This window comes from Nitratidesulfovibrio sp. 1201_IL3209, from assembly GCF_036763125.1.
Classification (GTDB): Bacteria; Desulfobacterota; Desulfovibrionia; order Desulfovibrionales; family Desulfovibrionaceae; genus Cupidesulfovibrio.
This window is the reverse complement of the sequence record NZ_JBAIYT010000004.1, coordinates 115,344-157,716: the sequence shown is the minus strand read 5'-3', so window position 1 is coordinate 157,716 and position 42,373 is coordinate 115,344. Positions and strand designations below refer to the sequence as shown.

The window sequence follows — 42,373 nt, the reverse complement described above, 5'->3', positions numbered from 1 at the left end:
CTCTCGACCGCGAGGCGTCAATTTGGCATTGCTGTGCATGTTCACCCGGTTTCTTGGCGGTTGCTGTTGCTTGGTAACTCCAGCTTACCGGCCAGATTCCGGGTGAACAACCTATCGAAACACTACACCTAGGGGCTGTTTCCAAATGAGGATTTTCGTTCGTTGGCAAGGAAAACGAGCCTGCCATGAGGGAGTATACTCTTCTCGTATTCGACCGACATGGCAGGCGAAGTTTGACGTAGCCAACGGGCGAAAGGACTATTTGCAAACAGCCCCTACCGGTCGCGGGGCAACAACAGCCACGCCGGGCCGGGGGCGTCCAGATGCCCGGCCACGGCGGCCGCGCGGTCGCCCGCGCCGCAGAACAGGTCGATGCGGTATCCCTTGATGGCCCCGCCGGTATCCTGCGCAAGGCCGAGGCCGGTCACCGCGCCGCCGCCCGCGTGCTGCGGCACCGGGGTGGAAAAGGCCAGCAGCGCGCCGGATGGCAGCACGGAACGGTCGGTGGCCAGGCTTACCCACGGGGTCAGCGGCCTGCCCGTGCACCCCAGCGGGCCGCTGCCCGCGCCTTCCTCCAGCCGGAAGAAGACGTAGCTGGGGTTGGTGTTCATGAGGGCTTGCGCCTGTGCAGGGTGGTCTTCCAGCCACTGGCGGATGGCAGGCATGTTCACCCCGTCGGGCGGCAGATCGCCCCGTTCCTTCAGGATGCGCCCGATGGACACGTAGGGGCGTCCGTTCTGCGCGGCGTACAGCACACGGGCCTCGCTGCCGTCGGTGAAGCGCAGCCTGCCGGAACCCTGCACCTGCAGGATGTACACGTCCACCGGGTCCGCCGCCCAGGCCAGTTCCAGCCCCTTGCCGCGCAACGCCCCCCCGGCGTCGATTTCCGTGCGGTCGTAGTAGGGCCGCAGCACGCGCCCCTTGGGGCCGTTCACCACCCGGTAGGTCATGCGCTGCCTGCCGGAGCCGGACGTGGCCAGTTCCGTCACGCGCATGTCCGGCGGGGTGCGGTAGATGGGATGCGCGTAGCCGGGCGCGGGGCGGCGGCTGGCGAGCAGCACCGGCTCGTAGTAGCCGGTCCAGGCGGTGTCCACGCGCAGCCAGCGGAACCGTTCGGCCAGCAGGCCGGGGTTGGCGTCCAGCGAGGGCAGCAGGCCGGACAACTGCCGCAGGGCGGCCATGAAGTCCGCGTTGGTCACGCGCACTCCCGGCCGGTCCAGGGCCACGCCGTCGGCCGGGCGGGTGGCCATGTAGGAAAGGCTTTGGGCCAGCGCCGGGGCCAGGTCGTTCCACGAGGCAAGCCCCTGGCTGCGCGGGTCCATGGCCGCGATGGCGGCGCGGATCTCGTCGGACGAAACCTCCGTGTACGCGGGCAGGGGCGGCAGCGACAGGGCCGGGCGCGCCGGGGCCGGGACCTGCTCGACGACGGGCGTCACCGGCGTGGGGGCAGGAACCTCCGGCGCGCGGGATGCGCAGCCGGACAGGAACAGCGAAAGCGCCAGCGAGCCCATGGCGGCCGGAAGGACGGCCGGAAGGACGGCCGGAAAGGCGGCGGCCGGGAGACCGGTCAGGGACGCGCCGCGCACGCGCGCGGCTTTGGCTTTCAGGACAAAATGACGTACGAATCGAGACGCCGCGCCACGCGGCAGGAGGTTGCGAAACATATGGACGGCTTTCCCGTGCCGGAAATCTGGTTGGCCCATCGCGTGTCCTACGGTGAAACGGACATGATGGGCGTTGTGTACTATGCGGAATACCTGCACTTCTTCGAACGCGCCCGCAGCGAGTTCATCCGCTCGCGGGGCATGGGCTACGCCACGGTGGAAGAGCGCGGCATCATCCTGCCGGTGCGCGAGGCGCGCTGCCGCTACCGCAGCCCGGCGAAGTTCGACGACCTGCTCCAGATACGCGCAGGCATCAGCGAATGGGGCCGCGCCTCGCTGACCTTCGTGTACGAGATTCGGGACGAGGGACGCAACAGGTTGCTGGCCGACGGCATGACCCAGCACGCCTGCATCAACCGCGACGGCAGGCCGGTGCCCGTGCCCGGCTGGCTGCGCGATTTGTTGCAATAGCATCCTTTCGGGCCGTCGCGGGCAGCCAGGCCGCACGAACGGGCGCACTTCACGAAATGAATGTGCCTGCTCCTTGACTGACCAGTGGACCGGGGCGTAGGCAAGGCCCATGTTCCTCGACGTCCACACCCATGCCTTCCACCCCAAGATCGCGTCCAAGGTCCTGCAACAGCTGGAAGCGCACTACGGCATTTCGCCCGTGGGCGAAGGCGTGGTGGAAGACCTGCTGCCCCGCGCCCGGCGCGCCGGGCTGGACGGGGTGGTGGTGCACTGCGCCGCCACCGCCGCCGCGCAGGTGGTGCCCGCCAACGCCTTTGCCGTGGACTTGCAGCGCAGCCACCCTGGGGTGGTGGCCTTCGGCACCGTGCACCCCGAGTACCAGGACTGGGAGCACCAGTTGGACCGGCTGCGCGCGGCAGGCATCCGGGGGCTGAAACTGCACCCGGAATTCCAGGGCTTCCGGCTGGACGACCCGCGCCTGCTGCCCATCATCGAGGCGGCCCAGGACGACTTCGTGTTCATGTGCCACATCGGCGACAAACTGCCCCCGGCGGAGAACCCCTCCTGCCCGTACAAGCTGGCCGCGCTGCTGGACGCCTTTCCGCGCGCCCGGTTCATCGCCGCGCACCTCGGCGGCTACCTGCACTGGAAGTACGCGCTGGAAGCGCTGGTGGGCCGCGAGGTGTGGATGGACACCTCCAGCAGCCTTTCGTTCATCGACGACGCCACCCTGCGCGCCATCTTCGACGGGCACGACCGCGAGCACATCCTGTTCGGCAGCGACTACCCCCTGTTCGACCCCGCCGACGAATGCCACCGCCTGCAACGGCGGCTGGATCTGTCCGACGGGGAAATAGAAGTGCTGCTGTCCGGCGCGGCCACCCTGCTGGGGCTCGACGGGTAGCGGAACGCCGCCACGCCCCGGCGGATCACACCAGCTGCAAGTATCCGATGAAGTTGTCGATGCCGCGCAGGCGGCAGTCGGCGTAGCGGCGCGCGTAGTCCTCGAAGGTCATGCGCCGCCCGTAGATGTTGAACGTCGCGTCCGGCCCGCCGAAGGCCAGACCGTGGTGGGCGGCCACCTGCGGGTGGATGGGCAGTTCGAATTCCGGGTACGGGTCCGTGAAGCCGTCGCGCACCGCCGGGGGCAGCGGGTCCATGCCCAGCGCCGCCAGCACCCCTTCCGCCATGTGCAGCACCAGCCGCCGGTTGGGGTGGTTGATGGTGGCGAACAGCCGTTCCTGCTTCCACAGCGCCTCCACCAGGTCCACCGTGGGGGCCACCACGGCGGGAATGGCGGCGGGCGTGGCCGCATCCCCCGCCCCGCGCTCCTTGTCCCGCTCCACCGCAAGCGAGTGGCGCAGCATGGCGTCCAGGTCGTACTTGGCCGCGATGTCGCCGTGCAGGTACACGTGCAGGATTTCCGCCATGCTCAGGCCCATGGACACCAGCCGGTCCAGAAACGAGTCGCCGAAATCCATGGGGCTCTTGTTGGTCCAGAACGGCCAGTAGCCCGTAAACAGCATGTTGGGCAGGCGCAGCACCCGCGCAGCCGGGTTGACCATGGCCAGCAGCCGGTCCGAGGCGTGGTCGTCCCACTTTTCGCCCAGGTGCTGGTACAGGAACAGGCCGCAGCCGGAAAGCTCGGCGGGGGCGATGCGCTCGCGCAGGTAGTTGGTGTACCGGCGGATTTCGTAGCGTTCCGCGAACTGCGGCGATGCCGCCAGCAGGACCGCCAGCGGGTCGCCCTGGCAGTTGGCGTGGATGAGGCAGAGGCTGCGGTGCGGTGCGGTCATGGGAATCTGCGCGAAACAAGGCGGCTGGAGTTGCGGTGAAAATGCGGCCTGCGGCCGGTCCTTCGCCTTCTGTTCGGCGGGCGCGCCCGTTTTCTTTACATCCCCACCCGATTGTGGAACACTATCTTGTGGGCGTGCGTCCAACGGCATGCGCCCGCGCCCGGCATCGCCGAACCCGGCTTGTACACCCAACCCCCCGTACAGACAATGCTCATCGCCGTCCGCGCGCGACGCGTCATACCCCTCGCAGGTGAGGGTCCGTCACGAGACCCGCGCGACCTGTTTTCGCCGCCCCGCGTTCTCGACGACCACGTCGTTGTGATCCGGGGCGTTTTCTTGGACGGCGCGGGGCAGGCGGCCTCGGCGGACGGCCCGTGCGCCGCCCCGCCCGGTGAGCCCGGTGCCCCCCATACAGAGGACGCGGCCCGCGTGCTTTCCGGATTGCGCGGGGGCGTCATCGAGGCCGTGGAGCCCATGGACGCCTTCCGCCGCCGCGCGGGCGTGCCCCTGGCCGATCTTGGCGACGTCACCCTGATGCCCGGCGTGGTCAACTGCCACACCCACCTCGAACTTTCGCACCTGGCCGGGCGCACCGTGCTGGGCGGCGGCTTCGTGCCGTGGGTGAAAACCCTGCTGTCTCTCACGGGAGCCGGAGCGGGGGCCGAAACCCCGCCGGAAGTCCGCGCCGCGGCCCTGGCCGACGCCGCGCGCCAGCTAGCAGCCTGCCACACCGCCCACGTGGGCGACATCACCGCCGTGGCCCCGGCCGCCGTGCGCCGGGCCATGCAGGCCGCATCCATCGGCTGCTCGCACTTCGCCGAGGTGTTCGGCTACCGCTTCGCCACGCCCGACGGCCAACCGGCGGCCCCGGCGGACACCGCCGCCCTGTGGCCCTGGGCCATGGCGGAACTGATGGCGGACATGACGCAGGACGATTTCGCGCCCCCCCCGGCGCCCGCATCCGCCGCGCCCTCCGCATCCGCCGTATCAGGCCCCCCCGGCGCGCCCTTCCCCGTCCACCCGGACGCCGCCCTGGCCGGGCACGCCCTGTACTCCACCCATCCGGTGGCCCTGGCCGCCGCCCGCCGCTGGTGCGAACGCAACCACCGCGTCTTTTCCATGCATCTGGCCGAGCACCCCGACGAGGTGGAATTCCTGACCACCGGGCGCGGCGCGCTGGCGGACCTGCTGGCCGTGCGCGTGCTGCCGCCGGGCTTTGCCGCGCCGGGCATGCGCCCCGTCCCCTACGCCGCCGAACTGGGCCTGCTGGACGAGGGCACCCTGGCCGTGCACTGCGTGCAACTGGACGCGTCGGACATCCGCCTGCTGGCCGAATCGGGCGCGCACGTCTGCCTGTGCCCGCGCTCCAACGCCGCCATCGACGTGGGCGCGGCCCCGGCCCACGCGCTGGCCGAGGCGGGCGCGCCGCTGTGCCTGGGCACCGACAGCCTGGCCTCGAACCACGACCTTGACCTGTGGAACGAAGCCCGCGCCCTGCGCGACCTGCCCGCCGGGCATGACCTGCCGCCCGCCGCCCTGCTGCGCCTGCTTACCGTGAACGGCGCATCCGCCCTGGGACGGGGCGACATCGGCGCCATCGCTCCCGGCCGCCGCGCGCGGCTGGCCCTGCTGCCGCAAGACTTTTCCGAAGCATTGGGGACAACCCCGTAAACCCCCACACCCACATGCAGCACGCACAACGCCCCACGTGGCCCCACAAGGACCTGCTGGACGTCACCCAGCTGACGCGGGCCGAACTGTTCCACCTGCTGGACACGGCGGCCCAGTTCCACGACATCAACCGTCGCCCCGTGAAGAAGGTGCCCACCCTGAAGGGCAAGAGCGTGGTGCTGTTCTTCGCGGAGCCGAGCACCCGCACCAAGACCTCGTTCGACGTGGCGGGCAAGCGCCTGTCGGCCGACACCTTCTCGCTGGCCAAGAGCGGGTCCAGCCTGTCCAAGGGCGAAAGCCTGAAGGACACCGCCCTCACCCTGCAAGCCATGACCCCGGACATCATCGTCATCCGCCATTCCTCCAGCGGCGCGGCGCAGTTCCTGGCCGAACGGCTGGACTGCTCGGTGGTCAACGCGGGCGACGGCTGGCACGCCCACCCCACCCAGGCCCTGCTGGACTGCTATTCGTTGCGCCAGGCCTGGGGCGACACCTTCGAGGGGCGCACCCTGCTCATTCTCGGCGACATCGCCCACAGCCGGGTGGCCCGCTCCAACGTGCACCTGCTCTCGTCGCTGGGGGTCAAAGTGCGGCTGTGCGCCCCGCGCACCCTGCTGCCCGCCGGGGTGCGCAACTGGCCGGTGACCGTCTTCAACCGGCTGGACGACGCCGTGCAGGGCGCGGACGCGGTGATGTGCCTGCGCCTGCAACTGGAACGCCAGCAGGCGGGCCTGCTGCCCGACCTGCGTGAATACGCGCAGCGCTACTGCCTGTCGCCCCGGCATCTGGACATGGCCGCGTCGGGCGCGAAAGTGCTGCACCCCGGTCCCATGAACCGGGGCCTGGAAATCTCGTCCGTGCTGGCCGACGCGCCCGAAAGCCTGATCCTGGACCAGGTGGCCGCGGGCGTGGCCACGCGCATGGCAATCCTCTTCCTGCTCGCCACCCGTACCGGTGACGGGCAGACCGCCGACCACGGAGGCCGCGCATGACCGCCACCACTTCCGCTTCCCTGTTTCTTCGCAACGCCCGCCTGTTGGGGCGCATGGTGGACGTCGCCGTGGCCGACGGGCGCATCGCGTCCGTGACGGACAGTGGCGCGGGCTGCGCCCCCCCCGTGACAGGCGCCGGTTCCGGCGTAGCGCTGGAAGACGCGCACACCATCGACGCGCGCGGCATGGTGCTGTTCCCGGCCTTCATCGACGCGCACACCCACATGCGCGAACCGGGCCAAGAGTACAAGGAGGACATCGCCAGCGGGCTTGCCGCCGCCGCCCACGGCGGGTTCGGGGCCGTGCTGTGCATGGCCAACACCAAACCGGTCAACGACGACGCCTCCATCACCCGCGACATGATCGACACCGCCCGCCGCCACTGGCCGCATGGCCCGCGCCTGCACCCCATCGGCGCGGCCACGGTGGGGCTGAAGGGCACCGAACTGGCCCCGCTGGCCGAACTGGCCGAGGCGGGCTGCGTGGCCTTTTCCAACGACGGCGCGCCCGTGCCGGACACCGAGATGTTCCGCCGCTGCGTGGAATACGCCGCCGACCAGGGCAAGGTGGTCATCGACCATTGCGAGGATCCCTACCTGGCCAAGGGCGCGCACATGAACGAAGGGGAAACCAGCGGCCGCATCGGCGTGAAGGGCCAGCCGGACATCGGCGAGGCGCTGCACGTGGCGCGCGACATCCTGCTGGCCGACTACCTGAAGCTGCCCATCCACCTCGCGCACATCTCGTGCCGCCGCTCGGTGGAACTCATCGCCTGGGCCAAGCAGCGCGGCGTGCCCGTGACGGCGGAAACCTGCCCCCACTACCTGCTGCTGACCGACAAGGAACTGCTGGGCTACGACACCAAGGCCAAGGTCAACCCGCCCCTGCGCACCGACGACGACGTGGCCGCCCTGCGCGAGGCGGTGCGGACCGGCGTCATCGACATCCTGGCCACCGACCATGCCCCGCATGCCGCCCACGAGAAGGAAACCCCGCTGGACGAGGCGCCCAACGGCATCACGGGTCTGGACACCGCCGTGGCCCTGAGTTGGGGGCTGGTGCGCGACGGCCTGCTGACCGAGGCGGATATGGTGCGCCTGTGGGCGGTGGAACCGGGAAAGATATTCGGATTGCCGGTGAATGGCTTCAGCGTCGGCGATCCGGCGGATTTCTTCCTGCTGGACCCCGAGGAGAAGTGGGTGGTTTCGCGCGAGACCATGCACTCGAAGAGTTGCAATACTCCGTTTCTGGGGAAGGAGCTTGTGGGCAGGGTGAAGGGGCTGTGGCTTGGCGGGGTGAAGGTGGTGTAGGGGCTGGGGGGTAATTCCTGACGGGAATGGAAGGAGTTGTGCCCTGTTGGATGCGGCTTCTACGAATACACACCAGCGTTATTGACCGCCCTCGATTTCGTTATGCCTCCGGCGGACAGGGGGCCGCTAAGCGGCGGCCCCCTGTACCCCCGCGCTCCGGGGGGCACAGCCCCCCTGGTCCCCCCAACGTATCCTGCACCGCATTCTTCACCGGGCAGCTTCCCTCCGGCGCAGACGCCTCCGGGTGATCTGCCCGGCGGAATGCGTATGTGCGCCAAGCTCCCGCTGCCTCCATCCCACTTGAGTGCCCTTACCCACGCCCCCGTTGCGACGCATGTGCCGCCGCCAAAGCCCGGCGTCACACGCTTCTACGCGCCGTACGTGTCCGTTGGACCAACCCCGAATATACACACGCCCATAGCATGGTCACGGCAATGGGAGCTTCGCGCGCATTGGCGTCACTGGCGGCAGATCGCCCGAAGGCGCTTTGGCCGAAGGAAAGCTGCCGCCGTGACGCCGCGCAGGACAACAACCGCTACACGCGAGCCTCGAACCTTAGCCAAAGCGACGGGAGCCACATGCACATACGCGTTCCCGTCGCCAGATCGCCCGAGGCGCGCCAGCGCCGCAGGGAAGCTGGCGGCGAAAGGAACGCGGTGCGGGATGCCCGCGATAGAAACACCCATGCGCTGCCAAAACGACGAGAGATTCGTGCGCATTGGCGGCACCGGCGGCAGATCGCCCGGAGGCGCCCCAGCGCCGGAGGGAAGCTGCCGCCGTAGGGACGCCGCGCAAGAGACGCTGGGGGTCCAGGGGGCGGAGCCCCATGGAACGCGGGGGTGCAGGGGGTGTTCGTTACAACACCCCCTGCCCGCCGGAGGCATAACGAAATCGAGCGTGGTCAAAAGGGCGGGACTGTCTTCGTAGATGCCGTGCCCATCAAGGCATTACCCAATCGAACAGCACTATTCCCTTCCTTCCGCAACCGCCCACCCCCATCCCCTCCCCCTTGCATCCCCTCCCGATTTTGTGCATTTTGGCACAATCACGCGGACGCATTTCCCGTGCACACCCGCCCAGCGATGTCCGGCCCCGGCACGGCACCTCCGGCGAACGCCCGACCGGCCGCTGGCCGCACCGCGCCTTGACTTTTCGGGCCGCGCCTGTGATGCACGGATGGCACCGCGCCCGAGGGCGCGCTTTTCATCACTTTCAGGAGGACAGGGATGAGCCAACCTTTCAAGGACGCCATAGCCATCTGCAAGGCCATCCTTCGCAACGGCTACGACGCCTACGTGGTCAACGCGCAGTTGCAGAAGGAACTGCTGGACGGCCGCGAAACCGAAATCGACATCGCCTGCGAGCCCGACTACGAAGAGCTCGGCAAGCTCTTCCCCAGCCTCGAGCGCTCCAACGAAGAGGGCGTGGTCGCCACCATGCGCGAAGGCGGAGCGCTGATCCGCTTCTACCACACCGATACCGAGGAATCCTCGCACCCGGAACATACCCTGGCCCGCATCACCCCGCGCATGCTGCGCGTGCTGGAAGAGCAGGGCAAGGTGCCCCCCGCCCTGGCCTGCCCGTACATCGCCCACACCGGCGACGTGTACGAAGGCTTCGAGGACTTCTCCCAAGGCAAGGTGCAACTGCGGGGCATTCCGGACGAAACCCTGCGCCGCAACTACCTGCTGGTCATCCGGGCCATGCGCTTCGCGGCCAACTTCGACCTGCCCATCGAGCCCAATTCGTGGATGGCCATCATCCGCGCCGCCAGCCGCGTGCTGGACTACGTGCGCATCTCGGACATCATGGACGAATGGCGCAAGGTGGAAGCCGAGTGCATGTGGAAGTTCGTGCAACTGCTGTTCGATGCGCAGATCCTGCACGGCCTGCTGCCCGAAGTGGCGGCCCTGTCCCGCGTGCGCCAGCAGCGCAACGACGAGGGCGCGGAAGAGTCGGTGCTCGAACACACCCTGGACTGCATGCGCCACTACCCCGAGGGTGAATACAACTACGACTGGCTGGGCACCTTCGCCATGCTGTTCCACGACGTGGGCAAGCTGTACACGGCGGAATACTTCGACGGAAAGTGGAACTTCTACCAGCACCATCGCGTGGGCGCCAAAGTGACGCGCAAGCTGTTGCGCCGCCTGCACTTCCTGCCGGAGGACGTGGAAACGGTGTGCCATCTGGTGCGCCATCACATGCGCTTCCACTTCATGCTCACCGACCGGGGCATCCGCCGCTTCAAGTCGCTGGACGAATACCCCCGGCTCATCCAGATAGCCCGCGCCGACCTTGAGGCTCGCGACGGCAGCTACACCTACTTCAATCACAACATGAAGTACCTGGAGCGCGCCGAAACGCCGGAGCAGATGCTGGAACCCCTGCTGAACGGCAACGAGATCATGGAGTTCACCAACCTGCACCCCGGCCCCCAGGTGGGCATGCTGCGCGATGCGCTGCTGAAGGCGCAGGTGGCGGGCGAAGTGACCAGCGTGCCCGAGGCCGTGGACTACGTGCGCGAGTACAAGGCGAAGAATTTCGGCTAGGGCCGGAATGCGGATTGATTCCTTGCGGAAGACGCGGGGGAAGGGACGAAGGTTCCTTCCCCCGTTTTTTTGTTGGGGAGGGGCGGAGGGGGAGGGGAAGAAAAAAGAGGAAGAAGACAGGAGTAGTGCCTTGTTGGGCACGGCTTCTACGAAGGCACGTCAGCGTTATTGAACGCCCCCGATTTCGTTATGCCTCCGGCGGGCAGGGGGTATTGTAACGAACACCCTCTGCACCCCCGCGTTCCAGGGGCTCCGCCCCTTGGAACCCCGGGGCGTCCTGCGCGGCGTCCCTTCGGCGGCAGCTTCCCTTCGGCGCAAGGCGCCTCCGGGCGATCTGCCGCCGGTGACGCCAATGCGCGCGAAGCTCCCGAAGCCTTGGCGCACGTTCGGGTTCTGCGTGTACCCCTGGTCGGTCTGCGGTGCACCCGCGACGCCGGAGCTTCCGCCGTCGCAAAGCCTCCGGCGGCGATCTCCGGCTGCGGGCGCAATCCGCACCAATGACGGTGGCTGCAATGGAATGGGCTGTCGGCAACGGGAGCGACAGACAACTCGACATCGCAGTCCGATGCATGAGTGAACTGCGTTGGCTGACAAACGGTGGCGCAATGTTGAAACATCGCCTCAGCGCCAGCCGGTAAGCGCCCGCGCCACCTCGCGGCCGTCGGAGCGGCGGGTGAGGATGTGCACGAAGCGGGCAGTGCCGGGCGTGGCCGCATCGGCGGGCGCGGACAGGCACTGCGCCTCCACCGTGTCGCCGTACACCGTCTCGGCCCGGAAGTGCATGTCCAGCCACGCCGGCCGGGATGATTCCTGCACTTCGGCGGGCACGCCTTCCAGCGCCCAGTCCAGGTAGCGCACGTTGTTCACGTGGCGGTTGCGGTCCATGTCCGCCCGGCGCACCACGAAGGGGATGGAAGAGAGCGGCGCCGTGCCGTCTTCGGGCGCCGGCAGCCGACGGTCCCCGGTTTCCAGCGCCAGCGGCGGCTGTTCCGGCAGCAGGGCCGCCACCGTGGGGGGGATGCGCTCCGGCCGCCGGGTGGCCAGGTTGATGACCACCCAGAACGAAGCCCCGCGCGCCACCACCGCACCGTCCCCGCCCAGCATCAGGTAGTCGCGCCGGAATTGCAGCCGCTCCACCCCGCACGGCCAGGTGCGCACCGTCACCGTCTCGCCTTCCGCCGGGGCGCGCTCCACCTGCACCACCAGCCGGGCCAGCACCCACGCCAGCCCTTGTTCGTGCAGCGCGGCCAGCGAAAGCCCCAGCCGGTCCGCATGCACCCCGGCCGCCTCTTGCAGGTAGTCGCAGATGATCTGGGCGGAAACGGTGCCGTCCGGCCCCACCTCGTAACCGCGCACCCGGAAGGTTTCCTGGTGCACCCGCAGGTCGGCGGGAACCTGCACGGGGAGTTGCGCGGCTTCGAGGGCGGCAAGGCCGGTCGACTTGGGCGTATCGGGAGTATCGGGCATGCGGGGGCTCCTTGTCCGGTTGTCCGTGCGGCGCGGCATGCGGCAGCGTGGCGCACCGCCACGGCATAGCGCCGCAACGCCGCCGCGTCCACTGTCACCCGCGCGGGTGACGCTGCCATGGCGTGGTTCAAGGAGCCACTCCCCGACGCGTTTTGTGGCGTACCCCCATGCCCCTCGCGGATGCGAAAACGGCAGGCCGCCACCTCACCTACCCCGGCATGCTCATGCCCGGCCCGCGCGGAATTCGCGGGAGCAGCATGCTTGACCCGCCTTGACACCCGGCCGCCGCGCGCCTATCTGTTGCCCCTTCAACAGTTGCAACGGCAACAATGGGACATTTCGCATGGAACAAAGACTCACGTCCTTCGCCTATCGCGTGGGGCAGTTGCGCCGCCTGGTGCTGCTGCTGGCCATCGAGCGCATCGCCCCGCTGGGGCCGGTGGGCAAGGGGCAGATACCCTTCCTGGCCGAACTCTTTCAGGGCGGCGACGGCGTGTCGCAGGAAGAACTGGCCGAAAAGCTGCACTTCGACAAAGGCGCGGCCGCCCGTTCGCTGGCCAAGCTGGAAGCGGCCGGTCTGGTGACCCGCACCGTGAACCCGCGCAACCGCCGCCAGATGGTCATCACCCTGACCCCGGACGCCGAAAAGCTGCGCGAGCCCTTCCTGGCCGCCCTGCGCGAACTGACCGAAACCATGGTGCGCGGCTTTTCCGACGACGAGCGCGAACAGGCCCTGGGCTTTCTGGACCGCATGATCGTCAACGTGCTGGCCGAGCTGGGCCGTCCGGGCAGATCGTGCAGGTCAGACAAACCGGGCAAACCGGGCAAACCGGCCAAGCCGGCCAAACCGGGCAGACCAGACGGACTGGTCAGGACAGGACAGGCCTGCCGGGAGGCGGAATGAGCCCCGCCTCCTTTCCCTTCCGCGCTCCGGGCCACGGCGACGCGCCCCGCCCCGCTCCCGCGCCCGTTTCGCGCGGCGCGGTGCTGTTCGTGGTCAGCACGTCCATGATCCTCATGCCCCTGATGATGTCCGCCGTGGGCGTCTCGCTGCCCGCCATCGGGCGCGACCTTGCGGCCACGGCCATGCAGGTGGGCCTTGTGGAGACCACCTACGTCATGGCCCTGTCGGTGTTCCTGCTGATCATGGGCCGCCTTGGCGACATTTTCGGGCGGCGTCGGCTGTTCCTGGCGGGCCTTGTGCTGTTCACGTCCATCACCGCCGTGCTCTCGCTGTCGCAGTCCATCCGCATGGTCATCGGCCTGCGCTTTCTGCAGGGCATGGGCGCGGCCATGATCGTGGCCAACAGCTTCGCCATCATGCTCGAAGTGTTCCCGCGCGAGGAGCGCGGCCGCGCCATCGGCATCGTTTCCGCGGCGGCCTATGCGGGCATTTCGTGCGGGCCGCTGATCGGGGGATTCCTGACCACCCATTTCGGATGGCGCTGGGTGTTCCTGATGGTGCTGCCCTTCGGCCTTTCCGCCCTGCTGCTGGTGTTCACACGGCTGCGCGGCGAATGGCGGTCGGCCAGGGGCGAACCCTTCGACCTGCGCGGCAGCCTGGTCTACGGCGGCACCATCGTGCTGCTTACCCTGGGTTCGTCGCATCTGGACGAGGGTGCGTGGGCCTGGGGCACGCTGGCCGCCGGGCTGGCCTGCGGCGGACTGTTCCTGTGGCTGGAATCGCACACCCGCTTTCCGCTGCTGGAGGTCACCCTGCTGTCGCGCAACCGGCTGTTCACCCTCAGTTGCCTGGCCGCGCTCATCAACTACGCATCCACCTTCGGGGTGCTGTTCTTTCTCGGGCTGTACCTGCAATACGTACGCGGGCTTACCCCCAGCGACGCGGGCCTGCTGATGATCATCCAGCCGATGATCCAGATGGTGCTTTCGCCCATCGGGGGGCGGCTGGCGGACCGCTTTCCGGCGGAACGGGTGGCCACCGTGGGCATGGTGCTGTGCGCCGTGGGCCTTGGCGTGGCCGCGTTCATCGGGCAGGACACCTCCACCGCGCTGACGGTGACGGTGCTGGTGCTGCTGGGCGTGGGCTACGGCCTGTTCGCCTCGCCCAACGCCAGCGCCATCGTGGGCAGCGTGGAGCCGCGCCAGTTGGGCGTGGCCTCGGGCATGACCAGCACCATGCGCACCCTGGGCATGATGGCATCCATGATCGTGGTGACCATCGTGTTTTCCGTGTTCATGGGCGGGCAGCCGGTGTCGGCGGCCACCCTGCCGGGCTTCCTGTCCGCCATGCGCACGGCGCTGTGGACCTTCTGCGCGCTGTGCGCCGTGGGGGTGCTGCTGTCATTGGGACGGGTCCGGAGCATGGGGCAGGGACAGGTGGTGCACCCCGGCACTCCGTAACGGCACCCCGTAACGGCGCCCCTGCCGGAACCGACGAAGGCCGCTGATGCCCGCCGGGGTGGATGCGGCCGCGCGTCCCGCACGGAAGGCGCGACATGCCGAACGGGCAGAACAGGCAAAACGGGCAGAACGGGCGGGGGCTTCCCCTCGCGGCCGTTCCGCTGTATTGCCTGCGGGCCGCGCACCTGTATCCCGTACACTGGACGAACCCGCCGCGCAGGCTTACCCATACCCGGACGTCGCCAGCCACGGCCCGGCCATCCGGCCCAACCCTTGCCCCCCCATAGCGCATGATCGACATACTGAACCTGACCTACGACGAACTGGAAGCGTGGATGACCGGCGACCTCGGCGAGCCGCGCTTCCGCGCCCGTCAGGTGTGGCAGTGGCTGTGGCAGAAGAACGCCCGGTCCTTCGACGCCATGACCAACGTTTCCAAGGCCACCCGCGCCCGGCTGGCCGAGGCGGCGCGCATAACCTGGCCCGAAGTCCGCACCGTGAAGACCAGCGCCGACGGCACGGTGAAGTTCCTGCTGGCCCTGGCCGACGGCGCGCTGGTGGAGACGGTGTTGATTCCCAGCGAATCGCGCGAGGGCAAGGTGCGCATGACCCAGTGCCTGTCCTGCCAGGTGGGTTGCGCCATGGGCTGCACCTTCTGCAGCACGGGCAGCATGGGCTTCGAGCGCAACATGACCATGGCCGAGATTCTCGGGCAGGTGCTGGTGGCGCGCGACCACCTGGGCGACGACCGGCCGGACCACCCCATCGTGCGCAACCTGGTGTTCATGGGTATGGGCGAACCGCTGCTGAACCTCGCCGAGGTCATGCGCTCCCTGCGCACCCTCAACGACGAATTCGGGCTGTGCTTCTCGCCCCGGCGCATCACCGTGTCCACCTGCGGCATCGAGAAGGGCCTGCGCGAGCTTGGCGAAAGCGGCCTGGCCTTCCTGGCCGTGTCGCTGCACGCGCCCAACCAGGAACTGCGCGGCCACATCATGCCCCGCGCGGCGCGCTGGAGCCTCGACGACCTCATGGCCGCGCTGGAATCGTACCCGCTGAAAACGCGTGAGCGCATCACCTTCGAATACCTGCTGCTGGGCGGGGTGAACGATTCCATCGAGCACGCCCGCGAACTGGTGCGCCTTGTCTCGCGCACCAAGGCCAAGCTGAACCTCATCGTGTACAACCCGGCCGAGGGCCTGCCCTACGAAGCGCCGAGCGAAGCGCGCATCCTGGCCTTCGAGCAGTACCTGTGGTCCAAGAACGTCACGGCCATCATCCGCAAGAGCAAGGGGCAGGACATCAAGGCCGCCTGCGGCCAGTTGAAGGCCTCCGAACTGGCGGAACTGGCCGAAGGGGCGGAAAGGACGGATGCGGCGGCCATGGTGGGCATGACGGCCATGACGGAAGAAGCAGCCGGGGAGTAAGACGTCCCGAACCACCGGACCGGAACGCCGGACCCGCGCCATGCATGGTCCACCACGCGAAAAGCCCGGCCGAAAGGCCGGGCTTTTTCGTTGCCCCGTGAGGGTACCGCGCCACTCCGGGACGAAATGGAGGTCAGTGCGCCGCATCGCCCCCGGCGCGCTCCTCCACCGTTTCCAGCAGGCGGGCCAGCAGGCCGCGCTGGCGGTCGTCCTGACGCACGAAGCCGCCGCCCACGAGCAGACTGTCCCCTTCGCGCCGCACCGATTCCACGCGCAGGGCGAACAGGGTCCAGCCCCGGCCGTCGGCCATGGGCATGGCCAGTTCGCACAGGGCGGCATCCGCTCCCTCCAGCCACTGGCACAGGGCATCGCCCTGGCCGGAAAGCTGGACGCCGTACGGCGACAGCCGGTGCACCCGCACCGGCGCGGGCATCACCTGTCTGCCCAGCGGGCGCAGGTGGGCAGGATGCGACACCGCCACGCCCGCGTCGGGATGCTGGGCCTCGCACACGCAGGGGGCCATCATCTCCGCGTCGGGCGGCAACCCCCGGCTGAACCGGGCCTCGTCGGCGCCCTTCCATACCTCCACGGCCAGCGGCGCGGACAGCGCCCCCGGCCCGGTGCGGCCGCAGCGGCGGCAGCCCACCAGATGCAGCACCCCGTCGTGCAGCAGCCAGACGTCGCGGCTGCCGCAGGTGCAGCAGCGGGCCTTGGGCATGCCGTCGGGGCCTGCCGGATTACCGGCGCAGGCAGCGGCGCGGGAAGCGGGCCGGTCTGACAGGTCGGGCCGGTCGGGCAGCGCGCGGCCCGCCATGGCCCGCGCGGCCTCCACGGCCAGCGGCAGCGCGGCCCGCAGTTTCTGGTCCTCGCACCGCCTGTCGCCGTGACGGCGGTCTTTCTGGCGGCGGCCGCCCCGGCCACGATCGTCCCGGCAATGTGTTTCCGGGGCATATTCAGCCGGGCGGGATTCCGCCAACCCGTCCGTTCCGGCCTGCCCGTTCTGTCCGAGTTGTCCGGCCTGTTCGGGTTGTCCGGGTTGTCGTTCCGCTATGTCATCCACCGTTGCGACGGGCATCCCCCCCGTCGTCCGTTCCGTGCCCATGCAGACCTCCACCTGTCGGTGTTCCGGCGGCGCGCACACCCCCTCGCGCCGTTGCCGCCCGCATCCGCACCCTGTTTCCGCACCGTCCCCGGCGCGGCATGCCCGGCATGCCCGGCTGCCTTACAGGGACGCGCGGAACACCCGTTCCACCCGTTCCGCCGCCAGTTGCAGCGGACGTGGATATTCCTTGGCCAGTCGCACCAGACGCTCCACATCGCCCTCGGTGACGCCCCAGTGGGACAGCCCGGAGGGCGCGCCCCAGTGGCGGAACAGCGCGCCCAGCAGCAGCGCGCAGCGTTCCGGCGCGTCCCGGTCGCCAGCGGGCGGGGACGACGGGTCGCCGTCCTCGCCGGGTTCGGCCAGGGCCTCGGCCACCGTGGTTTCCAGCGCCGCCGCCAGCCTGCGCATGGCCGGGGCCTTGTCCGCCGCCACCTCTTCCATCCAGCGCGGGTAGATCACGGCAAGGGCCAGCCCGTGCGGCACGTGCGGATGCAGGCCGCTGACGGCGTGCTCCAGCGCGTGCGACTCCCACGACCCGGCCCCCAGGCCAACCCCGGTCAGGCCGGACAGGCCCACCCCCGACGCCCAGGCCAGCGCCCCGCGCGCCACGGTGTCGTGCGCGTCGGCGCGCAGGCGCGTGGCGGCGCGTACGATGGTGCGCAGCAAGGACTCGTTCTGGGCCAGCACCGCCTCTTCCGCGAAGAAGGGAAATTCCGCGTGCTTCCGCCCGGCGACAGGTGTGACGGGGGCGACAGGGGCGACAGGGGCCGCGGGCGTGCCCGTCACCGAGAATTCCAGCACGTGGCTCATGGCGTCGGCCGCGCCGTTCACGGTCAGGTGCCAGGGCAGCCCCTGCTGGAAGGTCACGTCCACGAAGGTGGCCACCGGCGGCGGGCAGCGCATGCCCCACTTGTGGCCCGACGCGCCACGGGTGATCACCGCGTTGCCGTTCATTTCCGACCCAGTGCCCGACAGGATGGACACCACGAACACCGGCAGCGAACGGGTGACCGGCACCCGCTCCGCAAAGGGGCTCCACGGGTCGCGCCCCTCGGCCAGCAGGGGCACCAGGGCGGCGGCCGCCTTGGTGGCGTCGATGACGCTGCCGCCGCCGATGGCGATCAAACCCGTGCCGCCAGCGACGGCGGCCCCGCCGCCTTGCGGACCGGTTGCGCCTTCCGGGACGGCGGCCGCCGCCGCGGCGATGCGCAGCACGGTGCCCAGGTCCGGGTTGGCGGCAACGCCCCACACTTCGCTACGCCGGACGCCCGCCGCGCCCAGGGACGCCACGGCCTGGCCGTACGCGCCCACGCGGCGCGCCGCCTCGCCGCCGCCCACCAGCACCACGTGGTCCAAGCCCGCCGCGCGCACCCGCGCGCCTAGCCCGGCCAGGACGCCGGGGCCGAAACGGACCTCCACCGGGTTGTGATAGACGAAATCCTTCATGGCTGTTCCTTGTGGCGCCGTGGCACCGGTCCGCCGCCTGCCGCCGACCCCGCCCCCCTCACCAGAACGCGCCCGCCATCCGCCAGTTACCCGGAAAACCGGACGTGCGGCGGAAGGGGCGTCTGCGGGGCGGCCGGGCAACAGGTGCCGTACCGTGTGCATAGCGCATGAATTTGTCGGAATGGCGTCGGGCGTGAAGCACCGTGGTTTTCCGCGCCCCGCGGGCATGGTTCGCGAAACGTTTCCGGGGTGCGTTTCCGGGAGGCGCTTCCGCGTCGCGCGGGGGCAGGCCGAAACCAGGCCGAAGCCGGGCCGGGATCGAGGCCGGAGGCGGGTCGCCCCGGCTTGGCGTAGGGATACCCCGGACGGAAGACGCGGTCGAGCCCTTCATGGGCCAGCCGCCCCTCGCGCGGGTGCGGGCGCTTGACGATAAGTTCCCCGTCCACGGCCACGCGGATCAGGCGTTCCGCGATGTCCAGCGGCCGGGCCGTCATGGCGGGGCGGCCCGTTTGCGGAACTGCGGGGACCCGGCTACCATAGACCCGACCTGCCCGGCCTTTCCGGCCTACCCGGACTGACCTGACCGGCCCGGGCCAATCCGGCCGGACCCGCGTGAAGGGTCCGGCGGAGCCGTGCACGGCCGGGACAGCCCCTTGCCGAGCCGCTCCAGGCATATCCGAAAAAATCAAGAAAAACTTTAACTCGCGCCATTCGTTATAGTTCCATGTCGAACCGAGTTTCCCTTCCCGCAGACCCCCTGACGGACGTTCCGCCGGGGTCCGCATGTCCCGGCGTCCCCCCCGGCGGCCCTCCGGACCCGCGTCTGCACCTGCTGCTGGCCGGGTGCTACGGCGTGCTGGTATGGCGCCTGCCGCCCCTGGGGCTGGCCGTGGTGGCGGCCGGACTGGCCGGGCTGTTCGCCGCCTCGCCGCTGCGGCACAGGCTGCGGCCGGGCATGCTGCGCGGCCATGCGTGGTTCGTGCTGGTGTGGGTGGCGCTGCGCTTCGGGCTGGCCTGCCTGGGGCCGGTGGGAGACACTCCCGCTACGGATGGCGGGGCAGGCGGTGTCTTCGGCGCCCTGCGGTTCGCATGGCCCGACGGGCCGCTGCTGGCGCATGCCGCGCGCGAATCCGCGCTGCTGGGGCTGCGTCTGGCCCTGCTCATCGGCATCGGCCTTGCCCTGGCGCTGGCCGCGTCGCCTCGCGCGCTGGGGCTGGCCCTGGTGTGGCTGCTGCGCCCGGTGCTGGGCGCGCGGGCGTGGCAGCCCGCGCTGGGCGTAGCCCTGATGGTCCACTTCCTGCCCATGGCCCAGGGGACCTTCGCGCAGGTGTCCCGCGCGGCGGACCTGCGCGGCCCGCTGCCCCTGCGGCGGCGCGCCGTGCTGCTGCCCGCCGCCGTGCTGCGCATCCTGGGCCAGCGCACCTGGACCCAGACCGTGGCCGTGGCCGCGCGCGGGCTGGACCGGCCCGAGGCATGGCGGCCGGACTTTCCCTTCCGCCCCGCCCGATGGGCCATGGCCCTGCTGCTGGCGGGGCTGGGAGTGGGCATGACCTTTCTGCCGGGGTGACGCCGGGCCGGACATGCGCGCCGCGCCCTTGCCGCCGCACCCGGCGCTGGCTATAACTCCACTGCCGGACCGGCATCGAAACCATGCCGCCCGGCGCCACGACGAAAACGGGGTGCGTCGCCGCCCCCCCCTTGCGCCCTTCCGGCGTCCACCCTTCGCACGCAGGCCCGCCATGTCCGACACCGGCAAGCTCACCCACGCCATCGTGGAATTCTACGAAAAACTCTCCTCCTGGGAGCACGACGTGGTGCGCGAGCAGGGGCTTACCCTGCCCCAGACGCACACCCTGGAAATCCTGGGCATCCACGGCGCGCTGCCCATGAAGGAACTGGCCGCGCGCATGGGGGTGACCACCGGCACGCTCACCGTGCTGGTGGACCGGCTGGAGGACAAGCAGTTGGTGGTGCGCCGCCCGCACGAGCACGACCGGCGGTCCATCCTCGTGGCCCTGACCGAGCGCGGCCGGAAGCAGTACGAGGAACACGACCGCCTGCACCGCCGCCTGACCGACGACCTGACCGCCGACCTGACCCCCGAGCAGAAGGCCGCCCTGCTGCATTGTCTGGAGACCATGAACGGCTCGTTCTAGGCGCGACCCTCCGGACGGGCCGCCATCCAAAGCAACGGTGAACGGCAGGCCGCGCCCCGGCGGGGACGGCTACAACCCTCCCAGCCCCAGCCCCATCTCCACCTTGAACAGGATCAGCGTGCCGAACACCGCGAACAGCGCTGCGGCCACGAAGCGCATCCTGTCCAGCGGAAACATCTGGCCCAGGCGTTCGCCCAGCAGCACGGCGGGCACGTTGGCGGCCATCATCCCCAGGGTGGTGCCCAAGGTCACGGCCGCCAGATCCGCGTAGCGCGCGCCCAGCGCCACGGTGGCGAGTTGGGTCTTGTCGCCCATCTCGGCCAGAAAAAACAGCACCACGGTGGACAGGAAGGCGCTTTCCCGCGTCTTGCACTCGCCTTCCGATTCCAGCTTGTCGGGGATCAGCGCCCACACGGCGAAAGCCAGAAAGGCCAGGCCCAGCCCCCAGCGCAGCATGTCCTCGCCGATGTTGGCGGACACCCATCCGCCCACGTAGGCGGCACAGAAATGGTTGGCCACCGTGGCCACGAAGATGCCCCAGATGATGGGCCACTGGCGGCCACAGAAGCGCGTGGCCAGGACGAACGACAACAACTGGGTCTTGTCGCCCATTTCGGCGATGGCTACCATTCCGAAGGCGGCGATGAATGCTTCCACGCGGGATATCCTGGGGGCCGGCGACGGTGCATACCCATGACCCCATCCGCCAGCGCCGGCCCGGCTCTGGTGGTGGAGTCAAAGGTCTCGCCAGGCTGATGCCGCCCACGCCATGGCTCGCGGCACGATGCGCGGGCCAAGTCTGTTGACGTGGGCTCCTCCGTTGCGGAGGCGGCTACTCCCCAATGACGGGCGCACCCTACCCCGCTTCGCCGCCAATGGCAACCCGCGTCCGGTGGGCATGGCCGCTTGTGCCTTTTCTCCCGAGCGGATATACCATGTCATGAGCCGGGACTTCCGGCGGCCGTCCCGCGCCGTCCCCCGGCCCGGCATGTCCGTCAGGCGGCGGCATGCACCCCCAGGAACCGCATGCGAACCCACCATGCGGCCGACATGACGCGGCCCGGATTCATGTGGCCCGGATTCATGCGGCCCGAATTCATGCGGCAAGGACCAGGGCGTCGCGCGCCCGGCGACAGGCTGGCGGCCGGCCGCCAGCGCCCCCGCGCCCGGCGTCATGTCCCGATCGCCGCACGTCCACCGCAACCCCAACCCCGGAGGCATCGCCATGGGCGAACGCGAACACACCTATTACCGTACCCTCTACGACCTGGTCCGCGTCATCAACTCCAGCCTTGAACCGACCACCGTGCTCGACACCATCGCCAAGCAGGTGGCCGGCGCGCTGAACGCCAGGGCCTGCACCCTGCGGCTCATCGACCGGCAGGGCACCACCCTGCTGGCCAGCGCCGCGTGGGGCCTGAGCAAGGGCTACCTGCGCAAGGGCCCCATCGAGATCGCCAAGAGCGGCCTTGACCGCGAAGTGCTGGCGGGCAACGTGGTGCATATCCAGGACGTGGCCACCGACCCGCGCTTCCAGTACCCCGAGGCCGCCCGCGCCGAAGGGCTGGTGTCCATCCTGGTCCTGCCCCTGCTGGTGGACGGCAAGGCCATCGGCTCGCTGCGCGTCTACTCCGACACGCGGCGCGACTTCACGCCCGAAGAGGTGGAATTCGCCGGGGCCATCGCCAACCTCAGCGCCATCGCCATCGAGAACGCGCGCATGCACCAGGCGCTGAAGACCGACTACGAACTGCTCACCGCGTACAACAACACCATCCACGAACTGTAGGAGAACCCCCGATGACCAAACTCCGCATTGCCATCAACGGGTTCGGGCGGATAGGCCGTCAGGTGTTCAAGGCCATCCTGGACCGCTACCCCGACACCATGGAAGTGGTGGCCGTCAACGACCTGTACGACGTGGCCACCAACGTGCACCTGTTGCAGTTCGACACCTGCTACGGCCGCCTGAAGGTGGACGCCGAGGTGCAGGGCGGCAACATCCACGTGGGCGACTGGACCGTGCGCAACTATGCCGAGCGCGACCCCAAGGTGCTGCCCTGGCGGGACCTTGGCGTGGACATCGTCATCGAGTCCACGGGCATCTTCCGCACCGGGCCGCAGTGCAGGGCGCACATCGACGCCGGGGCCAAGAAGGTGATCATCACCGCGCCCGCCAAGGAAGAAGACCTGACCATCGTGCTCGGGGTCAACGACGCGGACTACGACCCGGAAAAACACCACGTCGTCTCCAACGCCTCGTGCACCACCAACTGCCTGGCCCCGGTCACCCTGGCGCTGCACAGGGCCTTCGGCATCGTCAAGGGCGTGCTGACCACGGTGCACTCGTACACCAACGACCAGCGCATCCTGGACCTGCCCCACAAGGACCTGCGCCGCGCCCGCGCCGCCGCGCAGAACATCATCCCCACCTCCACCGGGGCGGCCAAGGCCGTGGCCAAGGTCATCCCCGAACTGAAGGGCAAGTTCGACGGCATCAGCCTGCGCGTGCCCACGCCCACGGTGTCCATCGTGGACTTCGTGGCCGAACTTGAAAAGCCCACCACCACCGAAGAGTTGCGCGCCACCCTGAAGGCCGCCGCCGAAGGGCCGCTGAAGGGCATCATGGCCTATTGCGAAAAGCCGCTGGTGTCGTCCGACTTCATCGCCGACCCGCATTCCAGCATCGTGGACGCCGAATTCACCACCGTGATGAACGGCGACATGGCCAAGGTGCTGGCGTGGTACGACAACGAGTGGGGCTATTCCTGCCGCGTGGCGGACCTGGCCGCGCTGATGGAGAAGAAAGGATTGTAGCCACGCGCCGTCTTTTCGTCCCCGGCTGCGTCAGATATCGCCTTTTGCTCCGGTCACGTACCAAAGAGCGCGCTGCGGTCGCCAGCCGTAACACTCACGAAGTTCGTGTAACGGCTGCCGCACGCTCCCTTCGCAAAAGGCTCATCTTCCTTGCCGGAGAACGAAAATACGACGCGTGGCAGAAACAAGTCCGCCCGCTCCTCGGCCCTCATGCTCCGCGCTGGTCTTCCGGCGCGGAGCTTTTTACTTACCGCCGCCGGAACGCCGCCAGATATTCCTGGTTGCCCTTGGGGCCGGTGATGGCGGAGGGCACCACCCCCTCCAGGTCCAGCCCCAGCGCATCGCGGCAATACGCCACCACCTTGTCCACGGCGGCCTGCCGCAGGGCCGGGTCGCGCACCACGCCCTTCTCGGTCTGCCCCGGCCCCACCTCGAACTGCGGCTTCACCAGCGCCACCACCCGCCCGCCCGGCTTCAGCCATTGCAGGCACGGGGCCAGCACCAGCGTCAGCGAGATGAACGAGACATCCGCCACCACCAGGTCCACCGGCTCCGGAATCAGGTCCGGCGGGGCGGTGCGCAGGTTGGTGTGCTCGTGCGACACCACGCGCGCATCGGCCCGCAACCGCTCGTGCAACTGGTTGTGCCCCACGTCCACGGCGTACACCCGCGCCGCCCCGTGCTGGAGCAGACAGTCGGTGAATCCCCCTGTGGACGCCCCGGCGTCCAGGCAGATGAATCCGGTGACATTCAGCCCGAAATACTCGATGGCGGTGAGCAGCTTGTAGGCCCCGCGCGACACGAAGCGCTCGCGGCCGTAAAGCTCGAACCGCGCCGTGACCGGGTATTTGTGGCCCGGCTTGTCCACACGCATAGGCCGCACGGCCCGTTCCGGCGCGCCAGAGGCGGCAGGCGCGCCCGCGCCGTCGGCGTCCTCGTCCCCGTCGCCCTCCGGCAGCACCACCACCTGCCCGGCCATGATCAGCCGCTTGGCCTGCTCGCGGCTTTCGGCCAGCCCGGCCTCGAACACCAACTGGTCGGCGCGTTCCTTCTTCGGGGGGCGCGCAGGGCGGGGGCGCGGGGCCACGGCTCCTTCGCCGGAGGAGTCCGGCGGCGCAACGGCCACATCCTTTCGAACATCGGTGATGCGGGACATGGGAAACTCGTCGTGACGCGACGCGGGCCGCGCGGGAAAGGATTCCGGAACAATGGGGACACGGACGGCCGGGCGGCCAAGCGGAGAAGCACCCCCAGGGCCAACCCCGCCAGTTGACGCCAGGCTCCGCCTTGACAGGGACACGCCCCCGGCATACCTGTTGCCTGCGCCTGCCCGCCCTGCCCCGATGCACGGGGCGCGGCGATGGGCAGACTACACGAGGCCCGGACGGCCCGCAACGCCGTTGCATCGGGGGCCTTGCCAAAACGGGAAGATGGGCGTATCAACGTGCGTTCCGATTTTCCCCACGAGGAGTCCAAGATGAAGGAAAACATCCATCCCACCGTGTACAAGGCCAAGATGACCTGCGCTTGCGGCTACGAAGCCGAAGCCCTCTCCACCAAGGGCGAGGTCGTGCACGTGGAAATCTGCTCGCAGTGCCATCCGTTCTACACCGGCAAGCAGCGCTTCGTTGACACCGCCGGCCGCATCGACCGCTTCCGCAAGAAGTACGCCAAGTTCGGCGAAGGCAAGTAGTCTGCCTGCCTCGGGCGGTGCGCACGCGCGCGCCGACGTCGATTTTTCCTCCCCGGAGGGGTTCGCCCTCCGGGGAGAAATCTTCATTGCCATCAGCCGCAAGGGGTTCAGCATGGGCGCAATGGGCAGGACACGGGCCACCGGCGTGACCGGCGCGCTCCGCGCGGCGTTTTCGCATTGGGGCCGCGCCTGCCGTGCGTTGCCCACGGCGCTTTCCCTCGCGGCCGACGCGCCCTGCACCATCGGCGGCCAGGCCGTCATGGAAGGCGTGATGATGCGCAACGGCGAGCGCCTTGCCCTTGCGGTGCGCCTGCCCGACGGCGAAATCCTGGCCGAAAGCCGCCCGTGGTACACCCTGTCGTCCGCGGACTGGCTGAAGCGCCCCTTCGTGCGCGGCTTTCCCACCCTGGTCGAAACCCTGGTCAACGGCATCAAGGCCCTGAACCGCTCGGCCGAGCACGCCGCCCAGGGCGAAACCGGCGAAGAACTGAAGTCGTGGCACCTGGCCCTGACCCTTGCGGTGTCGGTGGCCCTAGCCCTTGGCCTGTTCGTGGTGCTGCCGCACATGTTCTCGCTGGGCATGAAGTGGCTGGGCCTTGGCGGCGACGTGGAAGGGCTGTCGTTCCACGCCTGGGACGGCCTGTTCAAGTTCGCCATCTTCATCGGGTACATCCTGGCCATCTCGTTCCTGCCGGACATCCGCCGGGTGTTCCAGTACCACGGGGCGGAACACAAGGTGATCCGGGCCTTCGAGGCGCGCGGCGACGTGACGCCCGAAACCGCCGCCATCCACAGCCGCCTGCACCCGCGCTGCGGCACCACCTTTCTGCTGTTCGTGCTGTCCATCTCCATCATCCTGCACGCGGTGCTGGTGCCGTTGCTGCTGCTGATCTGGACGCCGGACGGCGCGGTGACCAAGCACGCCGGAACGGTGCTGTTCAAATTTCTGCTGATGGTGCCCATCAGCGCGCTTGCCTACGAGGCCATCCGCTACGCCGCCCGCCTCGGCGACGGCCTGCTGGGCGCGGCGCTGCGCGCCCCCGGCATGCTGCTGCAGATGCTGACCACCCATGAACCCGACCGGGACCAGCTCGAGGTCGCCATAGTGGCCCTGCGCGAGGCCCTGGGAGACGCCGCCCCGGCAACGGTGCGCGCGCCCGCCTACCGCCATCAGGCCCCCGCCACGGAGTGACGGATGTTCGCCAAGCTCGAAAACCTGGAACGCCGCTTCGAAGACCTGGAGCAGCAGCTTGCCTCGTCCGAGGTCTTCAACGACCAGGACCGCTACCGCAAGCTGACCAAGGCCCACGCCGACCTCAAGGAAGTGGTGGACGTGTTCCGCCGCTACAAGGCGTTGCGCCGGAACCTTGCCGACAACAAGGAACTGCTGGACGACGCCGATCCGGAAATCCGGGCCATGGCGCATGAAGAAGCCAAATCCCTCGAGACGGCCATTCCCGAAATCGAGCAGGAACTGCAACTGCTGCTGCTGCCCAAGGACCCGCTGGACGAAAAGAACACCATCGTGGAAATCCGCGCGGGCACCGGCGGCGAGGAAGCGGCCCTGTTCGCGGCGGACCTGTTCCGCATGTATTCGCGCTACGCCGAAGTGCGCGGCTGGAAGGTGGAAATCCTCAGCGCCAACGAATCGGACACCGGCGGCTACAAGGAAATCATCGCCCTTATCGCCGGGGACAAGGTGTACAGCCGCCTGAAGTTCGAATCGGGCACCCACCGCGTGCAGCGCGTGCCCGCCACCGAATCGCAGGGCCGCATCCACACCTCCGCCGCCACCGTGGCCATCCTGCCCGAGGCCGAGGAAGTGGACGTGGAAATCCGCCCCGACGACATCCGCATCGACGTGTTCCGCGCGTCGGGCGCGGGCGGCCAGCACGTCAACAAGACCGAATCCGCCGTGCGCATCACCCACATTCCCTCCGGCATCGTGGTCTCGTGCCAGGACGAGAAGTCGCAGCACAAGAACAAGGCCAAGGCCATGAAGGTGCTGGCCTCGCGCCTGTTGCAGGCCGAACAGGACCGCCAGCACAACGAGATGGCCGCCGACCGCCGCTCGCAGGTGGGTTCCGGCGACCGCTCGGAACGCATCCGCACCTACAATTTTCCGCAGGGCCGGGTGACCGACCACCGCATCAACCTCACCCTGTACTCGCTGGACCGGGTGATGGAAGGCGAGGCGCAGGCCCTGTTCGACGCCCTGTCCACCCACGCCCAGACCGAGGCGTTGAAGGCGCAGGCCGACGTGCAGTAGGCCCACGGGCAGGGACACGGGACGAAAAGAATGTGAAGACGGCCCGCCGCGCAAGCGGCGGGCCGTTTCGCGTGGCAATGACCGCCAGTACATGGCCGGTTTCGCCCGTCCGTTCTCCGCCTCCCGCCCCCGTCCTCCGGACTGCATGCAACCGCCACTTGCGGCGCGCCCCCGGCTGCGCTACTGCTCCGCCCCATGAGCGACCATCGCACCCCGTCGTTTCCCGACACCTGCGCGGCAGAGACGCCCTGCGCGCCGGACACGGCAGCCACCCATGCAGCGCTGGCCGCAGCCGCGCCGCACGGCCTGCGCGAGGTGGTGCGCGCCGCCGCCGCATACCTGGCGGGTTGTCCTGCCCCTTCGGTGCGCGACGATGCGCCGCGCCTGACGGCGGAACTGTTCGTGGCGCGGGCGCTGGGCCTGCCCCGGCAGGACCTGCTGCTGCGCCTGGCCATGCACCCCACCGCCCCGGTGCCGGAGGACGCGCTGGCCCGCGCCGCCACGCTGCTGGCCCGCCGCGCCGCCGGGGAGCCCACGGCGCACGTCCTGGGCGAGCGGGAATTCTACGGCCGCGATTTCCTGGTCACCCCGGCCACGCTGATCCCCCGGCCGGAAACGGAACTGCTGGTGGAAACCGCCCTGTCGCTGGCCCCGCGCGGGGCGCGCTTCGCCGACTGCGGCACCGGCACCGGGTGCATCGCCGTGACCCTGTGCGCCGAACGCAACGACCTTTCCGGCATGGCCTGCGACATCTCGCCCGGGGCGCTGGCCGTGGCCGCGCGCAACATGATCGCGCATCTCGGCGGGGGGGAGCATCCCGGCGGGGCGCAACCCGGTGACGGCTGGCCGGACACGGCGCGCCGGGCGGCCTTCTCCCGCTGCCAGCCGGTGCTGGCCGACTTCACCCGCCCCCTGTTCCGCGACGGTTCGCTGGACCTGCTGGTGTCCAACCCGCCCTACGTCAGCGAGACCGAACACGCGGGTCTGACCCCGGAGGTGCGTGACCGCGAGCCGCGAGCCGCCCTGGTGCCCTGCGCGGGCGGGGGGCTGGATGATGCCGCCACGGCGCAAGGCCGGGCGGACGGGCTGGGGCATGCCCGGGTGCTGGTGGCCGAGGCGGGCCGGGTGCTGCGGCCCGGAGGGCTGTTCCTGATGGAATTCGGCAGCGCGCAGGGGCAGGCCGTGGCCGACCTGTTCGCGCCGCATGCGCCGCTGTGGGCCAGGGTGGACATCCGGAAAGACCTGGCCGGCCTCGACCGCTTCGTGGTGGCGGCGCGGTCACCGCATGCGACGTAAGTGGCGGCGCGTAACGCCAACGCCACCCGAATGTGTGGTTTTCGCACCACGACGGCAGGTGCGCAAAAGCCACACAAGTGCGTGAAACACACACTCGCGCGCGTGTCGCAGCGCACACAACACCTGTCATTCCAGCATATTACAAAAGTCTAGATTTTGGCACGGTTCATGCTCTACCGCCAGCGGAGGGGTTATGAACCAGACCACCATCAAGAAATCCATCGAATGTTCCGGCGTCGGCCTGCACGGCGGCAAGATGGTCCACCTGACCATGCGTCCCGCCCCCGAAGACACCGGCGTCGTGTTCGATATCCATACCGCCCAGGGCGTGCGCCGCGTGGCGCCCAATCCCCAGGCCGTGGTCGCCACCGGCCTTGCCACCACCCTCGGCGTGTCCGGCAACGGCCAAGACGCCTCGGTGGCCACCGTGGAACACCTGCTTGCCGCCATCCGCGGCCTCGAGATCGACAACCTGATCATCGAGGTGCAGGGCGGTGAAGTGCCCATCATGGACGGCAGCGCCGCCTCCTTCGTCATGCTGCTGCGCAACGCGGGCATCCGCGCCCAGTCGCGCGCCCGCCGCGTGCTGCGCATCGCCAAGCCCATCAGCCACGAGAGCGACGGCAAGTCCATCCGCGCCCTGCCCTACGACGGCTTCCGCGTGGACTACACCATCGACTTCGCCCACCCGCTCATCGGCGTGCAGCACATGAGCCTGGAAGTGACGCCCCGCACCTTCGCCGAAGTGGCCAAGGCGCGCACCTTCGGCTTCCTGCGCGAGGTGGAATACATGCACAGCAAGGGCCTAGCCCTTGGCGGCTCGCTGGACAACGCCGTGGTGCTCGACGACTACGCCGTGCTCAACGACGACGGCCTGCGCTTCCCCGACGAGTTCGTGCGCCACAAGATCCTGGACTTCATCGGCGACATGGCCATGCTGGGCACCCCGTTGCAGGGGCACTTCATCGTGCACTGCTCCGGCCACGCCCTGAACAACGCCTTCCTGCGCGTGCTGACCGAAAACGCGGACATCTACCTGCAGGAAGTGACGCTGGACGAACCCGCCGCCGAAAAGGCCGCCCGCCGTCCCGCCGTGGCCCCCGCGCATGCGCCCTCGCATGCTGCGGTCCATACCGGCCAGCCCGCCACGGTCTAGTTGGCACCTCCTCTTTCGCCGTTCCGGGCCGCCTTCGGGCGGCCCTTTTCGTTGTGCGGGGCTATCCCGGACCGGGGCGTACGCCGTCTTCCGATGCGGCGTTGCCGCCTTTACGCGCGCCCTGCGCGAGCGGGCGCCCTCTTATTATAATGAATGGGCGGCGGCTCCACCGTGCGGTTGCAGCGCGGCGAAGGCGGCAAACGTCAATACGGGACCGGGCAGACACCCCACAAATTTGTCCCCGCAAAGCCGCGCCGGACGCCAATCCGTCACGCAACGCGCAAAAAAACGCGCATTCCCCCGCTTTTCCCCCTTGCCTTTTCCCAAGGGAGCGGGTAGAAGCGCTTTCTCGTTGGCTGGCGTAGCTCAACTGGCAGAGCAGCTGATTTGTAATCAGCCGGTTGCGGGTTCGAGTCCCATCGCCAGCTCCACAGTGGAGGGGTTCCCGAGTGGCCAAAGGGAACAGACTGTAAATCTGTCGTCGTAAGACTTCGGTGGTTCAAATCCACCCCCCTCCACCACTTGACAAGCTATCTTGGCTGTAGGAGACAGGAAGGCCTGTCGGAGAACTACGGCTTCCTGGAAGTACGGCAGCATGCTGGACGTGCGGGAATAGCTCAAGTGGCTAGAGCATCAGCCTTCCAAGCTGAGGGTTGCGAGTTCGAGTCTCGTTTCCCGCTCCATCCTAGCCCGGGTTCTCCTCAAGCAAGCAATCGGCCCACATAGCTCAGGCGGTAGAGCACTTCCTTGGTAAGGAAGAGGTCATGAGTTCAAGTCTCATTGTGGGCTCCATTTCCGTGCCTAACGATTAACGCAAGAAGAAAACCACGCCAGGGAGAACACCTATGGGTAAGGAAAAATTTGAACGCAAGAAGCCGCATGTCAACATCGGCACCATCGGCCACATTGACCACGGCAAGACCACTCTGACCGCCGCCATCACCAAGGTGGCCGGTCTGCGCGGCAACGGCAAGTTCGTGGCGTTCGACGAAATCGACAAGGCTCCCGAAGAAAAGGAACGTGGCATCACCATCGCCACCGCCCACGTCGAATACGAAACCGCCACCCGCCACTACGCCCACGTGGACTGCCCCGGCCACGCCGACTACATCAAGAACATGATCACCGGCGCCGCCCAGATGGACGGCGGTATCCTGGTGGTCGCCGCCACCGACGGTCCCATGCCCCAGACCCGCGAGCACATCCTGCTCGCCCGTCAGGTCGGCGTGCCCTACCTGGTGGTGTTCCTGAACAAGTGCGACATGGTGGACGACGAAGAGCTGCTCGAACTCGTGGAACTCGAAGTCCGCGAACTGCTCTCGCTCTACGGCTTCCCCGGCGACGACATCCCGGTGATCCGCGGTTCGGCCCTGAAGGCCCTTGAAACCGACGATCCCAACTCCCCCGAAGCCGCTCCGGTCGTGGCCCTGCTCGACGCCTGCGACAGCTACATCCCCGAGCCGCAGCGCGACATCGACAAGCCCTTCCTGATGCCCATCGAAGACGTGTTCTCCATCTCCGGCCGCGGCACCGTGGTGACCGGTCGTGTGGAACGCGGCATCATCAAGGTCGGCGAAGAAGTGGAAATCGTCGGCATCAAGGACACCGTCAAGTCGACCTGCACCGGCGTCGAAATGTTCCGCAAGCTGCTCGACCAGGGCCAGGCCGGCGACAACATCGGCGCCCTGCTGCGCGGCATCAAGCGTGAAGACGTGGAACGCGGCCAGGTTCTTGCCGCGCCCAAGTCCATCAAGCCGCACCGCAAGTTCAAGGCCGAAGTGTACGTCCTGTCCAAGGAAGAAGGCGGCCGCCACACCCCGTTCTTCTCGGGCTACCGTCCGCAGTTCTACTTCCGCACCACCGACATCACCGGCATCATCGCGCTGGCTGACGGCGTCGAAATGGTCATGCCCGGCGACAACTCCACCTTCACCGTGGAACTGATCGCTCCCATCGCCATGGAGCAGGGCCTGCGCTTCGCCATCCGCGAAGGCGGCCGCACCGTCGGCGCGGGCGTGGTCTCCGAAATCCTGGAGTAAACGATGCGCGTCAATCTCCTGCTCGCCTGCACCGAGTGCAAGCGGCGCAATTACGCGACCGTCAAGAACAAGAAGAATACTACCGGCCGCATCGAACTGAAGAAGTATTGTCCCTGGGACAAGAAGCACACGGTTCACCGCGAAACCAAGTAGTATCCTCATAGTGCAGGGCAGTAGCTCTAACGGCTAGAGCGCCGGTCTCCAAAACCGGATGTTGGGGGTTCGAATCCCTCCTGCCCTGCCACCTCCTTTCCAGCGGGACAGCGCACGGCAACGTGCCAGGGCGCCCCAAGGCACCTTTCCGCCCGGCCCGGCGAACCCACGGTTCGCCCGCCGGGCGGGCCGGTCCCCCCCGAACGATGGCAAGTCGACCAGTCGAAATGGCTCCAGAGGCGATCATGGCGAAAAAGCAGCAGAACGCGCCCGAGGCGACCCCCGCCGATTCCGGCAACGGCATCGGCGACAAGATCACCCAGCTCAGGGATTACTTCGAGGAAGCCAAGGGCGAACTGCGCAAGGTCACCTGGCCCACGCGCAAGGAAACCACGGCAACGGGCATCGCCGTGCTCGTTCTCGTTTTCGTCATGTCCCTGTTCCTCGGTGTCGTGGACCTTGGGCTGACCAAGCTCGTCGAATACATCCTCTCGTGACGGACACCGAAATGACCGAATCGATTCCCACGTCCGGCAAGGCCCGCTGGTTCATCGTCCACACCTATTCGGGCTTCGAGCAGCGTGTCGAGCAGACCATACGCGAGATGATCCGTACCGGTCAGGCGCAGGGACTCATCGAAGAGGTCGTGGTGCCCACCGAGAAGGTCATCGAGCTCGTCAAGGGCGAGAAGCGGACCTCCACGCGGAAGTTCTACCCCGGGTACGTCATGGTCAAGATGACCATGACCGATTTCTCGTGGCATCTCGTCCAGTCCATTCCCAAGGTTACCGGTTTCGTCGGCGGCAAGAACCGTCCGACCCCCATGCGTGACAGCGAAGCCGAGCGCATCCTGACCATGATGGAATCGCGGCAGGAGCAGCCCCGGCCGAAGTTCAACTTCGAGCGCGGGGACGAGGTTCGCGTCATAGACGGGCCTTTCGGCGGCTTCAATGGCGTCGTCGAGGACGTCAACTACGACAAGGGCAAACTCAGGGTGTCGGTCTCCATCTTCGGCAGGCAGACCCCGGTCGAGCTGGACTTCGTCCAGGTTTCCAAGGGCTAGCCCCCTTTCGATGATCTTGCGCGGTAACCATCGCGGCCCGCGCCGCCCATAGAGGGACAGAACAATGGCTAAGAAAGAAGTTGCCAAGATCAAGCTGCAGATTCCGGCCGGGGCGGCCAACCCTTCCCCGCCGGTTGGTCCCGCGCTCGGCCAGCACGGGCTCAACATCATGGAATTCTGCAAGACTTTCAACGCGAAGACCATGGAGCAGAAGGGCATGATCACCCCCGTGGTGATCACCGTCTACTCCGACCGTTCCTTCACGTTCATCACCAAGACGCCCCCTGCTTCCGTGCTGCTGCTGAAGGCCGCCAAGCTCGAAAAGGGCTCTGGCGAACCGAACCGGAACAAGGTCGGCTCGGTGAGCATGGCGCAGGTTGAAGAGATCGCGAAGCTGAAGCTGCCCGACCTCACCGCCAAGGATCTCGATGCGGCCACCCGCTCCATTCTGGGCACCGCCCGGAGCATGGGCATCGAAATCAAGTAGCGTTTCGGATCAGTTGCACTGCCGTCCGCCGACACGGTCGGCCTTCCCGGCCAAGCCGGGGCGCATCCCCTGCCCACAGCGGGGCGCGTGACCAAGGCGGCAGGAGATTGCGAACGTCAGCAAAAGGAAAAGGTGGGTACAATGCCCAAGCACGGCAAGAAATATCGCTCGGCGACGGAAGGACGCGACATCGCCGAACGTTTCGCTCTCGAAGACGCGGTGGCCAAGTCCCTCGCGGCTTCGTTCGCCAAGTTCGACGAAACCGTCGACGTGGCCATCTGCCTCGGCGTCGATCCCAAGTACTCGGACCAGATGGTGCGCGGCGCCGTCACCCTGCCCCATGGCCTCGGCAAGACCGTGCGCGTGGCGGTGTTCTGCAAGGGCGACAAGGAAGCCGAAGCCAAGGCCGCCGGCGCCGACTTTGCCGGCGCCGAAGAACTGGTCGCCAAGATCAAGGAAGGCTGGCTGGACTTCGACAAGGCCATCGCCACCCCCGACGTCATGGCCCTGGTCGGCCAGATCGGCCGCGTGCTTGGCCCCCGCGGCCTGATGCCCAACGCCAAGACCGGCACCGTCACCTTCGACGTGGCCACCGCGGTGAAGGAAACCAAGGCCGGCCGCGTGGAATTCAAGGTCGACAAGGCCGGCGTGCTGCATGCCCCGCTCGGCAAGGTGTCCTTCGGGTCCGAAAAGATCCTGGGCAACCTGAAGTCGCTGCTTGAAACCGTGAACCGCCTGAAGCCCGCCACGGCCAAGGGCACCTACATGAAGGCCATGGCGGTTTCCACCACCATGGGCCCCGGTTTCAAGGTCGACCCGACCACCATCAAGAAGTTCCTCGAAGGCTAACCCCCTTCGCGCGATATTTGGCCCGGTTGCTGCGCAGCCGGGCCTTTACCGGCAACAGGCCCGGAAATACGAGTCGAAGAAAGCAGGCGGCAGGGGTTCTCCATCCTTGCGCTAAGTCCTGCCGAGACCACAGTGTCTTTGGCTCGGCATTTCCACCCAGACACACCCGAACCTGAGGAGAGTCACGTGAACAGGTCCGAGAAGGCAGCCATCATCGAGCAGTTGAAAGCTCGTGCGGAAGGCGCTTCCATCGCGGTCGTGACCGACTTCAAGGGTATGTCGGTGGAAGAGCTGACCCGTCTCAGAGTGAAGCTTCGTGAAAGCGGCGCGGAATACCACGTCGTGAAGAACACCCTGGCACGGATCGCCTTTACCGACGGAGCGCACGACGTCATCAAAGACGCGTTCAAAGAGAACTGCGCCGTCGCCCTTGGGTTCGCCGATCCCGTCGCAGTGGCGAAGGCACTCACCGATTTTGCCAAGACGAGCAAGATCTTCGCGGTGCGCCATGGCAGCCTTGAAGGCAAGTTCCTTTCCGGGGAACAGGTCGCCGACCTCGCCAAGCTGCCCAGCAAGCCCGAACTGATCGCTCGCGCCCTTGGCACGATGAATGCCGTGCCCACCAACTTCGTTTCGCTGTTCGCCAACATCATCCGCGGCCTGCTCTACGCCCTCAAGGGCATCGAAGAGAAGAAGGCCGCCGCCTAGGCGACACCGAGCCCAACCCCTTACGCCAAAGACACCCGAAAGGAGCAAATCATGTCCAGCATCACCAAGGAACAGGTCGTCGAATTCATCGCCAACATGACCGTCCTCGAACTCTCCGAGTTCATCAAGGAACTTGAAGAGAAGTTCGGCGTGTCCGCCGCCGCCCCGGCCATGGCCATGGTGGCCGCCGGTCCGGCCGAAGCCGCCCCGGCCGAAGAGGAAAAGACCGAATTCGACGTCATCCTGAAGGCCGCCGGCGCCAACAAGATCGGCGTCATCAAGGTCGTGCGCGCCCTGACCGGCCTTGGCCTGAAGGAAGCCAAGGACAAGGTTGACGGCGCCCCCTCCACCCTGAAGGAAGCCGTCTCCAAGGAAGAAGCCGAAGAAGCCAAGAAGCAGCTGGTGGAAGCCGGCGCCGAAGTCGAAGTCAAGTAGACTCGGTTCGCTGCGCCGCACAGGCGATCGGAACAGCGCGGGCGAGTTCATCGCCCGCGCTTCTTCTGCTTTATCGCCCTGTCCGGCATCCGCGGCATTTCGGGTGGCGGCCATGCGCCGGGCATATGCCGACAGGCGCGGCAATGCGGGCGGCACGGCGGCACGGGACGGAAAGGGACGAGAAGGGACGGGGTGGCCATGCCGCCGCACCGGACGGGAAGCAGTCGTGTGGCAAGCCGCACAGGCTTGCAAAATTTTTCCGAAACGACTATTGTTGCAATTTGGTCGAACTCACTTCGCACCAACCCAGCTCCTGACCCGGGCGGTACGTTGTACGCTGCACCCCTCTTTCCCACCCCCCGAACCGACAGCCTTTCCGGTGGGCGCGTCGCTCTTGTCGCGCGTCCGCTCAGCCTCGTCCGCGGCACGGCGTTGAAGGGACCCCCCCTTCGCGCGGCCGCCTTTCGTTGTCGCTTCGCCCCGGCAGCCATGCGCCACGCGCCCGCTGCCCCCGAAACGCGGGACGTCGGCCACGCCGCCCGTCCCGCCGCCCAGCGTGCCGTGCACGCGTCTGCTCCATCCGACCCGCACGGGTCGTTCGGCCTCTCGCGCTGAGAGCCCCGCCGGAAAACCGTCTTTCTGAGGTGAAACCATGGGCCAACTCACGAAAAAGTTCGGCAAGATTCCCGTATCGCTCGGCATTCCGCACCTCCTGAACCTTCAGGTGGACTCGTACATCAAGTTCCTTCAGGAAGGCATTGCCGAACGCAAGCCCGACGAGGGCCTTGAAGGGGTCTTCCGGTCCGTGTTCCCCATCGAGGACTTCAACCGCACCGCCAGCCTCGAATACGTCAGCTACGACATCGGCGAGCCCAAGTTCGACCAGGCGGAATGCATCTCGAAGGGCCTCACCTACGAAGCGCCCATCCGCATCAAGGTGCGGCTCGTGGTCTACGACGTGGACGACGATTCCGGCAACCGCACCATCCGCGACATCAAGGAGCAGGACATCTATTTCGGCACCCTGCCGCTGATGACCGAGAAGGGCACCTTCATCATCAACGGCACCGAGCGCGTCATCGTCAACCAGTTGCAGCGCTCGCCGGGCATCATCTTCGAGCACGATTCGGGCAAGACCCATTCCAGCCGCAAGGTGCTGTACTCCTGCCGCGTCATTCCCATGCGCGGCTCGTGGCTCGACTTCGACTTCGACCACAAGGACATCCTGTACGTCCGCATCGACCGCCGCCGCAAGATGCCCGCCACCATCCTGTTCAAGGCCATGGGCATGAACAAGACGGACATCCTGGACTACTTCTACAGGAAGGAGTTCTACCGCCTGTCCGACGACGGCCGCGTGTTCTGGGAAGTGCAGAAGGACATGTTCCGCAAGGATTCGGCCTTCGCCGACATCGCGGGCGCCGACGGCGCCGTGTTCGTCAAGGCGGGCAAGCCCATCACCAAGCGCGCCTGGCGCCAGATCTGCGAGGCCGGCCTCGAAGCGCTCGAAGTGGCCCCCGACACCCTGGACGGCCTGTTCCTGGCCGAGGACGTGGTGAACCCCTCCACCGGCGAAGTGCTGGCCGAAGCCGCCGACGAAGTGACCCCCGGCGTGCTGGAACGCCTGCGCGAGGCGGGCATCGACCGCCTGCCCATCCTGCACACCAAGGGCATCGACACCTCGTCCTCGCTGCGCGACACCCTGGTGCTGGACAAGACCGCCGACAAGGAAGCCGCCCAGGTGGAAATCTACCGCCGCCTGCGTCCCTCGTCGCCGCCCACGCCCGAGATCGCGGCAAGCTTCTTCGACAACCTGTTCCGCAGCCCGGACTACTACGACCTTTCCCCCGTGGGCCGCTACAAGCTGAACCAGCGCCTTGGCCTCGACCAGTCGCTGGACCTGCGCGTGCTGACCGACGAGGACATCCTGACCGCCATCAAGGTGCTGGTGCACCTCAAGGACAGCCACGGCCCGGCCGACGACATCGACCACCTGGGCAACCGCCGCGTGCGGCCCGTGGGCGAACTGGTGGAAAACCAATACCGCATCGGCCTCGTGCGCATGGAGCGGGCCATCAAGGAACGCATGAGCCTGCAGGAAGTCTCCACGCTCATGCCGCACGACCTGATCAACCCCAAGCCCGTGGCCGCCGTGCTGAAGGAATTCTTCGGCACCTCGCAGCTCTCGCAGTTCATGGACCAGACCAACGCCCTGTCGGAAGTGACGCACAAGCGCCGCCTGTCCGCCCTGGGCCCCGGCGGCCTGACCCGCGAACGCGCGGGCTTCGAAGTGCGCGACGTGCACACCTCGCACTACGGCCGCATCTGCCCCATCGAAACGCCTGAAGGCCCGAACATCGGTCTCATCGTGTCGCTGACCACCTACGCCAAGGTCAACGACTACGGCTTCATCGAGACGCCGTACCACGTCATCCGCGAGACGAAGATGACCGGCGAGGTGGTCTACCTCGACGCCTCGCGCGAGCACGGCGAGGTCATCGCCCAGGCCAACGCGCCCTTCGACGCCGAAGGCAAGCTGGCCGACGAGTTCGTCACCACCCGCGTCAAGGGCGACGTGCTCATGTCGCCCCGCGACGAAGTGACCCTGATGGACGTGTCCCCCAGCCAGATGGTGTCCATCTCGGCCGCGCTGATCCCGTTCCTGGAACACGACGACGCCAACCGCGCGCTCATGGGCTCGAACATGCAGCGCCAGGCCGTGCCGCTGCTCCAGTGCGAGAAGCCCATCGTGGGCACGGGCATGGAAGGCCCGGTGGCCCAGGACTCGGGCGCGTGCATCATCGCCGAAGGTCCGGGCATCGTGCGCTACGCCGACGCCGACCGCATCATCGTCAGCTACGAGAACGGCCTGTACCCCGAACGGGGCGGCGTGCGCGCCTACGACCTGCAGAAGTTCCACAAGTCCAACCAGAACTCCTGCTTCGGCCAGAAGCCCACCTGCCACCCCGGCCAGATCGTGGCCAAGGGCGACATCCTGGCCGACGGCCCCGGCATCGAGGACGGCGAACTGGCGCTGGGCAAGAACCTGGTGGTCGCGTTCATGCCGTGGTGCGGCTACAACTTCGAAGACTCCATCCTCATCTCCGAGCGCACCGTGAAGGAAGACACCTTCACCTCGGTGCACATCGAGGAGTTCGAGGTGGTCGCGCGCGACACCAAGCTGGGACCGGAGGAAATCACCCGCGACATTCCCAACGTGGGCGAGGACATGCTCCGCAACCTGGACGCCAGCGGCATCATCCGCATCGGGGCCAACGTGAAGCCGGACGACATCCTCGTCGGCAAGATCACCCCCAAGGGCGAAACCCAGCTCACCCCGGAAGAAAAGCTGCTGCGCGCCATCTTCGGCGACAAGGCCCGCGACGTGAAGAACACCTCGCTCAAGGTGCCCCCGGGCATCGAGGGCACGGTCATCGAGGTCAAGGTGTTCAACCGCCGCTCCGGCGAGAAGGACGAGCGCGCCCGCCTGATCGAGGAATACGAACTGGGCCGCCTGGACCGCAAGGAACAGGACCACATCCGGGGCCTTGGCGACGCCACCCGCGTGAAGCTGATGGCCGTGGTGGAAGGCAAGCAGATCGCCACCACCCTGGCGGGCAAGAAGAAGGGCGAGGTCATCGCCGAGGCCGGCGCCTCCGCCACCGCCGAACTGCTGGCCGACGTGCCCCTGAAGAAGTTCGCGGGCCTGTTCAAGAACCGCGAGGTGAACGACGCCGTGGACGCCCTGCTGGAAAGCTACGACCAGCAGGTGCAGTTCATCAGCAACATCTACGAGTCCAAGCGCGGCAAGGTGACCGAAGGGGACGACCTGCCCCCCGGCGTCATCAAGATGGTCAAGGTCTACATCGCCGTGAAGCGCAAGCTCTCGGTGGGCGACAAGATGGCCGGCCGTCACGGGAACAAGGGCGTCGTCTCGTGCATCCTGCCCGCCGAGGACATGCCGTTCTTCGCGGACGGCCGCCCGGTGGACATCGTGCTGAACCCGCTCGGCGTGCCTTCGCGCATGAACATCGGCCAGATCATGGAAACCCACCTCGGGTGGGCCGCCAAGGAAATGGGCCGCCAGCTCGCCGAAATGCTGGAGCGCAACGACCCGCTGAAGGCGCTGCGCAACGAGGTGAAGCGGGCGTTCGATTCCGCCGCCATCGATTCGCTGGTGGATTCCATGGACGACGACGACTTCCGCGCCGCCGTGGCCAAGCTGGGCCGCGGCATCGTGACCAAGACCCCCGTGTTCGACGGCGCGGCGGAAGAGGAAATCTGGTCGTGGCTGGTGCGCGCCGGCATCGACGAGGACGGCAAGACCGTGCTGTACGACGGCCGCACCGGCGAGCGGTTCCACAACCGCGTCACCACCGGCGTCATGTACATGCTGAAACTGCACCACCTGGTCGACGAAAAGATCCACGCCCGCTCCACCGGCCCCTACTCGCTGGTGACCCAGCAGCCCCTTGGCGGCAAGGCCCAGTTCGGCGGCCAGCGCCTGGGCGAAATGGAAGTGTGGGCGCTGGAAGCGTACGGCGCGGCCTACCTGTTGCAGGAATTCCTGACCGTGAAGTCGGACGACGTGACCGGCCGCGTGAAGATGTACGAGAAGATCGTGAAGGGCGACAACTTCCTGGAAGCCGGCCTGCCCGAATCGTTCAACGTGCTCGTCAAGGAACTCATGTCGCTGGGCCTCGACGTCACCCTGCACCAGGAAGAAGGCAAGAAGCGACCCAAGCGCGTCGGCTTCATGAACGCGCTGTAACGGTATACGGTTTCGGGAAAGAGCGACCGGGGAGGGGACCTTTTGAGAAAGGTCTCCCTCCCCGGACCCCTCCCCCAAAACTTTCCATAAGTCTGCGCACAACGTTTTCTCCGCCCCCCACGGCGCATTCCGCGCGCAGCGCGAACTGCGCCGAAAAAGGGGTCAAGGGGGCCACCGCCTCCTTGTGGGGATGCAGGGGGTAAAGCCCCCTGCTCACCGAAGGCGTGCAAACAACCTTTTCGGGTAGGGAACACGATATGACCTTAGACGATCTGTTCACCGTTCGGGGCTCGTCGGCCAACGTCGCGAACATCCGCAACCTGAAGGCGATCCAGATCTCCATCGCCGCGCCGGAGAGCATCCGGGAATGGTCGTACGGCGAGGTGAAGAAGCCCGAGACCATCAACTACCGCACCTTCAAGCCCGAGCGGGACGGCCTGTTCTGCGCCAAGATCTTCGGGCCGGTGAAGGACTACGAGTGCAACTGCGGCAAGTACAAGCGCATGAAGCACCGCGGCATCGTGTGCGAAAAGTGCGGGGTCGAGGTCATCGCCTCCAAGGTGCGCCGCGAACGCATGGGCCACATCGAACTGGCCGCGCCCGTCGCGCACATCTGGTTCCTGAAGACCCTGCCCTCGAAGATCGGCACCCTGCTCGACATGACCATGGCCGACCTCGAGAAGGTGCTGTACTTCGACTCGTACATCGTGCTCGATCCGGGCTCCACCAACCTCGCCAAGATGCAGGTCATCTCCGAGGACCAGTACCTTCAGGTCATCGACCACTACGGCGAGGACGCCCTGACCGTGGGCATGGGCGCGGAAGCCGTGCGCAGCCTGCTGGAGGAGCTGAACCTCGAGGAACTGCGCGCCATGCTGCGCGAGGAATCACAGGCCACCAAGTCGCAGACCAAGAAGAAGAAGCTCACCAAGCGCCTGAAGATCGTCGAGGCGTTCCTGGAATCGGCCAACAAGCCGGAATGGATGGTGATGGAAGTCATCCCCGTCATTCCGCCCGAACTGCGCCCCCTGGTCCCCCTGGACGGCGGCCGCTTCGCCACCTCGGACCTCAACGACCTGTACCGCCGCGTCATCAACCGCAACAACCGCCTCAAGCGGCTGATGGAACTGGGCGCGCCCGACATCATCATCCGCAACGAAAAGCGCATGTTGCAGGAAGCCGTTGACGCCCTGTTCGACAACGGCCGCCGCGGCCGCGCCATCACCGGCACCAACGGCCGCCCGCTGAAGTCGCTGTCGGACATGATCAAGGGCAAGCAGGGCCGCTTCCGCCAGAACCTGCTGGGCAAGCGCGTGGACTACTCCGGCCGTTCGGTCATCGTGGTCGGCCCCAAGCTGAAACTGCACCAGTGCGGCCTGCCCAAGAAGATGGCCCTGGAGCTGTTCAAGCCCTTCATCTATTCCGAACTCGAGAAAAGAGGTCTGGCCTCCACCATCAAGAGCGCCAAGAAGATGGTGGAGCGCGAGGAACTGGTGGTGTGGGACATCCTGGAAGAGGTGGTGCGCGAGTACCCCATCCTGCTCAACCGCGCCCCCACCCTGCACCGCCTGGGCATCCAGGCCTTCGAACCGCTGCTGGTGGAAGGCAAGGCCATCCAGCTGCACCCGCTGGTCTGCTCGGCCTACAACGCCGACTTCGACGGCGACCAGATGGCCGTGCACGTGCCCCTTTCGGTCGAGGCGCAGATCGAATGCCGCGTGCTCATGATGAGCACCAACAACATCCTGTCCCCGGCCAACGGCTCGCCGGTCATCGTGCCCTCGCAGGACATCGTCCTCGGGCTGTACTACATGACCGTGGAGCGTTCGTTCGAAAAGGGCGAGGGCATGGCCTTCTGCGCCCCGTGGGAAGTGGTGGCGGCCTACGATTCCGGCTCCGTCTCGCTGCATGCGCGCGTGAAGGTGCGCATGGAGGACGGCAATACCGTGGAGACCACCCCCGGCCGCATCCTGGTCTGGGAAGTGCTGCCCAGGGGCGTCGGCTTCGAGTTCGTCAACTGCACCCTGACCAAGAAGAACATCGCCCGCCTGGTGGGCGCCGCCTACCGTGACGCGGGCACCAAGGCCGCCGTCATCCTGTGCGACCGCCTGAAGGACGTGGGCTACGAATACGCCACGCGCGCGGGCATCACCATCGGCGTGAAGGACCTGCGCATCCCGTCCAAGAAGAAGGCCATGCTGGAAGCCTCGCAGAACGAGGTGGACGACATCGAGCGCCAGTACCGCGACGGCATCATCACCCGTACCGAAAAGTACAAC

The 42,373-nt window shown here is 67.6% G+C and carries 35 protein-coding genes, 5 tRNA genes and 1 riboswitch (1 of these 41 running past the window's edge); of the genes, 33 read left to right on the top strand and 7 right to left on the bottom strand.

What is annotated here, in order from left to right; all coding sequences use genetic code 11:
- Positions 1 to 275: 275 nt before the first annotated feature.
- Complete coding sequence (gene mltA / locus V6B97_RS04250; RefSeq protein ID WP_333505245.1) at positions 276 to 1,586, bottom strand: murein transglycosylase A; 1,311 nt, start codon at positions 1,584 to 1,586, stop codon at positions 276 to 278.
- Between the two features lie 78 nt (positions 1,587 to 1,664).
- Here mltA and V6B97_RS04245 point away from each other — a divergent pair, with 78 nt between their 5' ends.
- On the top strand, positions 1,665 to 2,075 hold the full coding sequence (locus V6B97_RS04245; protein ID WP_333505244.1) for an acyl-CoA thioesterase: 411 nt from the start codon (positions 1,665 to 1,667) through the stop codon (positions 2,073 to 2,075).
- Positions 2,076 to 2,184: 109 nt separating this feature from the next.
- Positions 2,185 to 2,979 carry an amidohydrolase family protein gene (locus tag V6B97_RS04240; RefSeq protein ID WP_333505243.1) on the top strand — a complete coding sequence of 265 codons (795 nt, stop codon included), beginning with the start codon at positions 2,185 to 2,187 and terminating at the stop codon, positions 2,977 to 2,979.
- A 25-nt stretch (positions 2,980 to 3,004) separates the two neighbouring features.
- Here the strand turns inward: V6B97_RS04240 and V6B97_RS04235 are convergent, their stop codons facing one another.
- Entirely contained in the window at positions 3,005 to 3,871 is an 867-nt protein-coding gene (locus tag V6B97_RS04235; RefSeq protein WP_333505242.1) for a WcbI family polysaccharide biosynthesis putative acetyltransferase, read from the bottom strand.
- Positions 3,872 to 4,300: 429 nt separating this feature from the next.
- Between V6B97_RS04235 and V6B97_RS04230 the strand changes: the two genes are divergently transcribed.
- The 4 genes from V6B97_RS04230 to V6B97_RS04215 all read left to right on the top strand — a co-directional run bounded on the left by V6B97_RS04230 (position 4,301) and on the right by V6B97_RS04215 (position 10,396).
- A complete protein-coding gene (locus V6B97_RS04230; RefSeq protein WP_442935460.1) occupies positions 4,301 to 5,542 on the top strand; it encodes an amidohydrolase family protein in 1,242 nt (413 codons plus the stop codon).
- A gap of 14 nt (positions 5,543 to 5,556) precedes the next feature.
- The gene (locus V6B97_RS04225) at positions 5,557 to 6,534 is read left to right on the top strand and encodes an aspartate carbamoyltransferase catalytic subunit (protein ID WP_333505240.1); all 978 of its coding nucleotides are present in this window, start codon (positions 5,557 to 5,559) and stop codon (positions 6,532 to 6,534) included.
- Positions 6,531 to 7,844, top strand: coding sequence for a dihydroorotase (locus V6B97_RS04220; protein ID WP_333505239.1), 1,314 nt, complete (start codon positions 6,531 to 6,533; stop codon positions 7,842 to 7,844). Before V6B97_RS04225 ends, V6B97_RS04220 begins: the two co-directional genes overlap by 4 nt.
- Positions 7,845 to 9,070: 1,226 nt before the next feature.
- Positions 9,071 to 10,396, top strand: coding sequence for an HD domain-containing protein (locus V6B97_RS04215; protein ID WP_333505238.1), 1,326 nt, complete (start codon positions 9,071 to 9,073; stop codon positions 10,394 to 10,396).
- A gap of 621 nt (positions 10,397 to 11,017) precedes the next feature.
- Here V6B97_RS04215 and V6B97_RS04210 read toward each other — a convergent pair.
- Positions 11,018 to 11,863 carry an acyl-[acyl-carrier-protein] thioesterase gene (locus V6B97_RS04210; RefSeq protein ID WP_333505237.1) on the bottom strand — a complete coding sequence of 282 codons (846 nt, stop codon included), beginning with the start codon at positions 11,861 to 11,863 and terminating at the stop codon, positions 11,018 to 11,020.
- Positions 11,864 to 12,206: 343 nt separating this feature from the next.
- Here V6B97_RS04210 and V6B97_RS04205 point away from each other — a divergent pair, with 343 nt between their 5' ends.
- The 3 genes from V6B97_RS04205 (at position 12,207) to rlmN (ending at position 15,654) form a co-directional block, all read left to right on the top strand.
- Positions 12,207 to 12,767 (top strand): MarR family winged helix-turn-helix transcriptional regulator, encoded by a 561-nt coding sequence (locus V6B97_RS04205; RefSeq protein WP_333505236.1) that lies wholly within the window; start codon positions 12,207 to 12,209, stop codon positions 12,765 to 12,767.
- A complete protein-coding gene (locus V6B97_RS04200; RefSeq protein ID WP_333505235.1) occupies positions 12,764 to 14,227 on the top strand; it encodes an MFS transporter in 1,464 nt (487 codons plus the stop codon). Before V6B97_RS04205 ends, V6B97_RS04200 begins: the two co-directional genes overlap by 4 nt.
- A 290-nt stretch (positions 14,228 to 14,517) precedes the next feature.
- The gene (gene rlmN, locus V6B97_RS04195; protein ID WP_333505234.1) at positions 14,518 to 15,654 is read left to right on the top strand and encodes a 23S rRNA (adenine(2503)-C(2))-methyltransferase RlmN; all 1,137 of its coding nucleotides are present in this window, start codon (positions 14,518 to 14,520) and stop codon (positions 15,652 to 15,654) included.
- Between the two features lie 133 nt (positions 15,655 to 15,787).
- Here the strand turns inward: rlmN and V6B97_RS04190 are convergent, their stop codons facing one another.
- Both V6B97_RS04190 and V6B97_RS04185 read right to left on the bottom strand, forming a co-directional pair.
- Positions 15,788 to 16,729 carry a hypothetical protein gene (locus V6B97_RS04190; RefSeq protein WP_333505233.1) on the bottom strand — a complete coding sequence of 314 codons (942 nt, stop codon included), beginning with the start codon at positions 16,727 to 16,729 and terminating at the stop codon, positions 15,788 to 15,790.
- A gap of 147 nt (positions 16,730 to 16,876) precedes the next feature.
- On the bottom strand, positions 16,877 to 18,202 hold the full coding sequence (locus V6B97_RS04185; protein WP_333505232.1) for an iron-containing alcohol dehydrogenase: 1,326 nt from the start codon (positions 18,200 to 18,202) through the stop codon (positions 16,877 to 16,879).
- Between the two features lie 724 nt (positions 18,203 to 18,926).
- On the opposite strand from V6B97_RS04185, the gene V6B97_RS04180 reads away from it, so the two are divergent.
- Together V6B97_RS04180 and V6B97_RS04175 are read left to right on the top strand one after the other, a co-directional pair.
- Positions 18,927 to 19,769, top strand: a complete 843-nt coding sequence (locus V6B97_RS04180) for a cobalt transporter (RefSeq protein ID WP_333505231.1) — start codon at positions 18,927 to 18,929, stop codon at positions 19,767 to 19,769.
- 172 nt (positions 19,770 to 19,941) lie between these two features.
- A complete protein-coding gene (locus tag V6B97_RS04175) occupies positions 19,942 to 20,358 on the top strand; it encodes a MarR family winged helix-turn-helix transcriptional regulator (RefSeq protein ID WP_333505230.1) in 417 nt (138 codons plus the stop codon).
- A gap of 69 nt (positions 20,359 to 20,427) precedes the next feature.
- Here the strand turns inward: V6B97_RS04175 and V6B97_RS04170 are convergent, their stop codons facing one another.
- Positions 20,428 to 21,015, bottom strand: a complete 588-nt coding sequence (locus V6B97_RS04170) for a TMEM165/GDT1 family protein (RefSeq protein WP_333505229.1) — start codon at positions 21,013 to 21,015, stop codon at positions 20,428 to 20,430.
- A gap of 19 nt (positions 21,016 to 21,034) precedes the next feature.
- Positions 21,035 to 21,211: riboswitch (yybP-ykoY riboswitch) on the bottom strand.
- Between the two features lie 372 nt (positions 21,212 to 21,583).
- Between V6B97_RS04170 and V6B97_RS04165 the strand changes: the two genes are divergently transcribed.
- Both V6B97_RS04165 and gap read left to right on the top strand, forming a co-directional pair.
- Entirely contained in the window at positions 21,584 to 22,147 is a 564-nt protein-coding gene (locus V6B97_RS04165) for a GAF domain-containing protein (RefSeq protein WP_333505228.1), read from the top strand.
- Positions 22,148 to 22,158: 11 nt separating this feature from the next.
- Positions 22,159 to 23,175 (top strand): type I glyceraldehyde-3-phosphate dehydrogenase, encoded by a 1,017-nt coding sequence (gene gap / locus V6B97_RS04160; protein ID WP_333505227.1) that lies wholly within the window; start codon positions 22,159 to 22,161, stop codon positions 23,173 to 23,175.
- 247 nt (positions 23,176 to 23,422) lie between these two features.
- On the opposite strand, the gene V6B97_RS04155 is transcribed toward gap, so the two are convergent.
- A complete protein-coding gene (locus V6B97_RS04155; protein ID WP_333505249.1) occupies positions 23,423 to 24,262 on the bottom strand; it encodes a TlyA family RNA methyltransferase in 840 nt (279 codons plus the stop codon).
- A gap of 390 nt (positions 24,263 to 24,652) precedes the next feature.
- On the opposite strand from V6B97_RS04155, the gene rpmE reads away from it, so the two are divergent.
- The 20 genes from rpmE to rpoC all read left to right on the top strand — a co-directional run.
- Entirely contained in the window at positions 24,653 to 24,868 is a 216-nt protein-coding gene (gene rpmE, locus V6B97_RS04150; RefSeq protein WP_333505226.1) for a 50S ribosomal protein L31, read from the top strand.
- A gap of 259 nt (positions 24,869 to 25,127) precedes the next feature.
- Positions 25,128 to 26,060: a DUF1385 domain-containing protein gene (locus V6B97_RS04145; protein ID WP_333505248.1), complete on the top strand. Its 933-nt coding sequence runs from the start codon at positions 25,128 to 25,130 to the stop codon at positions 26,058 to 26,060.
- A gap of 3 nt (positions 26,061 to 26,063) precedes the next feature.
- Complete coding sequence (gene prfA / locus V6B97_RS04140) at positions 26,064 to 27,137, top strand: peptide chain release factor 1 (RefSeq protein ID WP_333505225.1); 1,074 nt, start codon at positions 26,064 to 26,066, stop codon at positions 27,135 to 27,137.
- Positions 27,138 to 27,332: 195 nt separating this feature from the next.
- The gene (locus tag V6B97_RS04135; RefSeq protein ID WP_333505224.1) at positions 27,333 to 28,433 is read left to right on the top strand and encodes a HemK/PrmC family methyltransferase; all 1,101 of its coding nucleotides are present in this window, start codon (positions 27,333 to 27,335) and stop codon (positions 28,431 to 28,433) included.
- A 193-nt stretch (positions 28,434 to 28,626) separates the two neighbouring features.
- The gene (gene lpxC / locus V6B97_RS04130; RefSeq protein WP_333505223.1) at positions 28,627 to 29,589 is read left to right on the top strand and encodes a UDP-3-O-acyl-N-acetylglucosamine deacetylase; all 963 of its coding nucleotides are present in this window, start codon (positions 28,627 to 28,629) and stop codon (positions 29,587 to 29,589) included.
- Positions 29,590 to 29,944: 355 nt separating this feature from the next.
- Positions 29,945 to 30,020 (top strand) — tRNA-Thr (locus tag V6B97_RS04125).
- A 4-nt stretch (positions 30,021 to 30,024) separates the two neighbouring features.
- Positions 30,025 to 30,110 (top strand) — tRNA-Tyr (locus tag V6B97_RS04120).
- Between the two features lie 85 nt (positions 30,111 to 30,195).
- Positions 30,196 to 30,272: transfer RNA gene (locus tag V6B97_RS04115), tRNA-Gly, on the top strand.
- 33 nt (positions 30,273 to 30,305) lie between these two features.
- Positions 30,306 to 30,381, top strand: a tRNA-Thr gene (locus tag V6B97_RS04110).
- 53 nt (positions 30,382 to 30,434) lie between these two features.
- Positions 30,435 to 31,628: an elongation factor Tu gene (gene tuf / locus V6B97_RS04105; protein WP_333505222.1), complete on the top strand. Its 1,194-nt coding sequence runs from the start codon at positions 30,435 to 30,437 to the stop codon at positions 31,626 to 31,628.
- Positions 31,629 to 31,631: 3 nt separating this feature from the next.
- The gene (rpmG, locus tag V6B97_RS04100) at positions 31,632 to 31,781 is read left to right on the top strand and encodes a 50S ribosomal protein L33 (RefSeq protein ID WP_007523971.1); all 150 of its coding nucleotides are present in this window, start codon (positions 31,632 to 31,634) and stop codon (positions 31,779 to 31,781) included.
- Positions 31,782 to 31,795: 14 nt separating this feature from the next.
- A tRNA-Trp gene (locus V6B97_RS04095) sits at positions 31,796 to 31,872 on the top strand.
- A gap of 154 nt (positions 31,873 to 32,026) precedes the next feature.
- Complete coding sequence (secE, locus tag V6B97_RS04090) at positions 32,027 to 32,278, top strand: preprotein translocase subunit SecE (protein ID WP_012612579.1); 252 nt, start codon at positions 32,027 to 32,029, stop codon at positions 32,276 to 32,278.
- Between the two features lie 11 nt (positions 32,279 to 32,289).
- Positions 32,290 to 32,844, top strand: coding sequence for a transcription termination/antitermination protein NusG (gene nusG / locus V6B97_RS04085; RefSeq protein WP_333505221.1), 555 nt, complete (start codon positions 32,290 to 32,292; stop codon positions 32,842 to 32,844).
- A 64-nt stretch (positions 32,845 to 32,908) separates the two neighbouring features.
- A complete protein-coding gene (gene rplK, locus V6B97_RS04080; RefSeq protein ID WP_333505220.1) occupies positions 32,909 to 33,331 on the top strand; it encodes a 50S ribosomal protein L11 in 423 nt (140 codons plus the stop codon).
- Between the two features lie 141 nt (positions 33,332 to 33,472).
- Positions 33,473 to 34,180: a 50S ribosomal protein L1 gene (gene rplA / locus V6B97_RS04075; RefSeq protein ID WP_333505219.1), complete on the top strand. Its 708-nt coding sequence runs from the start codon at positions 33,473 to 33,475 to the stop codon at positions 34,178 to 34,180.
- Positions 34,181 to 34,366: 186 nt separating this feature from the next.
- Positions 34,367 to 34,888, top strand: coding sequence for a 50S ribosomal protein L10 (rplJ, locus tag V6B97_RS04070; RefSeq protein ID WP_333505218.1), 522 nt, complete (start codon positions 34,367 to 34,369; stop codon positions 34,886 to 34,888).
- Positions 34,889 to 34,939: 51 nt separating this feature from the next.
- On the top strand, positions 34,940 to 35,323 hold the full coding sequence (gene rplL, locus V6B97_RS04065) for a 50S ribosomal protein L7/L12 (RefSeq protein ID WP_012612583.1): 384 nt from the start codon (positions 34,940 to 34,942) through the stop codon (positions 35,321 to 35,323).
- 652 nt (positions 35,324 to 35,975) lie between these two features.
- On the top strand, positions 35,976 to 40,094 hold the full coding sequence (gene rpoB, locus V6B97_RS04060; protein WP_333505217.1) for a DNA-directed RNA polymerase subunit beta: 4,119 nt from the start codon (positions 35,976 to 35,978) through the stop codon (positions 40,092 to 40,094).
- A 257-nt stretch (positions 40,095 to 40,351) separates the two neighbouring features.
- Positions 40,352 to 42,373: the 5' end (the start) of a DNA-directed RNA polymerase subunit beta' gene (gene rpoC, locus V6B97_RS04055; RefSeq protein WP_333505216.1), read on the top strand. 2,136 nt of this gene lie beyond the right edge of the window; the window shows 2,022 of its 4,158 coding nt (coding positions 1–2,022); it begins with the start codon at positions 40,352 to 40,354; its stop codon lies off the right edge, out of view.

What these genes read in the sequence shown, in the direction of transcription:
- V6B97_RS04245 (WP_333505244.1), top strand. Translation starts at nt 1,665, where the DNA reads ATGGACGGCTTTCCCGTGCCGGAAATCTGGTTGGCCCATCGCGTGTCC.
- V6B97_RS04240 (WP_333505243.1), top strand. Translation starts at nt 2,185, where the DNA reads ATGTTCCTCGACGTCCACACCCATGCCTTCCACCCCAAGATCGCGTCC.
- V6B97_RS04235 (WP_333505242.1), bottom strand. Translation starts at nt 3,871, where the DNA reads ATGACCGCACCGCACCGCAGCCTCTGCCTCATCCACGCCAACTGCCAG.
- V6B97_RS04225 (WP_333505240.1), top strand. Translation starts at nt 5,557, where the DNA reads ATGCAGCACGCACAACGCCCCACGTGGCCCCACAAGGACCTGCTGGAC.
- V6B97_RS04220 (WP_333505239.1), top strand. Translation starts at nt 6,531, where the DNA reads ATGACCGCCACCACTTCCGCTTCCCTGTTTCTTCGCAACGCCCGCCTG.
- V6B97_RS04215 (WP_333505238.1), top strand. Translation starts at nt 9,071, where the DNA reads ATGAGCCAACCTTTCAAGGACGCCATAGCCATCTGCAAGGCCATCCTT.
- V6B97_RS04210 (WP_333505237.1), bottom strand. Translation starts at nt 11,863, where the DNA reads ATGCCCGATACTCCCGATACGCCCAAGTCGACCGGCCTTGCCGCCCTC.
- V6B97_RS04205 (WP_333505236.1), top strand. Translation starts at nt 12,207, where the DNA reads ATGGAACAAAGACTCACGTCCTTCGCCTATCGCGTGGGGCAGTTGCGC.
- V6B97_RS04200 (WP_333505235.1), top strand. Translation starts at nt 12,764, where the DNA reads ATGAGCCCCGCCTCCTTTCCCTTCCGCGCTCCGGGCCACGGCGACGCG.
- rlmN (WP_333505234.1), top strand. Translation starts at nt 14,518, where the DNA reads ATGATCGACATACTGAACCTGACCTACGACGAACTGGAAGCGTGGATG.
- V6B97_RS04190 (WP_333505233.1), bottom strand. Translation starts at nt 16,729, where the DNA reads ATGCCCGTCGCAACGGTGGATGACATAGCGGAACGACAACCCGGACAA.
- V6B97_RS04185 (WP_333505232.1), bottom strand. Translation starts at nt 18,202, where the DNA reads ATGAAGGATTTCGTCTATCACAACCCGGTGGAGGTCCGTTTCGGCCCC.
- V6B97_RS04180 (WP_333505231.1), top strand. Translation starts at nt 18,927, where the DNA reads ATGTCGAACCGAGTTTCCCTTCCCGCAGACCCCCTGACGGACGTTCCG.
- V6B97_RS04175 (WP_333505230.1), top strand. Translation starts at nt 19,942, where the DNA reads ATGTCCGACACCGGCAAGCTCACCCACGCCATCGTGGAATTCTACGAA.
- V6B97_RS04165 (WP_333505228.1), top strand. Translation starts at nt 21,584, where the DNA reads ATGGGCGAACGCGAACACACCTATTACCGTACCCTCTACGACCTGGTC.
- gap (WP_333505227.1), top strand. Translation starts at nt 22,159, where the DNA reads ATGACCAAACTCCGCATTGCCATCAACGGGTTCGGGCGGATAGGCCGT.
- rpmE (WP_333505226.1), top strand. Translation starts at nt 24,653, where the DNA reads ATGAAGGAAAACATCCATCCCACCGTGTACAAGGCCAAGATGACCTGC.
- V6B97_RS04145 (WP_333505248.1), top strand. Translation starts at nt 25,128, where the DNA reads ATGGAAGGCGTGATGATGCGCAACGGCGAGCGCCTTGCCCTTGCGGTG.
- prfA (WP_333505225.1), top strand. Translation starts at nt 26,064, where the DNA reads ATGTTCGCCAAGCTCGAAAACCTGGAACGCCGCTTCGAAGACCTGGAG.
- V6B97_RS04135 (WP_333505224.1), top strand. Translation starts at nt 27,333, where the DNA reads ATGAGCGACCATCGCACCCCGTCGTTTCCCGACACCTGCGCGGCAGAG.
- lpxC (WP_333505223.1), top strand. Translation starts at nt 28,627, where the DNA reads ATGAACCAGACCACCATCAAGAAATCCATCGAATGTTCCGGCGTCGGC.
- tuf (WP_333505222.1), top strand. Translation starts at nt 30,435, where the DNA reads ATGGGTAAGGAAAAATTTGAACGCAAGAAGCCGCATGTCAACATCGGC.
- rpmG (WP_007523971.1), top strand. Translation starts at nt 31,632, where the DNA reads ATGCGCGTCAATCTCCTGCTCGCCTGCACCGAGTGCAAGCGGCGCAAT.
- secE (WP_012612579.1), top strand. Translation starts at nt 32,027, where the DNA reads ATGGCGAAAAAGCAGCAGAACGCGCCCGAGGCGACCCCCGCCGATTCC.
- nusG (WP_333505221.1), top strand. Translation starts at nt 32,290, where the DNA reads ATGACCGAATCGATTCCCACGTCCGGCAAGGCCCGCTGGTTCATCGTC.
- rplK (WP_333505220.1), top strand. Translation starts at nt 32,909, where the DNA reads ATGGCTAAGAAAGAAGTTGCCAAGATCAAGCTGCAGATTCCGGCCGGG.
- rplA (WP_333505219.1), top strand. Translation starts at nt 33,473, where the DNA reads ATGCCCAAGCACGGCAAGAAATATCGCTCGGCGACGGAAGGACGCGAC.
- rplL (WP_012612583.1), top strand. Translation starts at nt 34,940, where the DNA reads ATGTCCAGCATCACCAAGGAACAGGTCGTCGAATTCATCGCCAACATG.
- rpoB (WP_333505217.1), top strand. Translation starts at nt 35,976, where the DNA reads ATGGGCCAACTCACGAAAAAGTTCGGCAAGATTCCCGTATCGCTCGGC.